At 69.1% G+C, this 56,811-nt stretch carries 49 protein-coding genes and 1 pseudogene (1 of these 50 only partly in view); 23 read left to right on the top strand and 27 right to left on the bottom strand.

The window, feature by feature from the left end:
- The 6 genes and pseudogenes from MOQ72_RS09735 to MOQ72_RS09710 form a co-directional block, all read left to right on the top strand.
- Positions 1 to 1,548 carry the 3' portion of an alpha/beta hydrolase gene (locus MOQ72_RS09735; protein WP_242182186.1) on the top strand. Its footprint begins 228 nt before the window's first position, so 1,548 of the gene's 1,776 nt are visible here — the last part of the coding sequence; its start codon lies off the left edge, out of view; its stop codon occupies positions 1,546 to 1,548.
- On the top strand, positions 1,545 to 2,084 hold the full coding sequence (locus MOQ72_RS09730; RefSeq protein WP_242182184.1) for an LppA family lipoprotein: 540 nt from the start codon (positions 1,545 to 1,547) through the stop codon (positions 2,082 to 2,084). Before MOQ72_RS09735 ends, MOQ72_RS09730 begins: the two co-directional genes overlap by 4 nt.
- 57 nt (positions 2,085 to 2,141) lie before the next feature.
- Positions 2,142 to 3,782 (top strand): alpha/beta hydrolase, encoded by a 1,641-nt coding sequence (locus MOQ72_RS09725; RefSeq protein ID WP_242182183.1) that lies wholly within the window; start codon positions 2,142 to 2,144, stop codon positions 3,780 to 3,782.
- Positions 3,783 to 3,801: 19 nt separating this feature from the next.
- A pseudogene (locus tag MOQ72_RS09720) lies at positions 3,802 to 4,239 on the top strand (LppA family lipoprotein); the annotation flags it as partial.
- A gap of 156 nt (positions 4,240 to 4,395) precedes the next feature.
- On the top strand, positions 4,396 to 5,382 hold the full coding sequence (gene dapD / locus MOQ72_RS09715; RefSeq protein WP_242182178.1) for a 2,3,4,5-tetrahydropyridine-2,6-dicarboxylate N-succinyltransferase: 987 nt from the start codon (positions 4,396 to 4,398) through the stop codon (positions 5,380 to 5,382).
- A 198-nt stretch (positions 5,383 to 5,580) separates the two neighbouring features.
- Positions 5,581 to 6,522 (top strand): CHAD domain-containing protein, encoded by a 942-nt coding sequence (locus MOQ72_RS09710; protein ID WP_242182176.1) that lies wholly within the window; start codon positions 5,581 to 5,583, stop codon positions 6,520 to 6,522.
- A 29-nt stretch (positions 6,523 to 6,551) separates the two neighbouring features.
- On the opposite strand, the gene dapC is transcribed toward MOQ72_RS09710, so the two are convergent.
- From dapC to typA, 7 genes are all read right to left on the bottom strand, one after another.
- Positions 6,552 to 7,676, bottom strand: a complete 1,125-nt coding sequence (gene dapC / locus MOQ72_RS09705) for a succinyldiaminopimelate transaminase (protein WP_242182174.1) — start codon at positions 7,674 to 7,676, stop codon at positions 6,552 to 6,554.
- Positions 7,673 to 7,993 carry a ferredoxin gene (fdxA, locus tag MOQ72_RS09700; protein WP_242182172.1) on the bottom strand — a complete coding sequence of 107 codons (321 nt, stop codon included), beginning with the start codon at positions 7,991 to 7,993 and terminating at the stop codon, positions 7,673 to 7,675. The genes dapC and fdxA overlap by 4 nt, the downstream gene beginning before the upstream one ends.
- A gap of 140 nt (positions 7,994 to 8,133) precedes the next feature.
- A complete protein-coding gene (locus tag MOQ72_RS09695; protein WP_242182170.1) occupies positions 8,134 to 8,892 on the bottom strand; it encodes a hypothetical protein in 759 nt (252 codons plus the stop codon).
- A gap of 16 nt (positions 8,893 to 8,908) precedes the next feature.
- Complete coding sequence (locus tag MOQ72_RS09690) at positions 8,909 to 9,274, bottom strand: hypothetical protein (RefSeq protein ID WP_242182168.1); 366 nt, start codon at positions 9,272 to 9,274, stop codon at positions 8,909 to 8,911.
- Complete coding sequence (gene mshB, locus MOQ72_RS09685; RefSeq protein ID WP_242182166.1) at positions 9,271 to 10,182, bottom strand: N-acetyl-1-D-myo-inositol-2-amino-2-deoxy-alpha-D-glucopyranoside deacetylase; 912 nt, start codon at positions 10,180 to 10,182, stop codon at positions 9,271 to 9,273. Before mshB ends, MOQ72_RS09690 begins: the two co-directional genes overlap by 4 nt.
- A gap of 130 nt (positions 10,183 to 10,312) precedes the next feature.
- Positions 10,313 to 12,058: an ABC transporter family substrate-binding protein gene (locus tag MOQ72_RS09680; protein WP_242182164.1), complete on the bottom strand. Its 1,746-nt coding sequence runs from the start codon at positions 12,056 to 12,058 to the stop codon at positions 10,313 to 10,315.
- Positions 12,059 to 12,305: 247 nt separating this feature from the next.
- The gene (typA, locus tag MOQ72_RS09675) at positions 12,306 to 14,219 is read right to left on the bottom strand and encodes a translational GTPase TypA (RefSeq protein ID WP_242182162.1); all 1,914 of its coding nucleotides are present in this window, start codon (positions 14,217 to 14,219) and stop codon (positions 12,306 to 12,308) included.
- A 312-nt stretch (positions 14,220 to 14,531) separates the two neighbouring features.
- Between typA and MOQ72_RS09670 the strand changes: the two genes are divergently transcribed.
- Positions 14,532 to 14,702, top strand: a complete 171-nt coding sequence (locus MOQ72_RS09670; RefSeq protein WP_242182160.1) for a hypothetical protein — start codon at positions 14,532 to 14,534, stop codon at positions 14,700 to 14,702.
- A 42-nt stretch (positions 14,703 to 14,744) separates the two neighbouring features.
- On the opposite strand, the gene MOQ72_RS09665 is transcribed toward MOQ72_RS09670, so the two are convergent.
- Positions 14,745 to 15,056, bottom strand: a complete 312-nt coding sequence (locus tag MOQ72_RS09665) for a YciI family protein (RefSeq protein WP_242182158.1) — start codon at positions 15,054 to 15,056, stop codon at positions 14,745 to 14,747.
- Positions 15,057 to 15,264: 208 nt separating this feature from the next.
- Between MOQ72_RS09665 and trpS the strand changes: the two genes are divergently transcribed.
- Positions 15,265 to 16,230 (top strand): tryptophan--tRNA ligase, encoded by a 966-nt coding sequence (gene trpS, locus MOQ72_RS09660; protein ID WP_242182156.1) that lies wholly within the window; start codon positions 15,265 to 15,267, stop codon positions 16,228 to 16,230.
- 136 nt (positions 16,231 to 16,366) lie between these two features.
- Positions 16,367 to 17,035: a Uma2 family endonuclease gene (locus MOQ72_RS09655; protein ID WP_242182154.1), complete on the top strand. Its 669-nt coding sequence runs from the start codon at positions 16,367 to 16,369 to the stop codon at positions 17,033 to 17,035.
- On the opposite strand, the gene MOQ72_RS09650 is transcribed toward MOQ72_RS09655, so the two are convergent.
- The 3 genes from MOQ72_RS09650 to MOQ72_RS09640 form a co-directional block, all read right to left on the bottom strand.
- On the bottom strand, positions 17,032 to 17,880 hold the full coding sequence (locus tag MOQ72_RS09650; protein WP_242182152.1) for an NUDIX domain-containing protein: 849 nt from the start codon (positions 17,878 to 17,880) through the stop codon (positions 17,032 to 17,034). The two genes, MOQ72_RS09655 and MOQ72_RS09650, sit on opposite strands and share 4 nt — an antisense overlap.
- A 132-nt stretch (positions 17,881 to 18,012) precedes the next feature.
- Positions 18,013 to 19,377 (bottom strand): sensor histidine kinase, encoded by a 1,365-nt coding sequence (locus MOQ72_RS09645; protein ID WP_242182150.1) that lies wholly within the window; start codon positions 19,375 to 19,377, stop codon positions 18,013 to 18,015.
- Entirely contained in the window at positions 19,374 to 20,060 is a 687-nt protein-coding gene (locus MOQ72_RS09640) for a response regulator transcription factor (protein ID WP_242182148.1), read from the bottom strand. Before MOQ72_RS09640 ends, MOQ72_RS09645 begins: the two co-directional genes overlap by 4 nt.
- Before the next feature lie 584 nt (positions 20,061 to 20,644).
- Between MOQ72_RS09640 and MOQ72_RS09635 the strand changes: the two genes are divergently transcribed.
- The 7 genes from MOQ72_RS09635 to MOQ72_RS09605 all read left to right on the top strand — a co-directional run bounded on the left by MOQ72_RS09635 (position 20,645) and on the right by MOQ72_RS09605 (position 28,169).
- The gene (locus tag MOQ72_RS09635; RefSeq protein WP_242182146.1) at positions 20,645 to 22,234 is read left to right on the top strand and encodes an ABC transporter substrate-binding protein; all 1,590 of its coding nucleotides are present in this window, start codon (positions 20,645 to 20,647) and stop codon (positions 22,232 to 22,234) included.
- A 13-nt stretch (positions 22,235 to 22,247) separates the two neighbouring features.
- A complete protein-coding gene (locus MOQ72_RS09630; protein ID WP_242182144.1) occupies positions 22,248 to 23,201 on the top strand; it encodes an ABC transporter permease in 954 nt (317 codons plus the stop codon).
- Positions 23,198 to 24,091, top strand: coding sequence for an ABC transporter permease (locus MOQ72_RS09625; protein WP_242182142.1), 894 nt, complete (start codon positions 23,198 to 23,200; stop codon positions 24,089 to 24,091). The genes MOQ72_RS09630 and MOQ72_RS09625 overlap by 4 nt, the downstream gene beginning before the upstream one ends.
- 169 nt (positions 24,092 to 24,260) lie before the next feature.
- Positions 24,261 to 26,021: an ABC transporter ATP-binding protein gene (locus MOQ72_RS09620; protein WP_242182140.1), complete on the top strand. Its 1,761-nt coding sequence runs from the start codon at positions 24,261 to 24,263 to the stop codon at positions 26,019 to 26,021.
- Positions 26,021 to 27,130 (top strand): serine hydrolase domain-containing protein, encoded by a 1,110-nt coding sequence (locus tag MOQ72_RS09615; RefSeq protein ID WP_242182138.1) that lies wholly within the window; start codon positions 26,021 to 26,023, stop codon positions 27,128 to 27,130. The genes MOQ72_RS09620 and MOQ72_RS09615 overlap by 1 nt, the downstream gene beginning before the upstream one ends.
- 270 nt (positions 27,131 to 27,400) lie before the next feature.
- Positions 27,401 to 27,817, top strand: a complete 417-nt coding sequence (locus MOQ72_RS09610; protein WP_242182135.1) for a GNAT family N-acetyltransferase — start codon at positions 27,401 to 27,403, stop codon at positions 27,815 to 27,817.
- Positions 27,818 to 27,869: 52 nt separating this feature from the next.
- A complete protein-coding gene (locus MOQ72_RS09605; RefSeq protein ID WP_242182133.1) occupies positions 27,870 to 28,169 on the top strand; it encodes a 4a-hydroxytetrahydrobiopterin dehydratase in 300 nt (99 codons plus the stop codon).
- 67 nt (positions 28,170 to 28,236) lie between these two features.
- Here MOQ72_RS09605 and MOQ72_RS09600 read toward each other — a convergent pair whose 3' ends face one another.
- The 3 genes from MOQ72_RS09600 to MOQ72_RS09590 are packed head-to-tail and all read right to left on the bottom strand — an operon-like array spanning position 28,237 to position 31,086.
- A complete protein-coding gene (locus MOQ72_RS09600; RefSeq protein ID WP_242182131.1) occupies positions 28,237 to 29,196 on the bottom strand; it encodes an FAD-dependent oxidoreductase in 960 nt (319 codons plus the stop codon).
- Between the two features lie 10 nt (positions 29,197 to 29,206).
- Positions 29,207 to 29,899, bottom strand: a complete 693-nt coding sequence (bioD, locus tag MOQ72_RS09595) for a dethiobiotin synthase (RefSeq protein WP_242182130.1) — start codon at positions 29,897 to 29,899, stop codon at positions 29,207 to 29,209.
- Positions 29,899 to 31,086 carry an adenosylmethionine--8-amino-7-oxononanoate transaminase gene (locus MOQ72_RS09590; RefSeq protein WP_242182396.1) on the bottom strand — a complete coding sequence of 396 codons (1,188 nt, stop codon included), beginning with the start codon at positions 31,084 to 31,086 and terminating at the stop codon, positions 29,899 to 29,901. Before MOQ72_RS09590 ends, bioD begins: the two co-directional genes overlap by 1 nt.
- A gap of 213 nt (positions 31,087 to 31,299) precedes the next feature.
- Between MOQ72_RS09590 and MOQ72_RS09585 the strand changes: the two genes are divergently transcribed.
- Positions 31,300 to 32,523 carry an 8-amino-7-oxononanoate synthase gene (locus MOQ72_RS09585; protein ID WP_242182128.1) on the top strand — a complete coding sequence of 408 codons (1,224 nt, stop codon included), beginning with the start codon at positions 31,300 to 31,302 and terminating at the stop codon, positions 32,521 to 32,523.
- Here MOQ72_RS09585 and MOQ72_RS09580 read toward each other — a convergent pair.
- Both MOQ72_RS09580 and MOQ72_RS09575 read right to left on the bottom strand, forming a co-directional pair.
- Positions 32,502 to 33,260, bottom strand: coding sequence for an alpha/beta fold hydrolase (locus MOQ72_RS09580; RefSeq protein ID WP_242182126.1), 759 nt, complete (start codon positions 33,258 to 33,260; stop codon positions 32,502 to 32,504). The genes MOQ72_RS09585 and MOQ72_RS09580 overlap by 22 nt on opposite strands.
- Complete coding sequence (locus MOQ72_RS09575; protein WP_242182124.1) at positions 33,244 to 34,428, bottom strand: MFS transporter; 1,185 nt, start codon at positions 34,426 to 34,428, stop codon at positions 33,244 to 33,246. The genes MOQ72_RS09580 and MOQ72_RS09575 overlap by 17 nt, the downstream gene beginning before the upstream one ends.
- Before the next feature lie 59 nt (positions 34,429 to 34,487).
- Between MOQ72_RS09575 and MOQ72_RS09570 the strand changes: the two genes are divergently transcribed.
- Positions 34,488 to 34,838, top strand: coding sequence for a MerR family transcriptional regulator (locus tag MOQ72_RS09570; RefSeq protein WP_242182394.1), 351 nt, complete (start codon positions 34,488 to 34,490; stop codon positions 34,836 to 34,838).
- Between the two features lie 69 nt (positions 34,839 to 34,907).
- Positions 34,908 to 35,486, top strand: coding sequence for a Uma2 family endonuclease (locus MOQ72_RS09565; RefSeq protein WP_242182122.1), 579 nt, complete (start codon positions 34,908 to 34,910; stop codon positions 35,484 to 35,486).
- 42 nt (positions 35,487 to 35,528) lie between these two features.
- Here the strand turns inward: MOQ72_RS09565 and ychF are convergent, their stop codons facing one another.
- Together ychF and MOQ72_RS09555 are read right to left on the bottom strand one after the other, a co-directional pair.
- Positions 35,529 to 36,608, bottom strand: coding sequence for a redox-regulated ATPase YchF (ychF, locus tag MOQ72_RS09560; RefSeq protein ID WP_242182120.1), 1,080 nt, complete (start codon positions 36,606 to 36,608; stop codon positions 35,529 to 35,531).
- A 106-nt stretch (positions 36,609 to 36,714) separates the two neighbouring features.
- A complete protein-coding gene (locus MOQ72_RS09555; protein ID WP_242182118.1) occupies positions 36,715 to 36,921 on the bottom strand; it encodes a hypothetical protein in 207 nt (68 codons plus the stop codon).
- 171 nt (positions 36,922 to 37,092) lie between these two features.
- On the opposite strand from MOQ72_RS09555, the gene MOQ72_RS09550 reads away from it, so the two are divergent.
- Positions 37,093 to 38,571, top strand: coding sequence for a DNA-3-methyladenine glycosylase 2 family protein (locus MOQ72_RS09550; protein WP_242182117.1), 1,479 nt, complete (start codon positions 37,093 to 37,095; stop codon positions 38,569 to 38,571).
- A gap of 136 nt (positions 38,572 to 38,707) precedes the next feature.
- Here the strand turns inward: MOQ72_RS09550 and MOQ72_RS09545 are convergent, their stop codons facing one another.
- Positions 38,708 to 41,653: an AAA family ATPase gene (locus tag MOQ72_RS09545; protein ID WP_242182115.1), complete on the bottom strand. Its 2,946-nt coding sequence runs from the start codon at positions 41,651 to 41,653 to the stop codon at positions 38,708 to 38,710.
- The gene (locus tag MOQ72_RS09540; protein WP_242182112.1) at positions 41,650 to 42,834 is read right to left on the bottom strand and encodes an exonuclease SbcCD subunit D; all 1,185 of its coding nucleotides are present in this window, start codon (positions 42,832 to 42,834) and stop codon (positions 41,650 to 41,652) included. Before MOQ72_RS09540 ends, MOQ72_RS09545 begins: the two co-directional genes overlap by 4 nt.
- 267 nt (positions 42,835 to 43,101) lie before the next feature.
- On the opposite strand from MOQ72_RS09540, the gene MOQ72_RS09535 reads away from it, so the two are divergent.
- Entirely contained in the window at positions 43,102 to 44,025 is a 924-nt protein-coding gene (locus MOQ72_RS09535; protein WP_277953838.1) for a DNA recombination protein RmuC, read from the top strand.
- A gap of 71 nt (positions 44,026 to 44,096) precedes the next feature.
- Here the strand turns inward: MOQ72_RS09535 and MOQ72_RS09530 are convergent, their stop codons facing one another.
- The 3 genes from MOQ72_RS09530 to MOQ72_RS09520 all read right to left on the bottom strand — a co-directional run bounded on the left by MOQ72_RS09530 (position 44,097) and on the right by MOQ72_RS09520 (position 48,135).
- Complete coding sequence (locus MOQ72_RS09530; RefSeq protein WP_242182107.1) at positions 44,097 to 45,035, bottom strand: alpha/beta hydrolase; 939 nt, start codon at positions 45,033 to 45,035, stop codon at positions 44,097 to 44,099.
- A gap of 81 nt (positions 45,036 to 45,116) precedes the next feature.
- Positions 45,117 to 46,616: an FGGY-family carbohydrate kinase gene (locus MOQ72_RS09525; protein WP_242182105.1), complete on the bottom strand. Its 1,500-nt coding sequence runs from the start codon at positions 46,614 to 46,616 to the stop codon at positions 45,117 to 45,119.
- Positions 46,617 to 46,719: 103 nt separating this feature from the next.
- Positions 46,720 to 48,135 carry an L-fucose/L-arabinose isomerase family protein gene (locus MOQ72_RS09520; protein ID WP_242182103.1) on the bottom strand — a complete coding sequence of 472 codons (1,416 nt, stop codon included), beginning with the start codon at positions 48,133 to 48,135 and terminating at the stop codon, positions 46,720 to 46,722.
- 247 nt (positions 48,136 to 48,382) lie between these two features.
- Here MOQ72_RS09520 and MOQ72_RS09515 point away from each other — a divergent pair, with 247 nt between their 5' ends.
- Complete coding sequence (locus MOQ72_RS09515; RefSeq protein ID WP_242182101.1) at positions 48,383 to 49,378, top strand: LacI family DNA-binding transcriptional regulator; 996 nt, start codon at positions 48,383 to 48,385, stop codon at positions 49,376 to 49,378.
- Between the two features lie 61 nt (positions 49,379 to 49,439).
- Here the strand turns inward: MOQ72_RS09515 and MOQ72_RS09510 are convergent, their stop codons facing one another.
- The 4 genes from MOQ72_RS09510 to MOQ72_RS09495 form a co-directional block, all read right to left on the bottom strand.
- Positions 49,440 to 51,779 carry a glycoside hydrolase family 172 protein gene (locus tag MOQ72_RS09510; RefSeq protein WP_242182099.1) on the bottom strand — a complete coding sequence of 780 codons (2,340 nt, stop codon included), beginning with the start codon at positions 51,777 to 51,779 and terminating at the stop codon, positions 49,440 to 49,442.
- A 427-nt stretch (positions 51,780 to 52,206) separates the two neighbouring features.
- A complete protein-coding gene (locus MOQ72_RS09505; RefSeq protein WP_242182097.1) occupies positions 52,207 to 53,211 on the bottom strand; it encodes a substrate-binding domain-containing protein in 1,005 nt (334 codons plus the stop codon).
- A gap of 23 nt (positions 53,212 to 53,234) precedes the next feature.
- Entirely contained in the window at positions 53,235 to 54,278 is a 1,044-nt protein-coding gene (locus MOQ72_RS09500; protein ID WP_242182095.1) for an ABC transporter permease, read from the bottom strand.
- Complete coding sequence (locus tag MOQ72_RS09495) at positions 54,275 to 55,867, bottom strand: sugar ABC transporter ATP-binding protein (protein ID WP_242182093.1); 1,593 nt, start codon at positions 55,865 to 55,867, stop codon at positions 54,275 to 54,277. The genes MOQ72_RS09500 and MOQ72_RS09495 overlap by 4 nt, the downstream gene beginning before the upstream one ends.
- A 239-nt stretch (positions 55,868 to 56,106) precedes the next feature.
- Here MOQ72_RS09495 and MOQ72_RS09490 point away from each other — a divergent pair.
- Positions 56,107 to 56,811, top strand: a 705-nt coding sequence (locus MOQ72_RS09490; RefSeq protein ID WP_242182090.1) for a DUF6542 domain-containing protein, incomplete at its 3' end; no start/stop codon positions are given.

Raw genomic sequence — 56,811 nt, 5'->3', positions numbered from 1 at the left:
GCGGTGGGCACTGCCGCCGACGACGTCGCCAAGATCAAGCAGCAGATCGAGCAGGCCGACCACGAGGCGCGGGCCAACGGCTTCGAGATCACCGAAGAGGGCGGCGTCAAGGACGTCAAACCGCCGCAGGATGTGCCGCAGGACCAGCTGGAGCAGGTCAGGCAGCAGCGCATCCAGGTCCGCGACAAGCTCGTCCAGACGATCGAGCGGATCCTCGACGAAGCCGAGCGCACCGACGCCGAGCTGGCCAAGGCCCTGGCCGCCGCGGACCAGAACAAGATCGAGCCCGGCAAGGGCGGGTCGCTGGCCGACGCCGCGAACACCGAGGGCATCCAGGCGCTCGTCACTTCCGCGGGCAAGCCGAAGGACGACTCGCCGAAGGCCGCGGCGGAGTGGTGGAAGTCGTTGTCGGACGAGCAGCGCGCGGCGTTGCGGGAGAATCCGCCCGCCTGGCTGGGCAATCGCGACGGCATCCCGGCCGAGGTCCGCGACGGGGCCAACCGCGGCCGCATCGACGACGAACGCAAAGCGCTGCGGGAGCAGAAGGCCACCCTGGAGCGCGGCGGGGTCAGCGAAGACGAGCAGGAACAGCTCCAGCAGGTCAACGACAAGCTCAAGTCGCTGGACGCGGTTGAGAAGACGATCGCCAAGGAGAACCCCCCGCGTCAGCTGCTGGTGCTCGACAGCAGCGGTGAACGAATGAAGGCCGCGGTCGCGGTGGGCAATGTGGACACCGCCGAACACGTCTCGGTGTTCACCCCCGGCTACACCACCACGGTTCAGGACGGCCTCGGCAACTACGACTCGAAGATGCAGGAACTGGTCAAGGAGTCAGAGGACGAGCTAGTCCGCAACGGCAAGAGCGGCGACGTGGCAGCGGTGGCCTGGCTCGGCTATGAAGCGCCGCAGGAGTCCGAGAACCTAGATGTGTTCGGCGACTCGGTGGCCAGCTCCAATTCCGCCCAGGAGGGCGGGGAAAAGCTCAACGACTTCTACAAGGGCATCAACGAATCCCGGGACACCGATCCGCACCTGACCGCGATCGGGCACTCCTACGGTTCGACGACGACCGGGTACGCCCTGCAAGGCGGCGGCCACGGCGTCGATGACGCGATCATCTTCGGTTCACCGGGCGTCGGAACCAACGACATCGAAGACCTGCACGTCCCGGGCGGCCACGCCTACCGGCTGGAGGCCAAGGACGACCCGGTCGCCGACTTCGCCAGGTTCGGCGGCGACCCGTCCCACATGGGCGGTTTCAATGACCTCTCCACCGAGAAATCGGCCGAAGGCGAAGGGGTTACCGGCCACAGCGACTATCTGAATCCCGGCACTACCAGCCAGCACAACATGGCCTCCATCGTGGCGGGCATGCCAGAGAACACTGTGGAGGGCAAGACCAACGGCGTCGGCGATGTTATCTCCTACGTCCCGCACCAGGCGCAGGAAGCGGGATCCGCGATATATGACGCTGGCGAAGATGCGGTGTCCAAAGCCAAGGACTTCGGCCAGGAGGCCGGGGCCAAGATCAAAGATCTGTTCTCATGAGAAGGGTCAGCCTGCTGATCCTTTGCGCGCTGCTCATCGGCGGCTGCGCGAGCCGACCCGAATCATCCGACGGGGGAAGCATGGAAGACCCACGCAGCGTCCTGCAGCAGCGACCGTCCATGGAAGACGTCACTGCCCGGTACGAGGAGATGCAGCAGAAGCTGCGGGACCGGCTGTCGGCCGAACTCGGCCTCGCCACACCGTGGGAAAACGACGGTGACATCGGCGAGGCAGCGTGTCAGGGCGAAGAGTTCTCCCAGATCGACGGTGCTGAAGAGCACAGCCTGGCTCGCTGGGTCTACCGAGGCAGCATCCCGGACAGCCAGTGGGCGCAGGCGGAGCGGATCGCTGACGAGGTCAGCTCCGAGTACGGCTTCGTCGAACGGGAAGTGGTCGTGAACCGGCCCGCCGACCACAAGGTGGAAATCCGGGACGGCTTCGGCGCGGCGCTGCAGTTCGGCACGGCGGTGAACACCATCCTTAGCCTGCGCACCGGCTGCCACCTGCTCCAGTCCGCGAAGGGCGGACCGGCGTAGCGGTCGCGCGCACAGCCCGGCCGCGTCGCAGCGCGAAAGTGGAGGTAAGGCCAACTCATGGTGTCGTTCGCCGACGTGCGCCGCTGGAAGCCCGACACGTTGGAAGACGTCTTCCGCACGCTAGGCAAACGCACGGACGAGTTGACCGGGATCGGCGACGAGTTCAACAGCGCCGAGCAGCCCGCTGGCTGGAGCGGACCGGCGGCGGAGAACGCGGCGAACCGGCACGGCGCATCGGCCAAGCACATGCGCACACTGATCGCCGAGGTCAGCAGCGTGCGCGAGGCGGTGGGCAGGGCCGCCGAAGAGGTCGAGCGCATCAGGAAGCGGCTCAACGCGGCCGAGCACAAGGCGCACGCCAGCGGTTTCGAGATCACCGAGGAAGGCGGCGTCCGGGATGCCAACCCGCCGCAGGACGTGCCCGCCGCCGAGGTCGAACAGGTGAAGCAGCAGCGGTTGCGGATCCGCGACGAGTTGGTCGCCGAAATCGAGTCGATCCTCGACGACGCCGAACGCATCGACGGCGACTTGGCCAAGGTCCTCGTCGCGGCCGAACAGGACGAGATCGCCCCCGGCCCGTTGAGCGGTGCGCGAACCGTTGCTGCCGCCGCCAAGGCGCCGAAGGACGGCAGTCCGGCGGAGAACGCCGCGTGGTGGAAGTCGCTGTCGGACGCCAAGCGCGCGGAGTACACCGAGAACCCACCCGCGTGGCTCGGCAACCGGGACGGTATCCCGGCCGCGGTCCGGGACAAGGCCAACCGGGCCCGCATCGACGACGAGCGGTCCGCGCTGCGGGCCGAACGGGCCAAGTTGGCGCAGGGCGGTCTCTCCGACGACGAGAAGGGGGAGCTGGAGAACGTCGACGCCAAGCTCAAGTCCATCGACGCCGTCGAGAAGATGCTGGCGCGCGGCGACCGCCAACTGCTGCTGCTCGACACCGGCGGGGAACGTGCGAAGGCCGCGGTCGCAGTGGGCAATGTGGACACCGCCGATCACGTCTCGGTTTACACGCCGGGCTTCAACACCACGGTCGACGGCTCGCTGAACGCGGACAAGCAGATGGACCAGCTGCGGCGCCAAGCCCAGTTCGAAAGCGACCGGCACGGCGACGGCGGCAAGGTCGCCACAGTCACCTGGGTGGGCACCGAGTTTCCGCAGTGGAGCGAGGTCTCCGACCCGGACCGGTCGGTGGCAGGTTCGAAGTCCGCTGAGGAAGGCGGCAACAAGCTCGCCGAGTTCTGCGAGGGCATCAACGCCTCGCGGGACAAGGAGCCGCATCTGACCGCGATCGGCCACTCCTACGGCTCGACGATCACCGGCTACGCGATGCAGCAGCAGGGCCACGGCGTCGACGACGCGGTGTTCTCCGGCTCACCGGGGGTGGGCACGGACAACGTCAAGGACCTCAACTTGCCGGACGGGCACGCGTACCGGATCGAGGCGAAGAACGATTGGGTGGCCGACCTGGGCCGCTTCGGCGGCGACCCGAGCCACCTCGACGGGATGACCGGGCTGTCCGCCAAGGACGCGACCGTCGGCGACCACGAGCTCAAGGGTGTCGAAGGCCACAGCAGCTACTTCACCCCGAACAGCACCAGCCAGTACAACATGAGCACCGTGGTCGCCGGATTGCCGGACCGGGCGATCAAGGACGACGGCCGCGGTTTCGGCGACGCCATCTCGGGCATCATCTCCTGATGGCACGCCGGTCCGCCGAGAAGACGGGGGAATCGTGGAAGACCCGCACAGTCTGCTCCGGAAACGCCCCAGCATCGAGGAGATCAGCGAGCGCTACGAACAGATGCAGCAGCGACTGCTGGACCGCCTAGACGCCGAGGTCGGACCGTTGTCGTGGGCGGTGTCGGACCCGGTCAGCCGCGCGGGCTGCACCGAGTTCCCGGACATCTTCGACGCGGAGAGCTGGGTGCTGGAATCGTGGCGGGCGCCGGGCAACCTGCCGGACGCGCAGTGGCCGCGCGCGGTGGCGATCGTCGAGGAGATCACCGGCGAGTACGGCTTCGGCGAGCCCGAGATCATCGTGAACCGCAGCGGCGACCACGAGATCACCGGCAACGACCAGTACGGCGCGGTCTACCAGTTCGGCACCGCCGCCAACACGGTGCTGATGATCACCACCGGCTGCCACCTGCGGTGAGCGCCTGTCTTCAACTCGGTTGCGCGGCGGTGCGGGTAGCGGAACCTCAGAAGCCTTCCCGGTCCGGGATCCCCGACACCATGTAATGCCAGAGCGGGGCGAGCACCCACCACCCCGTGCGGGCCGTTGCCACCTGCGCCGATTACGGTTTCAGGCATGAGTGCACAGTCTCCCGACCCGCAGACCACGGGTGCCCACGGCGTGGGCCTGGCCACCGTGACCGACGACGGCACGGTGCTGGACACCTGGTTCCCCACCGTCAAGCTCGGCGAACCGGGACTCTCCGGCAGCACGCGGCTGTCCGCCGAGCAGGCGGCCGAGTCCCTCGGTGAAGCCGGAGCCGCACTGCTCGGGCGCGACGAGGCCCGCGGGGTCGAGATCGTCGCGGTGCGCACAGAGATCGGTCGGCTCTCCGACGAGCCGGTCGACACGCACGACGTCTACCTGCGCCTGCACCTGCTCTCGCACCGGTTGGTCCGCCCGCACGGGCAGAACCTCGACGGCCTGTTCGGCCTGCTGGCCAACGTCGTGTGGACCAACCACGGCCCGTGCCCGGTGGAGGGTTTCGAGGCGACCCGGCTGCGGCTGCGGGCGCGCGGCTCGGTCACCGTCTACGGCGTCGACAAGTTCCCGCGCATGGTCGACTACGTCGTGCCGTCCGGCGTGCGCATCGGCGACGCCGACCGGGTCCGGCTGGGCGCGCACCTGGCCAGCGGCACGACCGTGATGCACGAGGGCTTCGTCAACTTCAACTCGGGCACGCTGGGCGCGTCCATGGTGGAGGGCCGCGTCTCGGCCGGGGTCGTCGTCGGCGACGGCTCGGACGTCGGGGGCGGCGCCTCGATCATGGGCACCCTCTCCGGCGGCGGCAAGGAGGTCATCTCCATCGGCGAGCGCTGCCTGATCGGCGCCAACGGCGGGGTGGGCATCTCGCTGGGCGACGACTGCGTCGTGGAGGCGGGCCTGTACGTCACGGCGGGCACCAAGGTGACGCTGCCGGACGGCACCATGACCAAGGCGCTGGAGCTGTCGGGCTCGGACGGCGTGTTGTTCCGCCGCAACTCGACCACCGGGACGGTCGAGGTCACCGCCCGAACCGGCGGCAAGGTGGAGCTCAACGCGGCCCTGCACGCCAACGACTGACGCCTGCGCAGGTGGGAGAGCGCGCGGATCGGCATGCGGGTAGCGGGACCTCAGCGGCTTCTCGACCAGCGGAGTGGCCGTCGCCCGCCCGAGCCGCAGGTCGGCCAAGCGCCGCTTCGGCAAGTCGCCCGCGCCTGATGTCGCGGTTTCCACTGGATGGACGTGCTGCTCCGGGGTTCGTCGGTTTTATCATTGGCAATGGCCACCACCTGGCAGCAACGAGACCTCACCCGTGCCGTCGAGTTACCCGCCGAACCGCTGGCGGTCGATCGGTCCGCACCCGTCGCCGAGCACATCCGGGCCGGGCTGGACACCCGGCTGCGCGCGCTGATCGCACACGATCCGGGCACTCGACGGGGCGAAGATCCCGAGGAACTGCACCAGATGCGGGTGTCGGTGCGTCGGATGCGCGCGATGCTGCTGTCCGGCCGCCCGTTCCTGGACCGGGACTGGTCGGAGCCGCTGCGCGCGGAACTCGGCTGGTTGGGCCGGGCGCTGGGCCCGGTCCGCGACCTCGACGTGCTGCTGGACCGCCTCCGCGAGGAGAGCGCCGACCTGCCCGCTGACGAACTCGCCGCGGCCACCCGGTTGATCTCCGGTCTGGAGGCCGAGTACCGCCAGGCGAGGGTCGAGCTGCTCGCCGCGCTGGACAGCGACCGCTACCTGACCTTGCTGCGCTCGCTGGCCGATGCGCTGCGCACCGAACTGCCCACCTCGCGGTCCGCTGTGGACAGCGAGCGCGAGCTGCGCAAGCTCGTGCTCCGCCAGTTCCGCAAGCTCGACAAAGCGGTGGCCCAGCTACCGGAGGACCCCGAAGACGAACAACTGCACGCGCTGCGCATCCGGGGCAAGCGGGTGCGCTACACGGCGGAACTGGCGCAGCCAGCGTTCGGCAAGCCGATGCAGCAGCTGATCAAGGCAGCCCGCCAGTTCCAGGATGTGCTCGGGGAGCACCAGGACGCCTGTGTCGCGGAGGAGCGCATCCGCAGGCTGCTGCGCGACTTCGGCGAGGACGTCGACGCCGCGGTCGCGTTCGTGGCGGGCCGCTTGGTCGAGCGCGAGCAGACCCGCAGAGCCGAGCGCCGCACCCAATGGCTGCCGACCTGGGAAGCCCTCCGCAGCACAGCAGCCGAAATCTGACCGCGTCCGGCCGGGGCGTTCGATCGGCGTCACTCCGCCAGGCGTTTGGCGGCTGCGGCGATGCGTTCATCGGTCGCCGTCAGGGCGATCCGGACGTGGCGGTCGCCCGCCGGGCCGTAGAAGGTGCCGGGCGCCACGAGAATTCCGCGCTGCGCCAACCAATCCACCGTCTGCCAGGCATCGTCGCCGCGTGTCGCCCACAGGTACAGGCCCGCCTGCGAGTGCTCGATGCGGAAGCCTGCCGCCTCCAGCGCGGGCCGCAGGAGTGCACGCCGCGCCGCGTAGAGCTCGCGCTGCGCGCTCACGTGCGAGTCGTCGTCGAGTGCGGCGGTGATCGCCTCCTGCACCGGACGCGGGACGATCATCCCCGCGTGCTTGCGCAGTTCCAGCAGACGCCGCACCAGATCCGGGTCACCGGTGATGAACCCGGCGCGATACCCCGCCAGGTTCGAGGACTTCGACAGCGAATGCGCCGCGAGCACACCGCGAAAGTCCGAGCACACCGAGGGGTGCAGCACCGACACCGGTTCGGTGTCCCAACCGAGCGCGAGGTAGCACTCGTCGGAAGCCACCACCGCGCCGATCTCCCGCGCCGCCCGGACCGCGTCGGCCAACTGCCGCGCGTCCAGCACCCGACCTGTCGGGTTCGACGGGGAATTCAGCCACAGCAAGGCGGTTCCGGCCGGTGGCAGTTCACCGGGCGCGAGCCGGACCACCTCGGCCCCGGCGATCTTCGCACCGACCTCGTAGGTCGGGTAGGCCAACTCCGGGATCGCCACGACGTCGCCGGGACGGATGCCGAGCAACGTCGGCAGCCAGGCCACCAACTCCTTCGTGCCGATGGTCGGCAGCACCGCGTCCGGCTCCAACCCGGAGATCCCGTAGCGCCGCTGCAACGCGGCTACCGCGGCCTCGCGGAGCTCGGGAGTGCCGTGCGTGGCCGGATAACCGGGCAAATCCGCGACCGCCGACAACGCCCGCCGCAGGTTCGCTGGCACCGGGTCGACCGGAGTGCCCACGGAAAGGTCGACGATGCCGTCCGGATGCGACTTGGCCGTGGCGGTCTGCCCCGCCAGGGAGTCCCACGGGAAGTCCGGCAGGTGCGGCCCCCGGGGCCCGGACACCGCGGTGTCCGGGCCGGTCGTGGAGCTCATTCGCCCTGCGGGGGCAGGCTGGTGACGGGCTCGACGTCCTTGTTGATCTTGCCCACCTTGGCCGCGCCACCCGGCGACCCCAGTTCGTCGAAGAAGTCCACGTTCGCCTTGGTGTAGGCGGCCCACTCCTCCGGCACGTCATCCTCGTAGTAGATGGCCTCCACCGGGCAAACCGGTTCGCAGGCACCGCAGTCGACACACTCATCGGGGTGGATGTAGAGCATCCGCCCGCCCTCGTAGATGCAATCGACAGGGCATTCCTCGATGCATGCCTTGTCGAGCACGTCGACGCAGGGCTCGGCGATCACGTAGGTCACGGTTGCTCTCCTGCTCGAAGCGTTGTACTACTCGCGCACAGGAATCTCCTGACGCGACACTGACAGTATCTCTCGTACCCACCCCGGACACGTAACTGGTCCCACAGCACGGGAGGCGTGGTGACGCTACGATGCCTGAGTTAACGCCGTAAACCATTCCGGTCCAGCCACTCCGCGCCAAGCCGCCCGACCTTGCGCAGCGCTGATCGTTCTCCCAAGTAGCCGCCCACGACGCCGACGATCGGAACGTTGCCCAGCAACTCGTGGAAGAAGCCGCCCTGCGGGCGCTTGTCGAGTTCGGCATCGATCTCCCACAACGCACGTGCCATTCGCCACACCGTGCGCGCGAGCGCCTTCGGCGTCGGTCGCCCGTGCTCGCGCCGCGAGGCGTCGATGTCCTCGGTGAGCTCGGTGACCCGCTCGTCGTCCTCGGCGTGCCCAGCGGCCAGCTCCGCCGAGATCTCGCGGTCGAGCAGCACCGCGCCGATCAACTGCACCTTGACGGCCTGGTCGGTCACACCGTGCTCGGCGGCGATGGCGCACAGCACCAGGCTCTGCCCGGTGATGCCCAACGCATTGCGGATCGGCAGCCGCGAGGTGATGACACCGCCGAACCGGGGCAACCCGGCGACGAGCGCCAGGAACCGGCCGACCCGCGTGGCCCACCAGTCACAGCGCTGCTCGACCGACATCGCATCCCAGGTGGAGCTGCCCGGCACCTGCATCGCGTCCAGCTGGCGCAACACCTTCCGCAGCGCGCCATCCGCAGCGAGATCGTCGGCCCGGCCGCGCAGCCGCAGCGGATCGGCCTCGCGCAGGGCATCCAACACCGGCGCGGTCGCTCGGACGAAGGGACGCAGCACAGCGGCGATCCGCTCGTCGGTCAAAACCTCAGCCATCGCTGACTCCAGCGGCTCACGTCTTGGCGTGCTTGCCCATCACGATTCCGAGCATCAGCGCGCTTGGCAACGCACCCCCGCCGATCAGCAGCAAAGTGCGCCAATCGTTGCCGAGCAACACGATGTCGCCGCCCGGCCCGAGGACGCCGAACACGAACACTGTCACGAACCACACCACCAGCGGCGCTCCGGCCACCCGGCGGCGCGGCGAGATCCGCGCGGCCTCGGCAACCAGCAGCGGCGTCGTCACCGCCGCGATCGCCGCGGTGATCGGGAACTGCACAGCGCCCAAGTAGGACGGCAGGAACAACAGCTCGACCACGGCCAAGACCGCCGCATCGACCAGCAGGAAACCGAACAACACGTGCTCCCGTGCGGTCAACGGTCGTCCACCGGCTCGGTACCGCTCACCCCGAGCCCGCCGAACAGATCCGTCTCGCAGCCCTGCGGATCACCGGTCGCCAACACGTAGTGCTCGGTCGTCACAACGGGATGGGCGACGCCGTTGGACAGCGCGTACGCCGCGACACCGTCGCCGTTGCGCCACTGCTCCAACCACACCTTCACCTGGGTGCCGTGCGCGCGCAGCGCGCTGATCTTGGCCGCCAGGTGCTCGGACACCTCGACCACCGTGGTGATCGATTCGTCCTCGACGCTGGCCAACTCCTCCAACGCGGGCAGCTCGAACGGCATGTCTTCGGTCTGCGCCAACGCGGCCAGCCCCTTCGCGAGCGCGTCGCGCGACGGCACCGCGTAGAACACCCGCTGCACTTCGGGCACTTTCGCAGCGGCCGCAACAGTGACCTCGTGGGCGCGGATGTGGTCCGGGTGGCCGTAGCCGCCATTGGCGGCGTAGCTGACGACCACCTGCGGCTTCACCTCGCGCAACACGGCTTCCAGCGCATCGGTCTGCTCCTGCAGATCGCCGGTGGCGAAGGCGCGCGGATGCGCGTCGGGCCGGGCGCCCGCCTGGCCGGGCCGCTCCCATTGCATCCCGGAGTCGCGCCAGCGCCCGACACCGCCGAGGAACCGGTGATCGGCCACCCGCAGCGCGGCGCAGGCCGACCGCAGCTCGCCCACCCGGTAGCCGCCGAGCTGGTCGGCCTGGTCGGCGGCCAAGCCGCGCAGGCTTTCCGGGATCACTTCGCCTTCCTCGCCGAGGGTGCAGGTCACCACCACCACCTGCACACCGCGAGCGGCGTAGCGGGCGATCGTCCCGCCGGTCCAAAGGGTTTCGTCGTCTGGGTGCGCGTGCACCAGCAGCAACCGCGGAGGGGCCGTCAGCGTCACCGGTCCAGCCTAATCTGCGGCGTGCACCGCACGGCGCACGGTAGCGCCATTGCTCCGAATGTCCGAATGCCGTGTGCTACGAACGATCTCGCGCCGACACCCGATCAGCCGTGACGCAGCCCAACGGGCATTAATAGCCGTCGCTATCGGCGTGTGTTCCGACCCAGTGGGCCGCCGTTGAGAACGGTCCGGCCAGGCCATTGCCCGGCTCGACTCCGGTGACCTCTCGACGCAGCGCGAGGACCTGCGCCTGCTGGTAGAGCGGGAGCGCGATCGCGTCCCGCCACAGCACCGACTCGACGGTCCCCGCCGCCTCCTGGAACGGCACCTGCCCGGTCAACGCCGCGTCGATCGTCGGCTGCAACAGTTCGTCGCAGAACCCCGCATCGTTGTAGGGGAACGGCTGCTCGCTGTCGGCGGCCACGCCCGGACACCCGTACGAAGCAGCCATCATCGCCGCCGGATCGCCGCCCGCCGGGCGCGGCGCGATCGCCATGTCCACCGAACTCGCCCCGCCGGAATCCCCGGATCGCGGGTTGACGGCCAGCGTCTCGCCGAAGAGCTGATCACCGGTCGGTGTCACCACGGTCGCCTGAATCCCCTGCTCCCGCAGCTGGCCCGCGGCCGCCTCGGCGATCCGGATGTACGACTCGTGCTCGAAGGGGGCCGCGATGACCAGGTTCAGCGGGCGGCCGTCGCGCATCCACGCCCCGCCGCTGCGGTGGTAGCCAGCCTCGTTGAGCAACCGCTCGACCTGCGCGGGATCCGGGCGGTTCGGCAGCACCGGTTCCGTCGGCGTGTAGCCGGGCTCGGACGGCGCGAGCACCTGGGCGTGCGCCTGGAACTGGTCACCTGGCCCGCCATCGGTTCCGGCCTCGATCAACGCCGGTCGGTCGAGCGCCGCGAGAACCGCCTGCCGCACCTTGACATCCGCCAACGCCCGGCTGTCCTGCCGCAGCAGCACCTCCATGGTGGCCGGGCGCGGCACGGTGATCAGCTGCACCGCGTCCCCGAGTTCGCGCAGCGACTGCATCGTGCTCCGGTCCGCGCTGAACACCGCCAGGTGGCTGTCGCCGCTGCGCAGCGCCTCCACCTGGCGCGCCTTGTCGACCGCGCGCAGCACGATCCGGTCGGACTGCGCGGGCGGCCCCCAGTACCGGTCGTTGCGCTCCAGGATGATCTCGCCGCGATCGAGGTCGACCTGCCGGATCGCGAACGGCCCGCCGGAAGCCGGGTAACCGTCGTCGAGCACGGTCGCCCAACCGCGCGGCGCGTCCCGCAGCAGGTGCGCGGGCAGCAGGTTGTTGAACAGCGTCTGCCAGCCGGGGTACGGCTTGGCGAAGGTCACCTCGACGGTCTTGCCGCCCTGCCGCGAAGCCACGTCGTCGATGAGCTGGTAACCGGCCGGATCGGCGACCCCCGGCTGGGACCGCAGCTGCTCCCACAGGTAGACGAAGTCCTCGGCGGCGATCGGCGCGCCGTCGGACCAGTTCGCCTCCCGCTTGATCCGGTACCGGACGGTGAACTTCTCCGCATCCGGCACCACTTCCGCCGATTCCATCAGCGTGCTGTCCAACTGCAGGCTGCCGTCGGGGGCCGGGCGGAACACCGAAGGCAGCATCAGGCTGGCCAGCGCCGAACTCGTCGGCGACAGGTCGGCGAGGGTGTGCGGGTTGAACCCGCCCTCCAGTTCGTCGACCCCGACCACGACCTCCACCGGCATCGGCTGGGTCGGCGGGGCGCTGGTGGTCGGGGACGGTGTCGGCGGTTGCGACACCAGAGGCGGTGGCGGCGCATTCGTGCAGGCTGCCACCACGCTGACGGTTGTCACCAGCAGGGAGACCGCAGCCAGTGGGCGGCGTCGACCCTGGGACACGCCGAACCTCCCCTCATGTCCGTGCTCCCCCGACCGCCCCGGCCACCGGGACGACTCGCACGTTCGGAAGACGCGCGAGAGCCTCCATGGTTCCCATCGCCGTACCGGTGATCGACACCGGGGTCCGGGCCAAGTGTGCTCGCCGCCCAACCCGGCCGCCCGGAAAACGACCAGATTCCCGGCGAACCCGCAGCTCAGCCCAGTATCCGAGGAACCGCTGAGCGACCACCCGCACGAAAAACGAGTTTCAGGCGTTGTCGCGGGCCTTGGCGCGGGAGCGCTCGCGAGCTCGGGTGGTGCTGTCCAGAACCGTTTTGCGCACCCGGATCGCCGTCGGTCCCACCTCGACGCACTCGTCGGCGGAGCAGAACTCCAGCGCCTCCTCCAGCGCGAGCGCGCGCGGCTTGGCCAGCCGCTCCAGCTCGTCCGCGGTGGAGGACCGCACGTTGGTGAGCTTCTTCTCCTTGGTGATGTTGACGTCGAGGTCCTCGGCGCGCGGGTTCTCCCCGACCACCATGCCCTCGTACACCTCGTTGCCCGGCGACACGAAGAAGCTGCCGCGGTCGGCCAACTGCAGCAGCGCGTAGGTGGTCGCCGCGCCCGCCCGGTCGGCCACCAGCGAACCGGTGTGCCGGGTGCGCAGCTCGCCCACCCACGGGAAGTAGCCCTCGAAGACGTGGTTGGCGATGCCGGTGCCGCGGGTCTCGGTGAGGAATTCGGTGCGGAACCCGATCAGGCCGCGGGCGGGCACCACGTACTCCAGCTTGATGCGGCCGGTACCGTGCCCGTCCATCGTCTCCATCCGACCTTTGCGCCCGGCCAGCAGCTGGGTGATCGCGCCCAGGTGCTCCTCGGGGGCGTCGATGGTCAGCCGCTCGAACGGCTCGCACAGCCGACCGTCGATGGTCCGGGTGACCACCTGCGGCTTGCCGACGGTGAGTTCGAAGCCCTCCCGGCGCATGGTCTCCACCAGGATCGCCAGCGCCAGCTCGCCGCGGCCCTGCACCTCCCAGGCGTCCGGCCGCTCGGTGGGCAGCACCTTCATGCTGACGTTGCCGATCAGCTCGGCGTCCAACCGGTTCTTGACCAGCCGCGCGGTGACCTTGGTGCCGCCGTTGCGGCCGGTCAGCGGCGAGGTGTTGACGCCGATGGTCATCGAGATGGCCGGGGCGTCGACGGTGATCCGCGGCAGCGGCTCCGGCGAGTCGGGGTCGGCGAGGGTGTCGCCAATGGTGATGTCCGGGATCCCGGCGATGGCGACCAGGTCGCCCGCGGACGCCTGCTCGCAGGGCACCCGGTCGAGGTTCTGGGTGATCAGCAGCTCGGTGAGCCGGACCTTCTCGACGCTGCCGTCGGCGCGGCACCACGCGACGGTCTGGCCCTTGCGCAGGTTGCCGGAGTGGATCCGGCAAAGCGCGATCCGGCCCAGGAACGAGGACGCGTCGAGGTTGGTCACCAGTGCCCGCAGCGGCGCTTCGGTGTCGGCGACCGGCGCGGGCACGTGCTTGAGCAGCACGTCGAACAGCGCGGTCAGGTCTTCCTCGGCGGGCAGCTCGCCGTCCACCGGCTGGGCCAGCGAGGCGCGTCCAGCGCGTGCGGAGGCGTAGACGACCGGCAGGTCCAGGATGGCCTCCATGTCGAGCTCGACCTGTCCGTCGAGCTCGCTGGCCAGCTCCAGCAGCAGGTCGTGGGTCTCCTCGACGACCTCGGCGCAGCGGGCGTCCGGCCGGTCGACCTTGTTCACCACCAAGATCACCGGCAGCCCGGCGGCCAGCGTCTTGCGCAGCACGAACCGGGTCTGCGGCAGCGGGCCCTCGCTGGCGTCCACCAGCAGCAGCACGCCGTCCACCATCGACAGGGCGCGCTCCACCTCGCCACCGAAGTCGGCGTGACCTGGGGTGTCCACCACGTTGATGGTCACCGGCCCCTCCCCGGTCTCCCGGCGGACCGCGGTGTTCTTGGCCAGGATCGTGATGCCCTTCTCCCGCTCCAGGTCGTTGGAGTCCATCACGCGGTCGATGAGCTCGGCGCGTTCGGAGAAGGCCCCGGACTGCCGCAACATGGCGTCCACCAGGGTGGTCTTGCCGTGATCGACGTGCGCGACGATCGCTACGTTGCGCAGATCGCTGCGAATGGGGGCGGCGACGCTGGTGGCGGACACGCGGGTACTCCTGGCTCGGCATGGAAGGGGCGCGGCGGTTCGTCGACTTGGTCGGATGCCGGTGTCCCGTAGAGGCACCGAGCCGCGGCTCCACTGCGCCCGTGGTGCGGAGCTGATGGTGCAGCGCCCCTGCGGGCGCAGGGGCACGCGCGTCGACGCGCGGCTGCACCCAGCCTAGTGCAACCTGATGCGGGACCGGCCGTCGCGTGCTCAGCGCAACAGTCGACGCCGGTGCCCGACATCAAGTTCGCCAACCGCGGTTAGGTTCGCCTAGCCTGTGCCCAACCCCGTCTCGCATCGGAAAGACAAACCGTGGGCAAAGGCACCATCAAGGTCAAAAAGAAATGTTGCCGCTCGCAACCACCCTGCAACAGTTGCCCGATCGTGGTACTGCGAAAGTTGTTGCGCGACGCCAAGGCGGAAGAGGTCAAGAAAACGCAAAAGAACGACAATAAGACGGCAAAGAAAAAGGGCGCGAAATGATCTGGCCGCGGCGCTCGCCGTGGCTGGGGGTAGGTGGCGGGGCTACCTCCGCGCGACCGTGGTCAGCGGGTCGGCGTACTTCGCCAACTCGGGGATCGTCCGTCGCGCCTGGAATTCGATCACCTCGTAGCGGACCAGTTTGTGCAGCGCGAACGGGTCGGTCGCGAGGATGGCGTCCAGTCTGCCGCGGGACATCGCCCGCGCGATGATCACCCCGCCGCTGCGTGGGTGGCGGTGTCCGGCGGCGATGAAGTCGCCAGCGTCGTAATGCTGGGTTACCCATTCGTAGTGATCTACCAGTTGGGCATCGATATCCGATTCCGGCGCGGTGTATTGCAGCAGCACTACAAACATTCTTTCACGGTAGCCCTTCGACTTGACCGCTGCCGATCACCAAGCGGTAACATTGCGGCGTGCGCGCAATGTTGAGCATCTGGTGGGCCGCCAGCGGGCGGCCCGTCAGCATCGCGCACTGAAGACGCAGATCATCGGCCGCTCGTCCGGGCGGCCGAGCATTGCGAGGTCGATCCGGTGGTAGCCACCAACACACCAGGAGAGACCAATGACACGCTTGTCCGGAATCACCCCATCTGGCCACGTCCAGCTCGGCAACTACCTCGGCGCCGTGCGGCGGTGGGCGGCTGAGCGCCAACCCGCGGACCTGTTCTTCGTCTCCGACCTGCACGCCATGACCGCACCGCACCGACCGCAGCGGCTGCGCGCGCTCACCCGCGAGCAGTTCGCGGTGCTGCTCGCGGCTGGCATCGATCCGGACTCGGTGTTCGTGCAGTCCGATCTGGCCGGTGAGCTGGGGACGCTGAACTGGATCCTGGAGTGCACCTGCTCCTACGGCGAGGCCGCCCGGATGGTGCAGTTCAAGGAGAAGGGCGCCGGGCAGGAGTCGGTGCGGGTCGGCCTGCTGACCTACCCGGTGCTGATGGCCGCCGACATCCTGCTGCAGGGCGCGACGGAGGTGCCGGTCGGTAGCGACCAGGACCAGCACGTGGAGCTGGCCCGCACGCTGGCCCGCCGGTTCAACGCGAACTACGGAGACGTGTTCACCGTCCCGGAGGCCGTGGTGCCCAAGACCGCGGCGCGGATCCGCGACCTGTCCGACCCGAACCGCAAGATGGAGAAGTCCAACCAGCAGTCCCCCGGTGTGGTGTTCGTGCTCGACGAGCCCGACGTCATCCGCCGCAAGTTCCGGCGGGCGGTCACCGACGGCCTCGACGAGGTGCGCTACGACCCGGAGGGTCGTCCGGGAGTGGCGAACCTGCTGGAGATCCTCGCCGCCTGCAAGGACACGAGTCCTTACACCGCAACGGAAGCCGCGAGCACCTACGCGGACCTCAAGGAAGCCGTGGCGGAGGCGGTGATCGAGCAACTGCGACCGGTGCGCGACCGCGCTCGGGAGCTGCTGGCCGACCCGGCGGAGCTGGACCGCATCCGGGCCCACGGCGCGAAGCGGGCGAGCGAGCGAGCCCAGCCGCGCATCCAAGCCGCCCTCCGGGTGACCGGGTTGCGCTGATTTTGCCAGGTGAGGGGCACCTGTGACCCAGTTACTCGGTCACGGGTGCCCCTCACCTCTCCATATCTGCGCTTTCGTTCACTAGTTCGAGTGGATCACCTGGCGAACACGTGATCAGTGCCGACAACCTGGACTCATGGGTACTGTGATGGAAAGCAACACCGCGTTCTCGGTCGAGAGGAGTGCCGCCGTGGCTGCACCAGCGTTCGACCCGCACGCACCGTTCGATCCGCTCGTGGATCTGGACGGTCTGTGGACGCCCGAGCTCGCCGACAGGTACCTACCGATTCCGGGGATGCCCCCGGCCAAGTACGAGTGCCTGGACGGGAAGCTGATTGTGAGTCCCTACGAAGGTTCCGCGAACGTCTATGCGGCGGACGAGCTCTACCTCCGGATGCGCGCACCTGCGCGTCGCCTTGGTGGCAACGCCTACACGACGCTGAACGTCGAGATGCCGCAGATCTCGGCGATGCGGTGGGCACAACCCGACTTTGCGGTGCTTCGGGAACCAGCACGTGGACGTGTCTGGATTCCAACCCAGGCAGTCCTACTCATCGGCGAGTGCGTGTCGAAGTCGAGCCGTCACAACGATTACGTGGACAAACCTGCGGAGTACGCCAAGGCTGGTATCCCGTATTTCATGCGGGTTGATATTGCCAGGGAGCGCGAACGCGTTTCGGTGGAACTGCTGCGTTTGGAAGACGGCGAGTACCGGGACCATGCCAAGGCGCTGGACGGCCAGACCTTCGAGACTGAGCTGCCGTTCTCGCTGTCGTTCGATCCTGCGGAGCTGCTGGAGCTCTAGGCATCACTCAGCACGTTCCGGAGGGAGTGGACGAGGACTCGGTCGGCGTCCAGCCAGTCGAGTTCGGTCAGCTCGTCCGCCGTCACCCAGCGAACTTCGTGGTGTTCCACCGCCTTCGGGACGGCCGTCGGGTCCACCAGTTCGGCCGTGTGGATGCGCAGCAGCATCCCGTTGTTGAGCGGGACGTCCGTGCCGACCCGGCCGGTCGGGCGCACTTCGACGGCGAGCTCTTCCTGGCATTCCCGCACCACTGCGGCGGGTTCGTCCTCGTCGGGCTCGACTCGGCCGCCGGGCAGTTCCCAGCGTCCGGCGTCCGGCGCCGGGTAGCGGCGTTGCTGGGCCAGCAATCGTCCCTTATGGACGATTGCGGTGCCGACGACGATCGGGCGCGTGGCCCAGGATTCGGCGAGCTCCCGGACTCCGGCGATGCGGGCGGCCAGCACCTCAAGCACAAAACGGCGGACAACGGTGATGTCGGCGAGCCGTCCCAGCGGACCGCACGGCGTCGTCCAGTGCACCGAATCGGTGAGCAGGGTCCGGGGGCCGACCTCGGCGAGCACCGACTCGTGGCGCAACTCCGGCAGCGGGCCGGAAACCAGCACAGAACTCATCGCGTCGGCGTCGGCGCGCACGATTCGAGTGGTCAGATCAGCAGGGAGGAAGGCGATTCTGGTGTGGAAGACGATTTCGTCGCCGGGCACGAGCAGTGCGGCCGGGCGGGTCGCGGCGTGGCCGCTGACGCCGACGTCGGCAAGTCCGACCTCGGCCGTCCGGGTGTGCCGCAGCGCGGCCCCCACCGTGGCCGGAGGTGCCGCGATCAGTCCCGTGCTCCGCAAAACCGACACGTGCGCACATCTTGCCCGATCCAGCCCGACCTGCTGCCGCCGCCCAGGTCTTTCAAACGGCGTAGCCGTTTGCGGTGTCGGACTCAGCTCGCACCGCCGCGGGTTCTCGCCGCTCGGCTCCGCCGCCGCGGCTCAGCCCTCGGCCCGGTACCGGGGCCACCGCGCCTCGACGCGGGCTCCGCCGCCCGGCGCCGCCGCGGCGCGGACTGCTCCGCCTCGGCGGCGCACCGCCTCGGCCACCAGCGCGAGCCCGAGTCCGGCTCCGCCGGTGCTGCGCGCCCGATCCGGCTCGACCCGGTAGAACCGGTCGAACACCCGGCGACGGTGCGCCACCGGGATCCCCGGCCCGTCGTCGTCCACCACCAACCGCACCCAGTCCACACCGGAGGAGCCCATGCCATCAGCGAAAACCGAGACCCGCACTGACGTCCGGGTGTAGCGCAACGCATTGCCGACGATGTTGTCCAACACGGTCGACACTTCCGCCGGATCGGCCAGGACCAGCACCGGCCGAGCCGGGACGTCGACCGTGATCTGCGGCCCGTCAGGCAGTGCGAGCCGGTCGGCGGCAGTCCGCACCGCGGTGCCGAGATCGACCGGCTGCCCCGGCGCAGCCGTGTCGCGCTCCGCCCGAGCCAACGCGAGCAGGCTTTCCACCAGGGCGGACAGGCGTTGGGCCTCGTGCGCGATGTCCTGCAGGGTCTCGTGGGCGAGTTCCGGATCCGGATGCACGACGGCGACTTCGGCTTGGGCGCGGATCGACGCGACCGGGTTGCGCAGTTCGTGCGCGGCGTCGCCGGTGAACCGGCGCAACCGTTCGGTGTCGACGTCGCGCCGGGCGAGCATCGTGTTGAGCTCCTCGGCGAGCGCGCGGATCTCGTCGGCGGCTTCGGGCACCGGCAACCGGTGGCCTTCGGGGAGTCCGGCGGCGGCCACCCGCATCCGTTCCACCGGGCGCAGGGATCGGCGCACCACCAACCAGGTGGCCAACCCGACGAGTGCGGCGGCGAGGATCGAACCGAAGCTCAGCAGCTGACCGGTTCTGCCCGCGGTGTCGGTGAATCCGACCAGTCGAGCACCGGTGGCGACGAGCAGTGGTCGGCCGGTCGGGTCGTGCACGACGACGCCGCGCCACCTGTGCAGTTCGGCGGGGGGCTCGAAGTCGAGCACGCCGTCGCCGGATCGCAGCTCATCGATCTGCCAGTGGTGCAGGTTCGGTTCGGGCAGCGAGTCGAGCGGCGCTCCCGAGCTGTCCAGCACGCGGACGTCCGGGTTTGCCACTACGGCCGGTGCGGCACCGCTGGCGAGTTGACGCGCGGCGGCGGTGGCGGTGCGCTGCAGGTCGGAGTCGACCGATTCGATCAGCAGCCAGCTGACGATCCCGGTGCTCGCGTGCGCGATCACGCCGAGACCGATCAATGCGACGACAGCGGCGACCACGCTGGTCCGGAACTGGATGGTGCGGCGGTGCCACCACCGGCGCAGACGCCTGATCATGCCGGTTCGGCGCAGACGCGGTAGCCCTGGCCGCGCACGGTCTGCACCACTTCCCCGGCACCGACCGCGGCGAGCTTGCGACGTAGATAACCGACGTAGACCTCGACGACGTTGCGGGTGACGAACTGCTCCTCGCCCCACACCATGCGCAGCAGATCGTCCTTCGGCACCACGGCTTCCGGGTGGCTGGCGAGCGCGACCAGCAGTCCGTACTCGCGGGGCGAAAGCGCGATCGGCTCGCCCGCCCACCGCACCTCGCGGGTGTCGCGGTCGATCTCCAACGCGCCGACCCGCAGGCTCACCTGCCGACCGGCGGTGTCACGCCGCCGCAGCAACGCGCGGACCTGCGCGACCAGCACCAGGAAGGAGAAGGGTTTGACCAGGTAACCGTCCGCGCCGAGATCCAGCCCGTCGGCCTGGTCGACCTCGCCGTTCTTCGCCGAGATCAACAGCACCGGCGTGGTCACGTCCTGGCCGCGCATCCGTTCCAGCACCCGGTAACCGGACAGGCCGGGCAGCATCACGTCCAGCACCACGACGTCGAAGGCACCGGTCAGGGCCAGGCGCAGGGCATCGGTGCCGTCGGAAGCGACGGTCACCTCCATGCCTTCGGCGGACAGGCCGCGGCGCAGCGCGGCCCGAACTCCCGGCTCGTCGTCCACCACCAGCACCCGCGGCACCATGGCCCAAGCATGCCGATCCGCTGCCCCCGGAGGCATCGAATCTCAGCCGGTTCTCAGCTGCGCGCCCCTTTCTCAGGCTGATCTCAGCAACAGCCAGCCGGGAAATGCGCGGTAGACCCGGATCGGCCGATCACCATCCGAAGTGGATCCGCAGCCGTCGGTAACGGTGGACTGTGATCTCCCTCGCCAACGACTCGCCCGGCTAACGCCGGGCCATCCGCTTGCGACAGAAGTCGCTCGCGCCTCGGTCGGAACCCGCGCCGCATGCCGCCGAGACCGGCGAAACCAGTGGCCAACCGCCATTCGCGAACTCGATCAAGCGTTGCGAAAGTAGCAAGAGAACACCATGTTCAACCGCCTAGAACAGCCGGGGGCTTGACATATCTACCCAGCATATGGCGGCTTGACAGCCTCGATCGGGTCCGCAAAGGTCGATGCGATCGATTGACTGATCAATCAGTCGCAGGTCGAAACGCAAGCGCCAGCGGGGCGCTGTCGCGACGCCCTCGTGCCGCCCGAACGGCCACGTCACCGGCGCTCACCGCGCCGACGGGTGCCCCGCAAGACACAGGAGGTTCCGCCGGATGCCGAGCAGCGGGCAGTCGAACCCCGGCCCGAGTCGTCGCGACTTCCTCCGGTACGTCGCGATCGGCGCCGGTGCGGTGGGCGCGGGTGCCGTCGTCACCGGGTGCGCGGGCGGTGCGGTGCGCAAGGCGCCGATCCCATCCGGACCGCCGCAGTACGGCGGACGGTTGCGGGTCGGCATCGTCGGCGGTTCCAGCAAGGACACCCTGGACGCGCACGCCACGGTGACCCACCCCGACCAGGCCCGCATCTTCCAGCTCTACGACACGCTGCTGCGGTTCAACGACGACTACCAGGTCGAACCGTCCCTGGCCGAGTCCGTGGAGGCCGATTCGCAGGCGCTGACCTGGACGATCCGGCTGCGCGAAGGCGTCGAGTTCCACAACGGGAAGACCCTCGGCGCCGAGGACGTGATCCACACCCTGCGCCGCATCGCGGACCCGGCGGACCCGAAGAACGGTGCCGTCGGGCTCAGCTCGCTGGACCTCAACGCCATGCAGGCGCTGGACCCGCGGACCGTCCGGCTGACCCTGTCGCGTCCGGACGTCACGCTGCCCGACCAGTTCGCCGAGTACGCCAACGGAATCGTGCCGGTCGACTACGACCCGAACCGGCCGGTCGGCAGCGGCCCGTTCACCTTCGATTCCTTCGAACCCGGCCAGCAGAGCCTGTTCACCAAGCACCGCAACTACTGGCGCAGCGGCGAGCCGTACCTGGACGAGGTCCTGATCATCGACTTCCCGGACGACACCGCCCGGATCAACGCGTTGCTCGGCGGCCAGGTCGATGCGATCGACCAGGTGCCGCTGGGACTGCTGCGGGTGCTCGACGCCGACCCGAACCTGCGGTTGCTGGAATCGCAGACCGGTTCGTGGATCCCGTTCACCATGCGGGTGGACCGGCCGCCGTTCGACGACGTCCGGGTGCGGCAGGCGTTCCGGCTCGTCGTGGACCGCGAGCAGATGATCAAGCAGGTGCTCGGCGGTCACGGCACCATCGGCAACGACGTGTACTCGCCAGCGGATCCGCTGTACAACTCGACCTTGCCGCAGCGCAAGCGCGACGTGGCCGGGGCTCGGCAGTTGCTGCGCGAGGCGGGCAAGGAGAACCTGACCGTCGAGTTGGTGACCTCGCCGGTGGCGGCCGGTGTGGTGGAAGCCGCGCAGGTGTTCGCCCAGCAGGCCGCCGACGCCGGGATCACCGTCAACATCCGCCGGGTGGACTCCGGTGAGTTCTACGGCGACATGTACCTGTCCTGGGATTTCGCGCAGGACTACTGGTACACCCGGAACTTCCTGGCGCAGGCGGGTTCCGGCAGCCTGCCCGATGCGGCCTACAACGAAACGCACTGGAACCACCCGGAATTCAACGACCTCGTCTACCAGGCGCGAGCCACCGCGGATCCGGCGCGCCGCAAGGAGCTCATCGCGCGGGCGCAGCAGATCGAGTGGGAAAGCGGTGGCTACCTCATCTGGGGCTTCCCGAACCAGCTCGACGCGCACAGCGTCCGGGTCGTCGGGCTGGCCCCGGACCGCAGCGGGGCTCCGTTGAACTCCTACGGCTTCCGACACGCGTGGCTGGCGCAGTGAGGACGGTGCACCAATGACTCGGTTGCTGGTCAAGCGGATTCTGCTCGGCGTGGTCATCCTGTGGGCCGTGTCGGTGGTGGTCTTCCTGGCCACCCAAGCGCTGCCCGGTGACGCCGCCCGAGCCATCCTGGGCCGCGAAGCCACCCCGGAGCGGTTGGCCGCGCTGCGCGAGCAGTTGCACCTCGACGAGCCGATGTGGTTGCAGTACTTCTCGTGGTTGGGCAACATCTTCCGGCTCGACCTCGGCGAGTCCTACGCCAACGGCATGCCAGTGACGGAACTGCTGGGCTCGCGGCTGAACAACTCGCTGGCCCTGATGTTGTGCGCCGCGCTGATCAGCGTGCCGCTGTCCATCCTGGTCGGCACCTACAGCGCGCTGCGGCGCGACAGGACCTTCGACCACGCGACCTCGGTGGTCAGCCTGGTGCTGGCGTCACTGCCGGAGTTCGTGGTCGGCATCGTGCTGGTGCTGATCTTCTCCACTGGGGTGCTCAACCTGCTGCCCGCGGTGTACGTGATGACCGGCTCGGGTTCGGTGTGGAGCGATCCGACCCAGCTGGTGCTGCCGACGCTGACGATGGTGCTCGCGGTCTCGCCGTACATCGTTCGCATCATGCGCGCCACCATGATCGAGGTGCTGGAAAGCGAGTACGTGCAACAGGCGCGGCTGAAGGGATTGCCGGAGCGCACCGTGATCCTGCGGCACGCACTGCCGAACTCGATCGGACCGGTGGCGCAGGTGATCGCGCTGCAGCTGGCCTGGCTGGCCGGTGGTGTGGTCATCGTCGAGTTCCTGTTCCGCTTCCCCGGTATCGGGTTCGCGCTGGTGGATGCGGTGAACAATCGCGACCTGCCGGTGGTGCAGACGCTGACCCTGGCCATCGCGGCCGTGTACATCGTCGTGAACCTGCTGGCCGACGTGGTGAGTCTGGCCGCCAATCCGAAGGTGAGGTCCGCCGCGCGATGACCACGACTGCGCAAACCCACGCAGCTCCGTCCACTGCGGTGCCCCGCGCGGCTGGCGTGTGGCGGGACGCGCTGCGGCTGCCGCGCACCAAGATCGGCCTCGCACTCTCGGTCCTGGTGGTGCTGACCGCGGTCGTCGGGCCGCTGCTGGCGCCGCACGGTGCCACCGAATTCGTCGACACCCCGTTCTCCAACCCGACCGCGAGTTCCTGGTTCGGCACGGACAACCTGGGCCGCGACGTGCTAACCCGGTTCCTCCACGGTGGACAGACGTTGCTGGTGCTAGCGGTATTGGCCACGCTGCTCGGTGTCGGGCTCGGCGCGCTGCTGGGCATGTACGCCGGGTACCGGCGCGGCTGGCTGGACGAACTGCTGATGCGCTTCGGCGACATCGCGCTGGCCTTCCCGCAGGTGGTGCTGGCGCTGCTGTTCGTGAGCGTCATCGGCCCGCAGCTGTGGTTGCTGGTGCTGGTGGTCGGCGGCAGCCATCTGCCGCGCGTGATGCGCGTGGTGCGGGCCGCGACGCTGTCGGTCGCCGAACGCGACTTCGTCAAGTCGGCCGAGGCGATCGGGGTGTCCCGGCTTCGAATCCTGCTCGGCGAAATCCTGCCGAACGTCACCGGGACCGTGCTGGTCGAGCTCGGGCTGCGGTTGAACTACTCGATCGGGCTGGTCGCCGGGCTGAGCTTCCTCGGCCTGGGCTTGCAGCCGCCGACCGCGGACTGGGGCCTGATGATCAACGAGAACCGGATCGCGCTGACGGTGCAGCCGTGGGCGGTGGTGTTGCCGGTGCTGGCGATCGCGGTGCTGACCATCGGCACCAACCTGGTGGCCGACGGCCTGGCCCGCTCGGTCGCCGGAGTCGACCGCGGCGTCGAGAAGGACCACTGATGGTCACGTTCGCTGCGTGCGGCGCGGGTCGCAGAACTGGCGATTTCGCGCGAAATCGGCCACGGCCGAGTCCCGCACAGCTACCTCGAAGACAGGCTCTGAGGTCCCGTCACTCGCACTGCCGCGCAAGACGAGCCTGGAATTCGCAACCGACCCGTTGGGGGTGCTGATGTCTGCCACTGCTTTGGACGCAGCCGGGGTGGAGATCCGGGGTGTGCCTTCCGAGGCCGCCATCGTCGCCGACGTGTCGTTCACCTTGGCACCGGGCGAGATCCTCGGCCTGATCGGGGAATCCGGCTCCGGCAAGACCACGCTCGGCCTGGCGATGCTGCGCTACTGCAAGCGCGGCACCCGCATCGCCGACGGCCGCATCCGGGTCGGCGACACCGAGCTGACCGACCTGCCGCCGAAGCAGGCCGCCGCACTGCGCGGTCGCCGCGTCGCCTACATCCCCCAGTCGCCGGGCTCCGCGCTCAACCCGGCCCTGAAGCTGTACACCCAGCTCGCCGAGGGGGTGCACGACGTCTCCGGCAGCGCCGCGGCGGACCGGATCATGCAGGTGCTCGCCGAGGTCGCGCTGCCCAACGACGACGAGTTCCTGCGCCGCTACCCGCACCAGCTCTCCGGTGGTCAGCAGCAGCGCATCGCGATCGCGATGGCGTTCGTGGGCCGACCGGAGGTCGTGGTGCTGGACGAGCCGACCACCGGTCTGGACGTCACCACCCAGAAGCGGGTGCTGACCACGATCCGCGAGATGTGCGAACGGCACGGCACGGCAGGGGTGTACATCTCGCACGACATGGCGGTGGTCGCCGAGTTGGCCGACCGCATCGCGGTGATGTACTCCGGTCGCATCGTGGAGACCGGGCCGACCACCGAGGTGCTCAACGAGCCGCGCCACCACTACACGGCCGGTTTGGTGCTCGCGGTGCCGGACCTGGACGGCGAGCGGGCGATGCAGGCCATCGACGGTCAGGCGCCGTCGCCGCTGGATCGCCCGGCGGGCTGCGCATTCGCGCCCCGCTGCGCTGCGGCGACCGACGAGTGCCGCACCGACGTGCCGCTGGTTCAGGAGTTGGCCGCTGGTCACGAAATCCGTTGCCTACACCCGCGTTCCGGCCGACTGGTCGCCGATCCTCGGGTGTCGCAACCCGTCTCGGAAGCGGTCGAACCAGTCCTGGAGGTGCGCGAGGTCCGGGCGTGGTACACCGATACCGCTGTCCTGCAGGACGTTTCGCTGGCCGTCTCCGCCGGTTCCTGCCTGGCACTGCTGGGCGAATCCGGCAGCGGCAAGACGACGCTCTCCCGCTGCCTGGCCGGGCTGCACCCGAAGCACGAGGGTTCGGTGCTGCTGCACGGCACCGAACTGGCCCCCAGCAGCACCAAGCGGACCCGCGAGCAGCGCCGACAGGTCCAGTACGTGTTCCAGAACCCGTACGAATCGCTGAATCCGCGCCGCCGGGTGCGCGACCTGGTGGCGCAGCCCATCTCGGTGCTCGGTGGTGATTCCGAGGGCACGGATCGGGTGATCGAGGCGCTGGAACTCGCCGCGCTGCGCCCGGACATCGCCGAACGCTACCCGGACCAGCTCAGCGGCGGCGAGCGCCAACGCGTGGCGATCGCTCGCGCCCTGGTCACCCGACCCGAGGTGTTGATCTGCGACGAAATCACCTCGGCGCTGGACGTCTCGGTGCAGTCGGCGATCGTCGACCTGCTCCAGGACCTGCGGGAGAAGATGGGACTGGCGCTGGTGTTCGTCACGCACAACATCGCGTTGGTGCGCAACATCGCGCAGCAGGTGGCCATCCTGCGGGACGGGCGGATCGTCGAGCAGGCACCGGCCGAAGAGGTGTTCACCGCGCCGCGGCACGAGTACACGCGGTCGTTGCTGTCCGACGCACCCAACTTCCACTTGGAGGCGAGGAGCTGATGCCGGTCGCAGCGGGGTTCGAGCGGGTCGCCGCGGAATTCGCCGAGATCGTCGCCGACGACGACGCGGGGGCCGCGTTCACCGTGTTCCGCGACGGGGCGCAGATCGTCGATCTGCAGGGCGGACACCGCAACCCCGAGGGCACCGAGCCCATGACGACCGACACGCTGATGCCGGTGTTCTCCGGTACGAAGGGTCTCGTCGCCACCGGTATCGCGTTGCTGATCGACAGCGGCTCGATCGACCCGGAAGCACCCGTGGCCCGGTATTGGCCGGAGTTCGGCGCGGCGGGCAAGCAGGACGTCGAGGTCCGGCAACTGCTTTCGCACTCGGCCGGATTGCCGTATCCGCAGCGTCCGGTCACCCGCGAGGAGTCGACGGACAACCAGGCGATGGCGGCATTGCTGGCCGCACAGCGTCCACTGTGGCCAGTCGGTACCACCACCGCGTACCACGCGCTGACCTACGGCTGGCTGGCCGCCGAGCTCGTCCGGCGGGTCGACGGCCGGGAGATCGGCGAGTACCTGCGGACCGAACTCGCCGAGCGGATCCCGGCCGACTGCTGGCTGGGCCTGCCGGAATCGGAGTGGACCCGCACCGGGCGGCGCTGGCGAGCCGCCGACTACCAGGTGGCGAACCGGCTGAACACCCCGGAAGCGTTGGCCTACCGCGACAAGGTCTACGGCAATCCGCCCACGCTGCTGGGCACTGATTCGCCGTGGAACACCCCGGCCTGGTGGCGCAGCGGGACGCCAGGCGGCGGTGCGATGGCGTCCTCGCGCGGCATGGCGGCGGTGTATTCGGCGCTGGTGAGCGGGAAACTGGTCAGCGCGTGGACGCTCGACCGCATCCGCCAGGAGGAAAGCCGGGGCACGGATCCGGGCACGGGTCGACCGCTGGTGTTCGGACTGGGCTACGAACTGCAGGACTCGATGCGGACCTACGGTCCGGAAGCCACCGGCTTCGGGCACAGCGGCGCGGGCGGTTCGCTGTTCGGCTGCTGGCCACGCCTGGGCGTGGCGTTCGCCTTCAGTCCCTGCCTGATGCGAACCGAGGGCTTCGACAACCGCTCCCACCGCCTCCTGACCGCACTCCACACCTGCCTCTAACGCCGCACAATTTCGCGAGAAATCGCGAACCGCTCGGACGGGTTCGGCTACCGACACCGCCACGCAAAACGAGCTTGTAGGAGGGTGCGCGGATTGGGCGTGGCGTGGGCGGTCTTCAAGCAAGCGGCGGTAGCCGCTTTCGGTGGTAGACCGCCGCCGCGACGCTCAACTGGCCCCGTGCCCGCTCTTGGCAGACCGTTCATCCTGATGATCAAATGCGTGCACTGTGCCCGGCGCGGTCCGCCGGTTCGCGGTCGTAGCCTCGGTCGCATGGACTTCGAGGTGGACGACTCGCGGGCCCGCGTGGATCGCGATGCGGTGTGGGATTTCCTTTCCACACAGGCGTATTGGGGCCGTTGGCGGCGGCGCGAGCACGTCGAGCAGCAGATCGACCTCGCCTGGCGGGTGGTGGGCGCCTACCGCAAGCCCGACGGTCGACTGCTCGGCTTCGCGCGGGCGTTCTCCGACGGGGTGGCCAGCGCGTACCTCGCCGATGTCTTCGTGATCCCGCAGGCGCGTGGCCACGGCGTGGGGAAAGCCCTGGTGCAGGCGATGATCGAGGACGGCCCCGGCCGGAACTTCCGCTGGATGCTGCACACCGACGACGCCCACGGCCTCTACCGCGCCTACGGCTTCGCCGAACCCGACCACACGTACCTGGAGCGTCCGTCCCGACAGGGCTCGTAACCGGTCCTTCAGACGGTCGCGGTGGCCGTCGTCGTCCACCATCATGGTCGGTATGGCAGAGCTGCTGACAGACGACCAGGTGACCGAAGCGCTCAACCACTTGACGGACTGGCACCACGAAGCCGGGAAGCTCACGCGAACGGTGGAGATGGCCAACTTCCCGCAGGCCATCCAGGCGGTGAACCGAATCGCGGAGATCGCGGAGCAGGAGGACCACCACCCGGACATCGACGTGCGCTGGCGCAAGCTCACCTTCTACTGCATCACCCACTACAAGGGCGGCATCACGCAGGCGGACGTATCGCTGGCGCAGGAGATCGACTCCGTGATCGACGCCTTCGAGCAGAGCTGAGGCCGGGCCTCGCCGCGCCCTCGCGAGTGCTCAACCGTGCTGGAGCCCGGCTACGCACTCACGACCGTCAGGCTCCGGCGAGGTCTGCGGCTTCGAAGGCGCATCCCCAGGACAACGCGACGCCGCAGCCGCCGTGGCCGTAGTTGTGGATGATGCGCGCGCCTTCGTAGCGCTCCGCCTCCACCCGCACCGCGTCGCGGCCAGGCCGCAGCCCCACCTGTTCCGCGAGCACTTCGGCATCGGCCAGTCGCGGCTCGACCGCGGCGCACCGACGCCGGATGCCCGCGCTGACGTCGTCGCGCGGTGTGCGGTCCCAGTCGTGCTCCACCGCCACGCCGCCGAGCACCACCCGGTCGCCATGCGGCAGGTAGCCGACGAACTCTTCGGAGTTGGTCAGCTCGATGAAGTATTCGTCGAGCCCGGGATTGCGCACGATGACGTGCTGGCCGCGCACCGGGTGGACGCCCGGATCGCCGACCAGCTCACACGCGCCCACGCCCGTGCAGTTGACGACCGTCGCCGCTTCCGCGACCGCGTCGGCCAGCGATGTCACGGGGCTGAGCAGCAACTCGCCACCGGCGTCCTGGAACCTGTCCACCAGGTAGTCGAGGTAGCGCGGCATGTCGATCAGCGGCACGGTCGCGCGGTAACCGCTGACGAACCCCTCGGGCAGCTCCGCAGGCGTGCAACGCCGCAGGTCAGGGATCAGTTTCGTCTCGGCTGGCAGCGTGTCGCCGAGGTCGGCCCGGGCGGCCATCCGGCCTGCGGCGAGGTGCACGCCGGACGCCTCGTCGCGAGCGAGCGCGGTGAACTCGGCGTGCGACCGGGTCACCCAGTACAGCACCCGGTCGGCCGGTCGCAGCATCGCCGGACCCCACATCGCGCCAGCGACCGCGGAGGTCGTGTCCTGCGGCCGGTCGGCCGTCCGGATCCGCACGCGCCGGCCCGCCTCGGCGAGCACGACCCCAGTGGTCAGGCCCTGCACTCCCGCGCCGATCACCAGCACCGGATCCGCGGATTCGGTCATCTTGGACACGCTAGCAGCCCGCGAATTCGATGGCCTCGAACGCGCCACCCAGCTCGGGAGCCAGTGCCCGGTGCGCGACGGACCGGAACTCCTCGGGCGCGAGCCGCCCGGCGCCCTCCGGCATCGCACCGAGCAGCGGAGCGCCCATCACTTCTGGCAGATCTGCGACATTGCAGCGCGCCGCGAGATCCGGCGCGGCAGGCCAGCTGCCGATGACCGCCCCGGCACAACGCAATCCGCGAACTCTCAGCGCTTCCGCTGTCAGCGCCGCGACATTGAGCGTGCCGAGCCCGGCGTGCACCACCACGAGCACCGGCGCGGACAACTCGATCGCAGCGTCCGCAAGCGTGCCACCGGTGTCGTCGTAGCGGACGAGCAGACCACCAGCCCCCTCGACCAGCACCAGCTCGTGCTCCGCCGCCAGCTCCGCCGCAGCCGCCGCCACGGCCTTCGGCCGCACCGGCGGTGCTCCTGCCCGTCGCGCGGCTGTCGCTGGCGCGAGCGGCTCCGGGTACCGCGCGAGCTCCACCGCGGCTACGCCGCTGAGCCGCGCGACCGTCGCGGTGTCACCGGCTTCGCCGTCGGCGACACCGGTTTGCGCGGCCTTGAGCACCGCAACGCTGCTGGCGAGCGCGGCGATGGCCGCAGTGACGATGGTCTTGCCGACCTCAGTCCCGGTGCCGGTCACGAAAAAGATCGACATCAACCCTCCTGAGCAGCGGAAATCATCGCAGTGGTGATGCGCGCGAGGTCGTCGTCGCCGGTGATGAACGGCGGCATCGCGTAGATCAGGTCGCGGAAGGGCCGCAGCCACGCACCGTGCCGAACGGCCGCAGCAGTCGCTTTGGCCATGTCGACCGGTCGATCGACCTGCACCACGCCGATCGCCCCCAGCACGCGCACGTCTACGACTCCGGGGACCGCGAGCGCCGGTTCGAGCCCGGCGCGCAGTCCGGCCTCGATCCGTTTGACCTCCCGCCGCCAGTCCTGGTCGAGCAGCACGTCCAGCGACGCGTTCGCGACCGACGCGGCCAGCGGGTTGGCCATGAAAGTCGGCCCGTGCGCAAGCGCCGGGATCCCAGCTGCGAGCCGCTCGGTACACAGCGTGGCGGCCATCGTCAGGTAGCCGCCGGTGAGCGCCTTGCCCAGGCACATCACGTCCGGGCGCACTCCGGCATGGTCGGCGGCGAACAGCTCCCCAGTGCGCCCGAAGCCGGTGGCGATCTCGTCGAAGATCAGCAGGACGTCGTGCGCATCGCAGAGCTCACGAAGTTTCCGCAGGTAACCAGGGCTGTGAAAGCGCATCCCACCGGCACCCTGCACCACCGGCTCCACGATCACCGCGGCCAGTTCCCCGGCATGTCGCGCCAGCAGTGCGGCCAGCTGGTCGGCGTAGTCCTCGTCGTAATCCGCCGGTGGGGCGTCCGCGAACACCTGCTCGGCGAGCACCCCGCGCCACAGGTGGTGCATGCCGCCCTCGGGATCGCAGACCGACATCGGATGCCAGGTGTCGCCGTGGTAGCCACCCCGCCAGGTCAGCAGTCGGTGCTTCTCCGGACGGCCGGTGCAACGCCAGTACTGCAGGCACATCTTGATGGCGACCTCCACGGACACCGAGCCGGAGTCGGCGAGGAAGACGTGCGGCAGCGACGTCAGCTCCGCGAGTCGGGTGGCCAGCCGGATCGCGGGCTCGTGGGTCAGTCCGCCGAACATCACGTGGCTCATCCGGTCGACCTGCTCGCGCACCGCCTGGTCGAGGACCGGGTGCCGGTACCCGTGGATCGCGGCCCACCAGGACGACATCCCGTCGACCAGCTCCCCGACTCCGGCGACCCGCAGCCGCACGCCCCGCGCGGATTCCACCAGGAAGGGCCGGTCCACGCCGGGCATCGGACCGTAGGGGTGCCACACGTGCTCGCGATCCAGCGCCAGGAGCCGCTCAAGCACTACGATTTTCCCTGCACTTCAACGAATTCGACGACATGCCGAGATCATGCCGAAGGCCGCCGACGCAACGCACCAGCGGCACGCACAACATCCGCGCGGTTCAATTGTTCACTTCGGACAGTGATCGATGACGCACGCCCGTGCGAGGGTTGCCGCATGTCCTCGGCTTTCGACTGGATCGACCAGCGAATCGAACAGCGGCAACGCGCCGGTCTGACCAGAACCCTGCGACCTCGGCGATCCGATGACACCGGTCTCGACTTGGCCAGCAACGACTACCTCGGCCTGGCACGTGATCCGCGGGTCGTCAGCGCGGCGGCGGACGCGGTTCGCAGGTGGGGCGCGGGCTCGACGGGATCGCGGCTGGTCACCGGCACGACCGAGTTGCACGGCGAACTGGAGGAGCAGCTCGCCGACTTCTACGGCGCCGAAGCCGCGCTGGTGTTCTCCTCGGGCTACACGGCGAATCTGGCGGCCATCACCGCGCTGGCGGACACCCGCATCGTCTCCGACCAGCACAACCACGCCTCGCTGATCGACGGGTGCCGCCTGTCCCGCGCCGAAACCACGATCGCCGCGCACGCGAACGTCAAGTCGGTGCGAGCGCAGCTCCGCGAACGTGCACTGGTTGTGACGGAGTCGGTGTTCTCAGTGGACGGAGACGTTGCGCCGCTGCCCGAACTGCACCGTGCCTGCCGAGAACACGGTGCCGGGCTGCTCGTCGACGATGCCCACGGGCTGGGCGTCATCGGACCTGGCGGAGCAGGAGCGTTCCGCGCGGCTGGTCTGTGCGGTGAACCCGACGTCGTCGCGACCGTGACATTGTCGAAGTCCCTCGGCACCCAAGGCGGCGCAGTGCTCGGGCCGCGCCGCGTCATCCGGCACCTCGCGCAGACGGCCCGGACATTCATCTTCGACACCGGCCTGGCTCCGGCATGCGCCGGAGCGGCGAAGTCCGCGCTGGAGATCCTGCGCGCGGAACCCGACCGAGCCGACCGCGTCCAGCACGTCGCGAAACTGTTCCACAAGGGCCTGGTGGAAACCGGGATTCCGGTCAGCGAGCCGGGCGCGGCGGTGCTGTCGATCCCGGCGGGCTCCCCGGACCAAGCGGTGCGGTGGGCGGCCAGGTGCCGGGAGGAAGGCATCGTCGTCGGCTGCTTCCGCCCACCATCGGTCCCGGACGAGGCGTCCCGCCTACGCCTGACGGCCCGAGCCGACCTCACCGAAGACCAAATCGCCCAGGCCGTCGAAACGATCACGGCTACCCGCACTGACCTTCCTCCCACGACACAGTCGTTCCGCAATGCGAAACCGGACTATCGGATCATCACGCGAACGAGGCCCCTGGGACGGGTCGATCATCGGTCCAGGAAGTCCTGAACAGCAGCAAGCCACGGGCGAGGGTTCTCCGCCGCGATCAGGTGCCCGGATTCGACCTCGACCAGCCGCGCGCCGGGGATCGCACCAGCCAGTTCGCGGGAGTTGTGCGGTGCCACCAGTGTGTCCAGCGTGGTTGCGACGACCAGCGTGGGAACGGTGATCTTCGGCAGGTCGGCGCGGATGTCGATGGTGCGCAGCAGGTCGATGTGATCGCCAGTGCCTACCGGCACACCTTCAGCGGTGCCGCGCAACACCTCAGTCCACTCTTGCGCGCCGAAGGAGTCGAGCACAGCCGGGCTGAAGCAGTTCAGCAGCAAGAAATGCGCGAGTGCATCCCGGTCAGGTCCGTCGAGCAAGCGCTGCCAGAGGTCCAGGTTGAGCCGGAAGTGCCGGTCGGCTCGCGCGAAACCGGCGGTGAGCACGAGCGATGTGACGCGGTCCGGATACCGGGTGGCAGCGCGGACCGCGACCGCCGTGCCCATCGAATAGCCCAGCACCGCGAAGGATTCCACGCCGGATTCGACGGCAGTGGCGACGACGTCGTCCACGAGCCGGTCCAACTCCAGCGGCTGCGGGGACTTCGGGGTCTGCGCCACGCCTGGATAATCCGGTGCGACGACCGTGCGCTGTTCGGCGAGCTGGTCGATGAACGGGAAGTTCGCCGTGCACGACCCACCTGCTCCGTGCGCCAGCAGCAGGCCTGGACCAGAACCACGCACCTCAAAGGACAGTGACATCTGTTCTTCCTTCCACCTCAACAGCCGTGCGCCGAACGGCAGTGGTTGACAGAGCGATCAGTGCGGCGGCGATTCCGATCCCGACGAGCCAGTGCGGTGTGCCGCCGCCGTCCAGCACCCGCCCACCGATCCACGCACCTCCCGCGTTGCCGAGGTTGAACGCCGAGGTGTTCACCGCAACGGTCAACGTCGGCGCACCCGCGGACGCCGCGAATGCGCGGGACTGCAACGCCGGAATGAGTGCGCAACTAACCACGCCCAGCACGAAAACACCCACCGCAGCAGCGATTCGACTCTCCGCGGCGAGCCCGAACGCGGCGAGCACAACGGCCATCCCGACGAGCAGTCCGCGCACCGAACCCCACGGCGCCAGATCGGCCAGCCGACCACCCGCGAAATTCCCGACCAGCCCGCCGACGCCGAACGCCATCAACAGCCAAGCCACCGCTTCGGCCGGGAATCCGGACACGTCGGTGAGAATCGTGGCGATGTAGGTGTAAGGCGTGAACAGCGCGATCTGGGTGAGCACCGTGACCGCGACCACCACGAACACCGCACGGCTGCCCAAGGATTTGATCTCGGCTCGCAGCGAAGAGGTTCCGGCCGCGCTCGGCGTCGGCACCGTGACCGCCACCAAGCCGGTCGCGACCAGGCTGAGCGCGGCGATCGACCAGAACGTCACGCGCCAACCGAATTCATGTCCGATGAACGTGCCCAGCGGCGCACCGAACACGGTCGCCAGGTTCAGCCCGGCGCTGACCACCGCAATCGCCCAACTGCGACGATCCTCGGCCACCAAGGACACGGCCTGCACGAGACCGACCGCGAAGAAGGTGGAGTGCACCAACGCCGCGAGTACCCGAGCGATCATCAGCACGCCGAAGGAACCTGCGACCGCAGCCAGCGCATTGCCCGCGGTGAACACCCCGATCAAGCCGATGAGCAGGGCTTTCCTGGGCACTCGCGTGGTCAGCGCGGTTACCACGGGCCCGGCCAGCGCAACCGTCATCGCATACCCGGTGACGAGCAGACCGGTCGTACCGACCGACACCCGCAGGTCGATCGCGATGTCGGGCAGCACTCCGATCACCGCGTACTCCGCGGTTCCGATGGCGAACACGCAGGCCATCAATGCCATCAACGACCAATACCGCTGCTGACTTCGCATGCCGTCGAAGCTAGAGTTTGACAGTGATGTCAGAGTCAACGAGCCGTGAGCCGGATCTCATGAAGATCGGCGAGCTCTCCCACCGGACCGGAGTGAGCCAGCGGCTGCTGCGCTACTACGAGCAACAGGGCCTGCTGACTTCCGAGCGCGCCCCGAGCGGCTACCGCTACTACTCGGAGGAAGCGGTCACGATCGTCGCGCAGATCCGGAACCTGCTGGCTGCGGGCCTGAACACGGAAACGATCCGCACGGTCCTGCCCTGCGCGAGGGGCGAACTGCCGGTCCTCGAACCATGCCCGGACCTCCTAGCAACCCTCCGAACTCAACTAGAGGCCATCGACGACCGCCTAGCCTGCCTCCAACAAACCCGAACAGCCCTGTCCAACTACCTCACCGCCACCCAGCGGTAGACCAGCCCAAACGTCGCCCGATCGGCACAGCTCGTGGCCCTGCTCGCGCGGACTCGCTACCGTTGCCCTATGACCACGCTGCCCGACTGGATGCGCCCGCCGCGCGCTGAAGGCTGGTTCGCGGAGGATCTGGACCGCCTTCCAGAAGCACCTCGTCACACCGAACTGATCGACGGAGCCCTCGTCTTCATGATGACGCCGCAGCGGTCCTGGCATGGCCGACTCGTCACCGGACTCACCGTCGAGTTGTCGCGCCAGGCTCCCGATGGGATCGAGGTCGAGCGGGAGATGACGATTCGGCTCGACGAGCGCAATCGCCCGGAGCCGGATCTCCTGGTCACCACAGCGCCATTCGACCCGGACCGCACCTGGTACGAGCCTGCCGACGTGCTGCTGGTCATCGAAGTCGTCTCACCCGAGTCGGCACACCGCGACCGAACGGTCAAGCTCCGCAAGTACGCCGACGCGGGCATCCGCCACTACTGGTACATCGAAGACGAGGACACAACCGCAGTCGTGCACGTCTACGAACTGGACGAACCGACCAAGGTTTACGCACCGGCAGGCATTTTCCGAGGCACCTTGCAGCGCCCGGTGCCATACGAAATCACGCTCGACTTGGAAAAGCTGATGCCAAGACACCGCTGACGCGTGCTGGATGTCTGCGGGTTTCCGATCACGCGCCGATGATCAGACGTTGAAGCGGAATTCGACGACGTCGCCGTCGGACATGATGTAGTCCTTGCCTTCCATGCGGACTTTGCCCGCTGCTTTGGCTTCCGCCATCGAACCCGCCGTGATCAGGTCTTCGTAGGAGACGATTTCCGCCTTGATGAAGCCCCGCTCGAAGTCGGTGTGGATCACGCCCGCTGCTTGGGGTGCCGTCCAGCCCTGGCGGATCGTCCAAGCCCTCGCTTCCTTCGGCCCGGCCGTCAGGTAGGTCTGCAGACCGAGGGTGTGGAAGCCCGCTCGGGCCAGCGCGTGCAGGCCCGGCTCCAGCTGACCGATCGACTCCAGGAGTTCGCGCTGGGACTCCTCGTCCAACTCCTGGAGCTCCGCCTCGACCTTGGCGTCCAGGAACACCGCGTCGCCGGGCGCGACCAGCTCGCGCAGTTCCTTCTGCTTGGCCTCGTCGGTCAGCACACCCTCGTCGGCGTTGAACACGTACAGGAACGGCTTGGTGGTCAGCAGGTTGAGTTCCCGCAGGTCCGGGGTGTCCTTACCGAGGCCCGCGGCGAACAGGGTCTGGCCTGAGTCGAGGATTTCCTTGGCCTGCTGCGCGACCTCCAGGGCCGGGCGCTTGTCCTTGTGGGTGCGGGCTTCCTTCTCCAGCCGGGGCAGCGCCTTCTCCAGGGTCTGCAGATCGGCCAGGATCAGTTCGGTGTTGATCGTCTCGATGTCGCTGGACGGCTCCACCCGGCCGTCGACGTGCACCACGTCGGGGTCGTCGAAGACCCGGATGACCTGGCAGATCGCGTCCGCCTCGCGGATGTTGGCGAGGAACTTGTTGCCCAGCCCCTGCCCCTCGGAAGCACCCTTGACCAGGCCCGCGATGTCGACGAACGACACCGTGGCGGGCACCGTCTTCGCCGAGTTGAAGATCTCGGCAAGCTTGTCCAGCCGCCCGTCCGGCAGCGGCACCACACCCACATTCGGCTCGATGGTGGCGAACGGGTAGTTCGCCGCGAGGGCGTCGTTGCTGGTCAGCGCGTTGAACAGGGTGGACTTGCCAACGTTGGGCAGCCCGACGATTCCGAGGGTGAGACTCACACCCCGAAGTCTAGGTGCTCGCCCACACCGGGATCGGTCCCGGTCACATGGGTCGTGAGCGGTAACGGTCGCTATCACGACCAGCACCGCTCACGACCCCGCCGCGTCAGCCGTCGTCCTGCTGGTCGCCGTCCTGCTGGTCACCGTTTTGCTGATCGTCGTCCTGCTGGTCGCCGTCCTCCTGCTCCTGCTGCTGCTCCGGAGGCGGCGCCGGGTCGTTGCAACCCGCCGTGACCATCAGGGCGAACGCAGCACCGGCCGCAGCGCCGAGGACTTTGAACCCACGTCTGGTTCTGATCTTCGATTGAGCCATGCCGCGACAATAGGGACGAACCGCCCAGGATGCATCCATCTCGATCGAAATCCCTCGCAGAAGGGGATCGGACCATGATCAAGCCTCGTGGGCGGCGCCCCGAGTCCGGGCCTCGCTAGCGCGTCCGATTCCCGCTAGTAACCGTCCGGGGCGGCTGGCAGCATCGAACCCATGCTGGTGGGAACCGAGGAAGCACTGCGGGCGGTGGCCTCGCGCGACGCGCGCTTCGACGGCTGCTTCATCCACGCGGTGCGCAGCACCGGGATCTACTGCCGCCCGTCGTGCCCGGCGCGCACCCCCAAGCGCGACAACAGCGTGTTCTTCGCGACGGCCGCCGCCGCGCAGGCCGCCGGGTACCGAGCTTGCCGCCGGTGCCTGCCGGATGCCGTGCCGGGCTCGCCGGAGTGGAACCTGCGCGCCGATCTCGCTGGCCGCGCCATGAGGCTGATCACCGACGGCGTGGTGGACCGCTGCGGCGTGCGCGGCCTGGCCGACCAGCTCGGCTACTCGGAACGCCACCTGACCAGGGTGCTGACCGCCGAACTCGGTGCCGGACCGCTCGGACTGGCCCGCGCGCACCGCGCCCACTCGGCGCGCATCCTGATCGAAACGACCAGCATCGCGTTCGGCGACATCGCGTTCGCCGCCGGGTTCTCCAGCCTGCGCCAGTTCAACGACACGCTGCGCGAGGTCTTCGACGCGACTCCGACCGAGATGCGCAGTCGCGCGCAGCGACGCACCGGTATCCCGAGCAGCGCCGGAGTCGTCCAGCTCCGGCTGCCCTTCCGGGTACCGTGCGACGTCGCCGGTGTGCTGCGGTTCCTCGGTCAGCGCGCGCTGACCGGACTGGAAGATGCCGGACCGGACCACTACACGCGCGCGCTGCGCCTGCCGTACGGCACCGGGATCGCCACGCTCCGCCCGCACGACAAGTACGTCGCCTGCACGCTGCGGCTCACCGACCTGCGCGACCTCGGCAGTGCGGTGTCCCGACTGCGCCGACTGCTCGACCTCGATGCGGATCCGGTCGCGATCGGCGACGTGCTAGGTACTGATCCGGCACTGCGGACGGCCATCGCGCGAACGCCTGGGGTTCGGGTGCCGGGCAGCGTTGACGGCCTGGAGATCGTGGTCCGTGCCGTGATCGGCCAGCAGATCTCGGTCGCGGCGGCGCGCAAGACGACGGAGCGCCTTGTGAGTGCGCTGGGCGAACGACTGCCCCAGCCGGACGGCGCGGTGACGACGCTCTTCCCGACCCCGGGAGTGCTTGCGGAACGAGCGCTGGATGCCTTGCCGGGACCGCGTCGGCGAGCGGAAACCGTGCGAGCCGTCGCGGAAGCCGTCGCTGAGGGACGGCTGGCCCTGCACCCCGGCCGCGACGCGGCCGAACTGCGGCACGACCTGGAAAGCATCAGCGGCATCGGACCGTGGACGTCCAGCTACGCCTCGATGCGGGTGCTCGGGTGCCCGGATGTGCTGCTCATCGGTGATCTCGCGCTGCGCAGGGGCGCAGGGGCGCTTGGCCTGTCCGAAGATCCGGCCGCGATCCAGGCGTATGCGCGACGCTGGAGCCCGTGGAGCTCCTACGCGGGGGTGCTCCTGTGGGAAGCAGCTGTCAGCGGACCGCCGCAGCTGCAGAAGGCGTCTTGATCCGCAGCACCATTTCCGCACCCACACAACGCCTGATTGTCCACTATGGACATTCTGCCCCGGACTGTTCGGACCGCAGTTTCGCGCTCGTCGACGGGTGTGCCGGTGAGGTGGCGCCGATTTCGCGCGAAATCGCTCAGGTTTGGAGTTCGAGGGTGGAGCCGGTGCGGGACTTGCGGACTCGCAGCCGGACCGAGATCCGCTGGCGCATCTCCTCGACGTGCGAGACCAGGCCGACGACTCGACCACCCGCGCGCAGGTCGTCGAGGGTGTCCATCACCAGGTCGAGGGTGTCGGCGTCGAGCGTGCCGAAGCCCTCGTCGATGAACAGGGTGTCCAGCAGCGCGCCACCGGTCTCGGCGGCCACCACATCGGCCAGCCCGAGCGCCAGCGAAAGCGAAGCGAGGAACGACTCACCACCGGAGAGCGTCTTGGCCGGGCGAACCTGGCCGGAGTAGTCGTCGAGCACGTCCAAGCCGAGCCCACCCCGAGTACCCCGCGCCCCGGCAGCATCGGAATGCACGAACGAGTACCGACCATCGCTCATCCGCTGCAACCGACGGGTGGCCGCGACCGCGACCTCCTCCAACCGCGCGGCCAGCACGTACGACCGCAGCGACATCTTCCGCGCGTTCTGCCCGCGCCCGTTGACCACGTCCGCCAACGCCTCCAGCTCGGCGTGCTCCGCCAACGCTGGCCCGAGCTCCGCCCACGCTGCGCGCAGCCGCTGCGCGAGCTGCGCTACGTCGCGCTGCCGCTGCTCGGCGCGATGCGCCAACGCAGCCGCGCGCTCCGCGGCTTCGCGGGCGACGGTGGCCGCCTCGGTGGCCTCTTCAAGGCCCACCTCGGCGTCCGCGTCGACGCCGAACAGCTCCGCGCTGGCCAGCGCTGCGCGGGCGCCTGCGGCGCGCTCCTCGACCTCGGCCAACGCCTCGGCGAGCTGGTCGAGCCGTTCCTCGCTGCGCTCGGCGGCGAGCGCCGCTTCGGCGCTGTCGAAGTCGGCTGCGGTCGCTGCTTCGGCGAGGGCTGTCGCGTGTTCGGCCGCGCGGTGCTCGGCGTCGTCGCGGGCCATCCGGGCTGTGACGAGCTGGTCGAGACGGCTGGCGATGTCGAGCAGGTGTGCGCGCCGGTCGGCGATGCTCGGGAAGTCGCCACGGCCGTCGCGCAGCCGCACCTCCCGTTCGTCCACTGTGGCCGATAGTGCGGCGTGCTCACTCCGAGTTGCCGCGATTCGGGTTCGCAGCTGCGACAGCTGTTCGGTCAGGCGCTCAGTGGACGCTTCGAGTTCGGCGAGTTGTTCGGTTCGCTGTGGTAGCTGTGCCGCGGTGTTCCGCAACGCATCGCGTTCGGCCCAGAGTTCGGCGAGTTCGGCGGCGAGTCCTGGCTCGGTGTTTTCGCCGACGCGTTCTACCAGGTTGTCGACGTGTTGTTGAGCTCGTTGCGCTTCGGCGGTGGCCTTCTCCCGGCGCCCGTGCGCCTGCTGTTCTTCGGCCTGGGCGTTGTCCTCGTCTTCGGCGCGCACCGGGTCCGCGACCGGCTTGCCCGGCTCGGGGTGCTCTGCTGATCCACACACCGGGCACGGTTGGCCGGGCTCCAGTCGGGCCGCGAGTTCGGCGGCCATACCGGCAAGTCTGCGGGCGCGTAGCTCTTGCAGCAGGTCGCGCGCCTGCTGGTGCGCGTCGATGGCCTGTTGCGCTCGGGCGCTGGCCGCCGCGAGTTCCTGTTGCGCGCCGGGCAGTTCCCGCGCGGTCTGCAACAGGGCGGCGACCTCGGTGCCACGCGCTTGCACGGTTTCCAGCCGCAACTCGGCGTGTTTCGCCTCGTCGACTTGCTGTCGCGCAGTGCTGATGCGGTCGGGCAAGCTGGTCTGCTGCTCGACGAGCGCTATTTCCTGCTGCTCGTCGGCAGTGCTCCGGCTGGCCAGTTCGGCCAACTTCTGGCGGTCGGTTTCCTGCTGCTGCGCCTCGGGAATCAGGTGTGCGAGGGCACCGGCTTCCTCCCGCTTGGTCCCGGCGAGCGAACGAAGTTCGGTCAGCGGCGTGTCCGCGTCCACATCGCAGCGCGCTGCCGCGGCGGCGACCTCCGCCCGCGCCCCGTCGCGTTCCTGCTCAGCCCGCAACGCCGTTCGACGCGCGATGAGCACCGGGATCGCGCGCTGCGCGGCCTCGCGTTCCGCTCGCCACGCATCGTGTTGGCCCTGCTGTTCGCCCAACTCGACGAGCGTCGCGTTCGCCTGCCGGACTCGGCGCACCTTGTCGGCGAGCTCGCGGGACTCGGTCAGCTTGGTCTCCGCCGCCTCCCGCTCGCGCCGCAGGCGGGAGTGCTCGGCTTGCGCGCCCTCCAGTTCGCGGACGGACCGCTTTTCGACGTCCTCCAACCAGTTCTGCTCGTCACCATCCGGTTCGGCCCCAGCGACCTGGGAGACGCGCGCCAGCAGTTCGCGGACCTGCTGGCTCTGCATTTCGACCGCCCGGCCGCGCTCGCGACGGCGCTCGACGAACCACCGCTCGACCTCGCCGAAGCGCTGGGTGCCGAACAGCTTCTCCAGCAGTTGTTCGCGTTCGGCGGTGTCCGAGCGGAGGAATCGGGCGAACTCACCCTGCGGCAGCATCACGACTTGGAAGAACTGGAAGACGGTCATGCCGAGCAGCCGCTCGATCGTGCGGGCGACCTCGTCGATGCGCGTCAGGCCCTCGGGCGGCTGCTCGGTCGGAGCACCGCCCACCCAGGTCAGCGACGCCTTGGCCTGCTGCGTGGTGTGCCCGTCGCCACGTTTCTTCGGCCGCTGGTACTCCGGACTGCGTTCCAGCCGCAGGCGCTGCCCCTGCACCGTCAGCTCCAGCACGACCTTGGTGACGGTGTCGGGAGCTGCTGTGTCGCAACGGAGCCGCTTGACCTCACCTCGCGCGCCTGGCACCGCGCCGTAGAGCGCGAACGCGACCGCGTCCAGCAGCGTCGTCTTGCCCGCTCCAGTGTCGCCGTGCAGCAGGAAAAGGCCATCGGCGCCGAGTTGGTCGAAGTCCACCTCCTGGTGGTCGCGGTACGGACCGAACGCGGTGACCTCGAGGCGGTGCAGTCTCATCTCGCCCCCTCTGCCGCGCTGACCGCGCGCAGCGCGTCGGTGAGCAACGTGCGCTCGGATTCGCTCGGTTCCGCTCCTCGGCAGTCGGCCACGAACCGGGCGGCCAGGGCGTGGTCATCCGCGCCGCGCACGATCTCGGCGTAGCGCAGCGGCGCGGTCGCGCGACCGGCCGCCGGTTTCCACTCCAGGTGCACGGCGTGCGGAAAGCGCTGTTGAAGCCGCCGCATCGGCTCCAGCGGCCGCACCTCGTCGGTCAGGGTCGCCGAGAGGTAGCAGTCCTCCAGATCGGTGTACTCGGGCTGGGTGAGCAGGTCGTCCAGCAAACCCCGCACGGTGGCGAGTCGTCGCGGCACCGGCAGTTCGCGGCGCTCGACACCGGCCAGGCCGTCCGCGTCCAGGTCCACCAGCCACACCGATTTGCGCTGTGCCACCTCGGAAAACGAATACGCCAGCGGACTGCCGGAATACCGCAGGTGCTCGGCGAGCCGCTGTGGCCCGTGCAGGTGTCCCAACGCGACGTAGTCGACGCCGTCGAACACCGAACCCGGTACCTGCTCGACGCCGCCGACCGCGATGGTGCGCTCCGAATCGCAGCCGTCGCCCCCGGTCACGAACGCGTGCGCCAGCACCGCGGAACGAGTCCCCGGTGGACGTTCGGCCAGATCGGCGCGCACCCGGTTCATCGCTTCGGTGAGCACCGCCGTGTGGCCGCGCGCGGAGATCTCGGGGCTGGCACCCGGGACGTCGGAGCACGCTTGCAGCGCATGGCGCGCCGTATCCGGTTCGAGGTACGGGATCCCGTAGCAGGCGACCGGACCGTGCTGGTCGGTGAACACGACCGGCTCGTGCAGCCGGGCGATCTGGGTGCGCAGGTGCAGTCCGCCCGCCGCGGCGAACTCCGCGAACGCGCCGACACGCGCGGCGGAGTCGTGATTTCCCGAGGTGACCACCAGTTGGGCACCCGCCTCGCGGATCCGGGCGAGCACCCGCACGCACGTCTGCACCGCCTCGCCCGATGGCACCGCGCGGTCGTAGAGATCGCCAGCGACCACCACGACGTCGACCTGCTCGGCGGCGACCAGATCCGCCAGTCCACCCAGGACGGCTTCCTGATCTCCGAGCAGATCTCGACCGTGGAACGTCCGTCCCACGTGCCAGTCGGAGGTGTGCAGCATTCGCATGCGCCCCAAGCTATCGGCGAGGCCGCCGAACATCGTTGACCCCCCACATCGCTTCGGCGTGTCGTGCACCTTCACACCAATGAGTGACACATTGATCACCAAAAGTGATCATGCTCCTGGCGTCGGCGGCGCGGTCGTCCGCGATGTTGTCGGGCGGGTCCGCCATCATTTGAGCCGCAGCGGCCACTACCGGACGGAGCTCATGTGGGTACCGGCGTCCTGATCACCATCGTCGTCGTGCTGACACTGCTGTTCGCAGCAGCACTGATGCTGATCTGGCGGCTGTACACCGACAGCGCGCGCCGCGCCGACGAAGCCCTGCGCATGGTGGAGGCCGAACGGGCCCGCACCACCGAGCAGCAGGCCGCGCTGCGCCGCTACGAGGTGGCGTTCGCCTCCATCACCGGACGCGGCGAACTGGGCGAGCAGGTGCTCGTCGAAACCGCGCGGTCGCTGGGCCTGCGCGAGGGAACCCACTTCACCCTGCAGACCGACCTGGCCGGCGGCGGCGCGGCGCGGCCGGACATGGTGCTGGCCGTGGGCGGTGGGCGTCAGGTCCCGGTGGACGCCAAGGCGAGCCTCGCCGTGTGGGCCGAGGCGATGGAAACCGACGACCCCGAGGAGCGCGGCGACGCCCTGCGCGTGCACGTCCGCAACATCCGCTCCCGCGCCACCGAACTCGCCAGCAAGGGCTACCAGAAGTGGGCCGACGCGATCTACGGATCGATCATGTTCGTGCCCTCCGACGCCGCCGTGATCGCCGCTTTGGACACCGATCCGCAACTGCTGACCTGGCTGTTGGACAAGCGGGTCTTCCTCTGCGGGCCAACGGGATTCGCGGTGCTTGCCGCGGCATCGATGTTCGCGGCCACGGAACGCACGATCGCCGAGGACATCGAGCAGGTGCGCGCCCAGGCCGTCCGGGCGCAGCGCGCCGCGTCCGGTGCGGTGGAAGCGGTGAACCTCTCCAGCACGCACCTGCAACGCTTCGTCTCCGCGCGACGCCGCGAACTCGACGCCCTGGAGACCTTCCGCAGCGCGGTGCAACCGCTGGCCGACGCGGCGGGTTCCGGCGGCATCGGCACCATCCGCCAGGACGAAGACGGCCTGGTCAACGGCTCGCTACCGGTCCCAGAACCAGAAGGGATCGACCCGGCTCAGCGCACCGACCGCGGGAACGGACGTTTCTGAACCAAGGCATACATCAGCGCGGCCGAGTGGGAAAAAGCGAGGCTCCGCGATGCGGAAGGGCGGTTCGGGGTTCAGACGTGGGTTTCGACGAAGGCCGTAACCGTGTCGACGATCATCGCGTTGTGCGGGCCTCGGCCGAAACCGTGGTCCAAGCCCTCGTAGGGGTGCAGTTCGACCGGGACACCCAGGCGGCGCAGGCTCGCGGCGAAGTCCAGGGTCTGGTCCATCGGAACCAGCGAATCCGCGGTGCCCTGCTGGATCAGGAACGGCGGCTCGTCCCCGGAGATGTTCTTGATCGGGCTGGCCGCGTCCGCCTTCGCCGGGCAGTCCACCGGCATGCACCCGAGCAGCTGCTGTATCACCCGGCGCGCGTATTCCTGCATCTGCGGATGCGCCACCTGCGCCTCGGCGCTCATATCGGTCGGGCCGAACCAATCCACCACCGCGCGAATGCCGGACAGCCCGCCGCCCGGTTTCGTCGGATCACCGGCCACCGCGCCGAGCTGCGCCACCAGGTGCCCACCTGCCGAGGCGCCCCAAAGACCGATCCGGTTGGCGTCGAGCTGCCACTGACCGGCCTGCTGCTGCAACCAGCGCACCGCGTCCGCCACGTCGATGACCTGCGCCGGGGACTGCGCGACACCGGTCAGCCGATAGTCCACAGTGGCCACTGCATAACCGTGTTCCAGCAGGCGCTGCGCCGCCAGCGCCTCCGGCGCCGCGATGTCCGCGTCCAGCGCGCGGGTACCGGCATCCCAGCCGCCGCCGTGCACGTACACCACCAGCGGCATCGGCGTGTCGTGCTGCTTCGGCAGGAACAGATCCAACTTCAGCGCGCCGGTGTCCCGCTGCGCGTAGACCTGGTCGCGCAGCACGCTGGCCGCGCCGAGGTCGCGGACCGCGACGTCGACCGGCAGGGCCTCGTCGGCGTCCGATTCGCGCGAGCAGCCAGCCGCGACCAACGCCGCCAAGGCGAAGCACACCGCCAAGACACGTCGTGTCACCGGCATCGGTCCCGCGCCTCCCCGATCTTGTTATCCCTCACCCAAATGCATGAGCTTAACAAGATCAGGGGACGCACTCTTCGCCGATCAGCCGCGCTCGTCCGCAGCGCGCTGCTCACCTGCCAAGAAGTGCGCGATCCGCACCGTCGAGTCGTAGAGATCCCGGTAGTGGCGGAAGTAGGCGTCGTAACGTTCGGTGTTCGCCGGGTTCGGCTGGACGGTCCGCGTCACCGGGTTCCAGTCGTCCGCGTCGACGGCCGTGCCGGTACCGATGCCCGCGAGCAGCGCGTTCCCGTACGCCGCACCGACCGTCTCGGCCGGGATCTGCTGTTCCTGACCGGTGATGTCGGAAACGATCTGGGTCCACAAACCGCCCTGCGTGCCGCCTCCGACGGCGACCAGTCGACGAGCCGCACCGCCCGCCTCGCCCATCGCCGCCAGGTTGTGCCGGACCCCGAAGCCGATGCCCTCCAGCGCGGCCCGGTACACCTCGGCTCGCCCGTGGCCGGTGGTGAGCCCGGCGAGGATGCCGCGCGCGTCCGGGTCGAAGATCGGCGTCCGCTCGCCCGCGAAGTACGGCAGCAGCAACAGCCCGCGACTGCCTGCGGGCACCGCGCTGGCTTCCTCGACCAACTCGGCGAAGTCGCCGCCGACGAGATCGCGCAGCCATTGGGTGACCGCGCCCGAGGTCGCCATCCCAGCGGCCAGCGTGTACGTGTCCGGGAACGCGCCGCAGGTGCCCCACAGCGCCGGATGCGGCCGCACCTCGGTCAGCACCTCGACGAAGAACATCGTGGTGCCGTACATCAACATCACATCGCCGGGCTGCCGCACGCCCACGCTGCTGGCCTCCGCCCACGCGTCCACCGTGCCCGCGGTGACCGGAAGTCCCTCGGGCAGCCCGGTTTCGGCGGCGGCCTGCGCGGTGACCCGCCCGACCACCTCGGTCGGCCAGGCCAGTTCCGGCAGCGGCAGCTCCGGCGCCACGCGCGCCACCCAGTCCGCTGCCCAGTCGCGGGCCTGCAGGTCGTAGAGCGGATCGCACTGGCTGGCCGAGTGGTGGTCCAGCACGTACCGGCCGGTCAGCCGGTGCACCAGGTAGGAGCTGCACATCAGCAGCATCTCGGTGCGCTGGTAGACCTCCGGCTCGTGCTTGGCCAACCACCGGATCTTCGGCCCCACCGCCTGGCTGGACAGCGCTGAGCCGCCCCGGCGCAGGATCTCGTCGGCCCCGAACTCCTCGGCGAGCTCCGCGATCTCCTCGGTCGCGCGGGTGTCCACGCCGTAGAGGATGGCCGGGCGCAGCGGTTTTCCGGCCCCGTCGGCGGGCAGCAGCACGGGGCCGATGCCGCTGACGCCGAGGCCGACGATCTCGCGGCCCTCGGCGGCCGGGACCAGTTCCCGGACCAGCGCCGCGAAGTCGTCCCACCACACCGATTCCGGGTCGTGCTCGACCCAGCCCGGATGCGGGTAGGAGGTCTCGTGCGGCCGGGACGCGCGAGCGATGATCCGCCCGCCGGTGCCGACCAACACCCCCTTGGAACTCGACGTGCCGATATCGATCCCGAGCAACACTGCGTCGGCCATCTCCGCTGTCCTCCTCCTCGACCCAGGGGCGATTTCGCGAGACGTGCGCGTTCCCAGGGGCGAAGTCAATCTCCCGCGAAATCGCGTCGCGTCGTAGGTCCGATCAGCCCCGGGTCCACTCGTCGAGTCGGACGTCGAGCTGGTCGGCGACGGCCCGCAGGGCGGCGCGGTGGTCGCCCGGCACAGCGTGGATGTGGTTGGCCCCGAACTTCGACAGGAACAGCTCTCCCGGCGCGTCCAGCCGGGCGAAGGCGTGCGGCCACTCCGGCGTCGACTGGTCCATCAGCGCCTGGTTGGTCGCGTCGTCGTAGCTCTCGAACTCGCCGAGCATCAGCTGCAACCGGTATTCGCCGTTCTCGCGGGTGAGCCGCCCCAGCGTCATCTGCCCCGGCGCCGCGATGTGCTGCACCGATGCACCACCGGCCGGGAAGAAGAACACCTCCGGGAAGAAGTTGACCTTCGCCAGGTTCTCCGCCGGGTCGTCGCTGCGGGCGGCGTACCAGGTGGCGTGCTGTCCGGAGTTGCACAGATCCCAGATGTCCCGGTCCGCGTGGTAGTGCCGCACGTCGGCGAACAGCACCGGGGTGCCGGAAACCGCCTTGAACAGCTGCATGGTGAGCGCGCCGTCCATGTCCGCCTCGGTGGCGCAGACGTGCGGTTCCTTCGGCCCGTTCCAGTCGTAGGGGTCGTTGAGGAACGCCTCGGTGACGTCCATGGTGGCGAAGTTCTCGGTCAGCTCCGGCTGCGCCTTGATCCCGGAGAAGTCCAGGTTGCGTTCCGCGATGATGTCCCGGATCGCCAGGTAGGACCGGATCTGCCGCTCCAGCAGCTCCGGGGTCAGCTTCTTGCCGTCGTAGTGCACCCCGGCGGCGTGCTGCTCGATCCACTCGCGCGCTTTCCGCGCTTCGGTCGGATCGGCCTTGTCGGCCCGCAGGACCAGCTCGTACTGGTCGATCTCCTCCACGTCGATGCCGAACTTGCGCATCCACTGGTCCGTGTTGGCCACCGCGGTGTTCATGCCCATCGGCCGCCCGCCGAACCGGCCGAACGTGGCCCCGTGCAGCGACCGCACCGCAGCGGAGGCGGTGGCGTGCACGCTGATCTTGTCGACCAGTTCGGCGTCGTCCGGGGCGCCCCAGGCGCGGGTGTGGCGACGGCCGATCTGGTCCAGCGCACCGCCTGCGGCGAGCATGCCGACCAACCCCGGTTCGGTCGGGTCGGTGCTGGCCACCAGCACCAGCGGACTGCGGGTGGCGTCCGCGGCCAGCATGGTGAAGTGCGGGAACGCCCACACCGCGTAGTAGAAGACGGTGACGTCCACGTCGGCTGCGGCGACCTTGCGGGAGACCGAAGTGGCCAGCGCGTTGGTGGCGATCAGGTCGTCGCCGACCACCACCTCGTGCCCGGCGCCGCGCAGCGCCCGCACCAGAGCGTCCTGTTTGGACTGGATGAACTCCGCGTTGCGCGCGTGGACGTGATCACGACCGTCGGAGATGCTGACGACACCGATGCGAGCCACGGTTCCTCCCAAGTTCGGTGACAGGCGGCGTTGACTGCTGCGGAACCGGCGGCGAGGAGCACGTGGGCGGCGCTGCGACCGCTCCGCCGATCGAACTCCCCGCGGGGTCGCCCGACCGGGAAAGCTCGTCGCTCAAATGCTGATACGACCGGCGAGCAATCGTTTTCTCGGACGCTATTCTGGCAGGACACGGGCTGTCAAGGCAGGGGGCCCGCCATCACTCGGGAAGAGGCCACCAGGAGGAGCCATGGCGACGATCAGTGACGTGGCAACCCGAGCCGGGGTGTCCACCGCGACGGTCTCACGCGCGCTCAACGGCAAGAGCACCGTTGACCCGGCGCTGGCCGCGCGGGTGCTGGCGGCTGCTGCCGAACTCGGGTACCGCCCCAACGGTCCGGCCCGCAACCTGCGCAGACAGGAAACCGCGGTGCTGGCGTTGATCATTTCCGACGTGGAGAACCCGTTCTTCACCGCGATCGCCCGCGGCGTCGAGGACGTGGCGCACACGGCCGGTTACTCGGTCGTGTTGTGCAACTCGGACGACGAGCCGAACAAGGAGCGCGAGTACATCGACGTCGCCCTGCAGGAGCGGATGGCTGGCGTGCTGCTGTCGCCGACCGGCCGGGGCGACAGCGCCGAGTTGCTCAGCCGCAGCCGCACGCCCGCGGTGGCGGTGGACCGGCCACTGCCGAACTCGCCGGGTGACACCGTGCTGGTGGACAGCAGGCTCGCCGCCGAGGAGGCCACCGAACACCTGGCCGAGCAGGGCTACCGCCGGATCGGCTGCCTCACCGGCCCCAGTGGTGTGCTCACCGCTGACGACCGCCTCGCCGGATACCGCGACGGGCTGCGCGCAGCGGGCCTGGCGGAATCGACGGCGCTGGTGCGGCGTTCGGAGTTCAAGGCCGCTGGGGCGAAGCAGGCCGCGCATTCGCTGCTCACCCAGGACGACAAGCCCGACGCGGTCCTGGTGGCGAACAACATGATGGCGGTGGGCGTCCTGGAGATGTGCGTGGAGCTGGGCCTGCGTCCCGGCCGCGACATCGGCGTGGTCGCCTTCGACGACGCGCCCTGGGCCACCCTGCTCGACCCGCCGCTGACGGTCGTCGCCCAGCCCGCCTACGACATGGGAGTGGTCGCCGCGCAGATGCTGCTCGGCCGGATCAGCGGCGAACGCGGCGAACCGACCACAACAACGCTGTCGGCGCACCTCGTCGCCCGAGCCAGCAGCAACCGAGCCTGACCTGGGAACACGGCGGGGCGGCGTGGAGATCCGTCCGCACGCCGCCCCGCACCGGTCGCTCCTAGTCGTCGCGTTGGTGTTGCCTGATCGCGTCCTCGACTGCCTGCTGGACGTCCATCGGGACGTTGCCGTCGTCCTGCCCCGTGGTGTCCGGCGTCCCCGGCTCCGGGGTGGTGGATTCGCTCGGTTCGACCGGTGGCGTCGACGGCGCGACCGGCACCTCCGGGGTCTCCGGCGGGGTGCTGGGTGCTTGGCTGGGTAGTTGCGGCAGCTCGATGAGCCCTCGCTGCGGTGGCAGGCCGCCGTACCAGTACGCCGTCGAGCTGTAGTCGCCCGGCTCGTCGTTCACCGGACCGTGCTCGATACCGGCCACCAGGCCGTTGCGGAACGGCACCGCGTCGTTGACCAGCAGCCGGTAGGCGCCGGTGCAGTCGTACTGGCAGCCGTCCACGTTGATCTCGTGCGACGGGTTCCCGGCCAACGGCATGGAGAACGTGGTGCCGAACCGGAAGTACCAGCCCGACTCGTAGAAGTCCTCGCTGCCGGTGCCGTGCCACGCCGGATCCCCCGCACCATCGACGAAGAACCGTTCGTCGCCTTCCAGGTAGTTGCGCTGGTTGGCCGCCTGCCGTTCGTCGGAGTGCGGTTCGTCGGCGCGTTGCGTCGCGGTCGGCGGGATCAACCCGCGCATGCTGTGCGTGACGCCGTAGAACGTGCCCGCACCGTTCGCGCTCAGGAAGTTCCAGTCCTGCCCCTGCACGGTGGGTCCGCGCTGGTGGGTGGCGTGGAAGTACCCGGTGTTGGGGCCGATCTGGGCGCTGGAGCTGGTCACCTCGGCACTGGCACCGCTGATCGGCACCCCGCTCGTGTTCACCACCTCCACCGTGGCGTGCTGGCTGAACGGCATCGGCCACCACGCGGTGTACCAGCCGTCCAGACCGGGATCGACCGAGCTCATCAGGGTGCGCACGTCGTGCTCGCCGAGCCCGGTGCCGAAGAACTCGCCGATCGGCGCGTCGACGGTGGTCCGGCCGTCGAAGGTGATGCGCAGCCGGGCGCCGTCCAGCACCGCGTCGGAGGCCGCGACCTCCTCCGGTGGGATCGCGTAGCGCCCGATGAGCTTGGAACGGGCGAAAACCGGGTTGTCGATGCGGTAGTTGTGCGCCGCCTCCTCACCGGGATGTCCTGGACCGAGGTCGAGCACGTCGGTGCGCACCCACTCGCCGTTGACGAGGCTTTGCACGTCGTAGCGGAACTCGTTGAAGTCCAACGAAGACGAGATGAACCGGTTCTCGATGTCCACCGAAGACCGGCCCGCCGTCACGGCCGGTGGCACGTCGATCGCCTGCACACCCCACAGCCCCGGGGTGGCCGCCCCGCTGCGCCACTCGCCGACCTGCTGGCCGTTGACGTGCAGGCTGCCGACCTGGTCGGCGACCTGCGGGTCGTACCGGCGGATCACCCGGATGCCCTGGTTGTCCGGGTGGACCCGCATGTTGAACCGGCTGCCGCCACCGGCCCCGAACGCCCGGCCGTCGTCCACCACCTGCGGGGCAGCCGCCACCTGCGGCAACCGCACCCGCAGCTGGTTGATCTGGGCCGGACCGCTGAGCTCGGCGACCGTGGCGGCCGTGCCGGGCGGCAGGTCGAAGTCCTGGCGGACCGGCGTGCCACCGGCGCTCGGCTTCGGGTCGGCCACCCCGAACGCGCGCAGCCGCTCCAGCACGTCGCTGGCGGAATCGTTGGGGTTGAAGGTCTCCACGCCTTCGGGGTCCGGGAAGGCGCGGTAGTCCACGTGGTAGAAGTACGGGTTGTTCTGCACGGTGACCCGCATCGATTCGCGGTACGGCATCGGGACCTTGATCACCACGCCACCGGCGGCGTCGTCGGCGTTGCCGACCAGCGGCCACTCGAACGGCGCGCCCAGCCGCCCGTTGACCACGTCGATCAGCGGTGCGTCCAGCACCACTCGGCCGTCGAGTTCGATCACGATGTTGCCGGTGGCGGTGACGTCACCGAGCGGTTCTCGGGTGCTCCAGATCGAGGAGATCTCGCCCGCGCCGGTGTGTTCGGCGATGACGCAACCACGATCCGAAGTGCGCAGGCAGGAATAGGTTCCTTCGAATCCGTCGTTGTTCCCGCCGGTTCGGTCGTAACTGGAGAACTGCAAGGACTGTTCCGCGCCGCGCAGTTGCGCCAAGCCGTCGAGATTGCGATACGTCTCCCAACCGACTGGACCTTTCGTCGGTGCCGGTGGTTGGCCATATGCGCGAACCGAACTGAATCCGGCGTCGGCCACCACGGCGGCCGCTGCCAGCGAAGCGACCCCGAGGTACGCACCGAGCCGACGGGCGCGCCGACGACCGTTGCTCGGTGGCGACGTTGCTGAGCGGTCTCTCATCGTGCTCGCCCTCCCCACACCACTGTCCGCTGTAGACGGTGATGTCGCTGTTTCCGATGGTGGTGCGCGACTGGATGAAGTTTTGTCGTCCGGCCCCTGGATGCAAGATCACCCGCGCATTCTGCGCAGCGTAAGAAAGAGCTCTCCACGAAGCCAACCAACACGGGCGTTGTCGGAGAATCCGCGATGCGAATTCACTCAATAAGATGGTTGCCGGACCCGCAGGCGCCGACAACCACCATCCAGGTGTTATTCGATTTTTCCGCGCCAAAGCGACGTACCACCAACGGAATCGGCCCGAGGCCGCAAAAATCCACAGTAGACCAAAAATACCACCGCCCACTCCGGAGAGCGGCGGCCCGTGCCGCCGGTCGTGAGTGGTCGTGGCCTTTCTTACGACCACGGCCGCTCACAACCCCCGAACGGGTCAGCTCTGGTTGAGCCGAGAGTAAACATCGGGGGCGTTTTCCTTGGTGACCAGTTCGGTCGGCAAGGTCTCGGTCTTGGGCACCTGCTGGCAGTCGACCAGCATCTTCTTGGCCGCCTCGACGGCCTCCGCGCCACCGGTCGGGTACAGGTTGGTGGCCTGCAACCGACCTTCCTCGACCGCCTTGATGCCGCCGGAGGGGATCGGCAACCCGTCGATGCCGACGAACTTCAGGTCAGGTCGGTTGGCCGCTTGGGCGGCCAGGTACGCACCCTCGGCCATCGGGTCGTTCTGCGCGTAGACCGCCTGGACGTCCGGGTGGGCCTTCAGCAGCGCGTCCATCTTCTGCTGCGCCACCGAACGCTCCCACTCGCCGTCCGCGGTGGCCACGATCTCGATCCCGGAACCCTGGATGCCCTCCTTGAAGCCCTGTTCCCGCTCTGCGGCCGGGGTCGAGCCGGACAGTCCCTTGAGCTGCAGGATTTTGCCGCCCTGCGGCAGGAGAGTGGTCTTGAAGTACTCACCGGCCTGCCGTCCGATCTGGACGTTGTCCGCGCCGATGTAGGTGGTGTAGGCATCGCCCTCGACCTTGCGGTCCAGCACGACGACCGGAATCCCCCGGTTGTACGCCTTCTTCACGACGTCGGTCAGCGGAGCGGCCTCGTTCGGCGAGATCATCAGCAGGTTGACCTGCTTGGTGATGAAGTTCTCCACATCGCTGACCTGCTTGGAGTTGTCCTTCGCGGCGTCGGCGAACTCCACTTCGAACTGCGGCACCTTCTCGGCGGCCTTGCGGATGTCGTCATCCATCCGGACCCGGTACGGCTCGGCCAGGTTGGCCTGGCTCATCCCGATCCGGTAGTGGCCGCCCGGCCCCTGGCAGTTCTTGGTCGGATCCTGGACCTGTACCTGTCCGGTGTTCTCGCTGGTAGTGCCGCAACCGGCAGCGGCGAACGCGACCGCGGCGCACGTGACTGCGACCAAGGACTTCGTTGTCTTGCGCATCGTGCTTCCTCCCGGATGTTGGTTCACGACGTGGGGCGCAGACGCTGCAACGCCGCCGCCGCGACGATCACCAAACCTTTGATCAGCAGTTGCAGATCGGTGTTCACGCTGTTCAGGCTGAGGATGTTGTTGAGGATGCCGAGCAGTAGCGCACCCGCGATGGTGCCGATCACCGAACCCCGGCCACCGGCCAGGCTGGTGCCGCCGACCACCACCGCGGCGATTCCGTCGAGTTCGTAAGCGATTCCGTCGTTCGGGCTGCCCGCGTTGAGCTGACCGGCGTGCACGATTCCGGCCAACGCGGCGCAGAACCCGGCGATGCCGAAAGCGATGATCTTGACCCGGTTCACCGGCACGCCCGAGAGCCGGGCCGCCTTCTCGTTGCCGCCGATGGCGTAGAGGTGGCGGGAGAAGGCGCTGGAGCGCAGGAACAGGATCGCCACGACGGCCACCACGACGAAGATCAGCGCCGGAATCGGCACCACACCACCGAAAGTGCGTTCGCCGAGCAGGGAGAACAGCATCGGCGCCTGGCCCGGCCCGTCGCCGTAGGAGATCTGCACCGTCTCGCCGCCGGACCACATGCGCGCCAGACCGCGCGCGATCTGCAAACCGGCCAACGTGACGATGAACGCCTGCACCCCGAGCAACGCCACGGCAGTGCCCTGCAGCAGGCCGAAGACGATGCCCGCGAGCAGCACCAACGCGACCGTGGCCCACACGCCGTAGTCGTCCTCGACCATCAGCACGGCCGAGCCGACCGCGGCCAACCCGAGCACCGAGCCGACCGACAGGTCGATGCCACCGATGAGGATCACGAAGGTCAACCCGATCGCGATGATCCCGATCTCGGACACCGCGCGCACGATGTTGAACAGGTTGTCGCTGGTCAGGAACAGGATCTGACCGTCGTTTCGGGGTGAGAAGACCACCGCCGCCAGGAAGACCACGACCAGACCGAAGAAGCTCTGGAACCGGAACAGCGTCTCGACGGTGTTCTTCCGCCTCGACCCGGTGGCCACCGAGCCGCCGGGTTCCGCGGGCCGTTGTTCCGTTTGGTTGCTCACCGCGCACCTCCCCCAGTGCTTTGCTGTCCGGTGCCGACCACCGGCCCTAATTCGTCGGTCACCACGCTCTCGCCCATGGCGGCCGCCAACAAATCGGCTTCACCAATCTCAGCGGTGTCGAACTCCGCCACGCTGCGCCCGGCGCGCAACACCACCACCCGGTGGCAGACGCCGACCAGTTCCGGCAGCTCCGAGGAGGCCAACAGCACCCCGATGCCGCGCTCGGCGATCTCGCCGAGCAGTTGGTAGATCTCGGACTTCGCCCCGATGTCCACGCCACGGGTCGGATCGTCCAGCAGCAGCAGCCGAGGCTCGGTGAGCAGCATCCGACCGAAGACGACCTTCTGCTGGTTGCCACCGGAAAGGGTGCCGACCGGGTCGAGGATCCGGCCGAGCTTGACCTTGAGCTGCTGCACGCTGCGCTCGGTCGCGGACATCTCGGCGCGACGGCGGACCAACCCGGCCACTCCGAGCCGGTCCAGCACCGACAGCACGGTGTTGGCCAGCACCGAATGTTCGAGCACCAGCCCGGAACTCCTGCGGTCCTCCGGCACGAAGGCGATGCCCTCCCGCAGCGCCCGGTGCGGACCCCTCGGCCGCACCCGACGCCCATCGAGGGTCACCTCCCCCTCCCACGTGCCGGAGGACCCCGCCCCGAACAGCGATTCCAGCAGTTCGGTGCGACCTGAGCCGAGCAACCCGCACAGCCCGACGATCTCCCCGCGGTGCACGGTCAGATCGATGCCGTCGGGTTCTCGGCGCCCCACCCGCGCTCGGCGCGGGCGGACCGCGAATCCGGACACCCGCAGCAGTTCGTCGCCGACGGCGCCGCGCTCGGCGCGGAACATCGTCCGCACCGACCGGCCGACCATCGCCTCGGCGGCCTGCTCCGCGGTCAACTTCCGGGCGTCGAACTCGGCGACCTTGCGGCCGTTGCGCAGCACGGTGGCGCGGTCGGCCACCTGGCCGATCTCGTCCATCCGGTGCGAGATGTAGACGATTCCGGTTCCGCTGCGGCGCAGCTCGGCGATCACCGCGAACAGCCGTTCCACCTCGGTGCTGGACAGCGCCGAGGTCGGCTCGTCCATGATCAGCACCTTCGCGTCCAGCGACAGCGCGCGGGCGATGGTCACCAACTGCTGCTCGCCGATCCGCAGCTCGCCGACCGGGCGCAGCGGATCGAGGTCGATGCCGGTGCGCCGCAGCAGTTCGCGGGTGTGCGCGGCCATCTTCCGGCGGTCCACCACGCCGAACCGGTTGCGCAGCTCCCGACCGAGGTAGAGGTTCTCCGCGACGCTCAGCCCAGGGACCAGGTCGAGCTCCTGGTGGATCATCGCGATCCCGGCGTGCTGGGCGTCCGCCGGTTTGCCGAACTGCGCCGGATGACCCTCGATCGAGATCGACCCGGTGTGATCGGTGACGTCACCGGAGAGCACCTTCATCAGCGTGCTCTTGCCCGCGCCGTTCTCCCCCAACAACGCATGCACCTCACCGGCGTGGACCGTCAGATCCACCCCGTCACACGCCAACACACCCCCGTAACGCTTGGTAACGCCGGTCATCTCGACCAGCGGTGGCGCCGTGCTCATAGGACCCCCGTCACGCCGCTCGCGAATCGCGAGAAAACGATTGCCCGGACGCTAAGATGGTCGCACTCCTTGTGTCAAGGTTCACACACCTGGCCAGGCGACAGGGCATCCATTCGGCTGCACCAACATCACGTAGCGATCACGTTGCCTAGAAGTGCGTGTGACCCAACGTGGGGTAACGCGCTAGTTCCGCAAGAGGGCTCTCAGCGCGAAGTACTGGACCGTTACCGTTGGGACTCGTGACCGCCATCCGCGAGAGCCAGAGCGCCTCACCCCGCAGCAACGGCGCACCCCCTTGGTCGGCGCGCTCCGCATTCGGCGCCACCGGCGTGCCGCTGTGGGGCGCCGTGCTGCTGGCTGCCGTCCCGACCGCGATCGGCACCCTGCTCGACATCGTGATCTGGACTCAGCCGGGCATCTTGTTCAAGGCGTGCTTCTTCGTCGGATGCGTGTTCGCCGTGTTGCTCGTCAAGCGGCGCAGCGTGTTCGGGCCGATGGTGCAACCGCCGCTGGTGCTCACGATCGTCATGCCGCTGCTGGTGCTGATCACCGGCAGCGGGATCGCCAGCGGAGCCGGTTTCACCGGCAAAGCGCTCGCCGTGGCCCGACCGCTGATCAGCAGCTTCCCGATCATGGCAGGGGCCACCCTCGTCGCCCTGGGCATCGGTTTGATCCGGATGTTCGTTACGCAGAAGCGCGAGCGCCCCGAAGTCGCCGACAGCGACGAGGCCACGAAGAAGCGCCGCCGCGCTGCCCCGCCCCGCAAGAAGCCCAGCGAAGACGCCAAGAAGCGGCGCCCCGAGGAGCGCACCCGGCAGCCGAAGACCGACGGTGCAGCGCGCTCCCAGCGCGCCCAGCCGGAGCGTGGACGCGCGCAGGCGCCGGGACGGCCGCGTGCAGGCGATACCTCCGGCCGAACGCGAGGTGACGCGCCCGGCAGAGCG

This window comes from Saccharopolyspora soli (assembly GCF_022678645.1).
GTDB classification, from domain to species: Bacteria; Actinomycetota; Actinomycetes; order Mycobacteriales; family Pseudonocardiaceae; genus Saccharopolyspora; species Saccharopolyspora soli.
Note: the sequence above shows the minus strand (reverse complement) of the source record. Positions and strands in the feature narration are given on the sequence as shown.

Excerpts from the sequence above, each read along its gene's own strand:
- MOQ72_RS09640 (WP_242182148.1), bottom strand. The coding sequence starts at position 20,060 with ATGGTGCCGCGGGTGCTGGTGGTGGACGACGAGCCGGGAGTTCGGGCC.
- MOQ72_RS09655 (WP_242182154.1), top strand. The coding sequence starts at position 16,367 with ATGGGTACTGTGATGGAAAGCAACACCGCGTTCTCGGTCGAGAGGAGT.
- trpS (WP_242182156.1), top strand. The coding sequence starts at position 15,265 with ATGACACGCTTGTCCGGAATCACCCCATCTGGCCACGTCCAGCTCGGC.
- MOQ72_RS09615 (WP_242182138.1), top strand. The coding sequence starts at position 26,021 with ATGCCGGTCGCAGCGGGGTTCGAGCGGGTCGCCGCGGAATTCGCCGAG.
- MOQ72_RS09535 (WP_277953838.1), top strand. The coding sequence starts at position 43,102 with ATGCTGATCTGGCGGCTGTACACCGACAGCGCGCGCCGCGCCGACGAA.
- MOQ72_RS09570 (WP_242182394.1), top strand. The coding sequence starts at position 34,488 with ATGAAGATCGGCGAGCTCTCCCACCGGACCGGAGTGAGCCAGCGGCTG.
- MOQ72_RS09665 (WP_242182158.1), bottom strand. The coding sequence starts at position 15,056 with ATGTTTGTAGTGCTGCTGCAATACACCGCGCCGGAATCGGATATCGAT.
- MOQ72_RS09600 (WP_242182131.1), bottom strand. The coding sequence starts at position 29,196 with ATGACCGAATCCGCGGATCCGGTGCTGGTGATCGGCGCGGGAGTGCAG.
- MOQ72_RS09505 (WP_242182097.1), bottom strand. The coding sequence starts at position 53,211 with ATGCGCAAGACAACGAAGTCCTTGGTCGCAGTCACGTGCGCCGCGGTC.
- MOQ72_RS09580 (WP_242182126.1), bottom strand. The coding sequence starts at position 33,260 with ATGTCACTGTCCTTTGAGGTGCGTGGTTCTGGTCCAGGCCTGCTGCTG.
- MOQ72_RS09730 (WP_242182184.1), top strand. The coding sequence starts at position 1,545 with ATGAGAAGGGTCAGCCTGCTGATCCTTTGCGCGCTGCTCATCGGCGGC.
- MOQ72_RS09550 (WP_242182117.1), top strand. The coding sequence starts at position 37,093 with ATGCTGGTGGGAACCGAGGAAGCACTGCGGGCGGTGGCCTCGCGCGAC.
- MOQ72_RS09695 (WP_242182170.1), bottom strand. The coding sequence starts at position 8,892 with ATGGCTGAGGTTTTGACCGACGAGCGGATCGCCGCTGTGCTGCGTCCC.
- dapD (WP_242182178.1), top strand. The coding sequence starts at position 4,396 with ATGAGTGCACAGTCTCCCGACCCGCAGACCACGGGTGCCCACGGCGTG.
- MOQ72_RS09645 (WP_242182150.1), bottom strand. The coding sequence starts at position 19,377 with ATGATCAGGCGTCTGCGCCGGTGGTGGCACCGCCGCACCATCCAGTTC.
- MOQ72_RS09630 (WP_242182144.1), top strand. The coding sequence starts at position 22,248 with ATGACTCGGTTGCTGGTCAAGCGGATTCTGCTCGGCGTGGTCATCCTG.
- MOQ72_RS09540 (WP_242182112.1), bottom strand. The coding sequence starts at position 42,834 with ATGCGAATGCTGCACACCTCCGACTGGCACGTGGGACGGACGTTCCAC.
- dapC (WP_242182174.1), bottom strand. The coding sequence starts at position 7,676 with ATGAGCTCCACGACCGGCCCGGACACCGCGGTGTCCGGGCCCCGGGGG.
- MOQ72_RS09545 (WP_242182115.1), bottom strand. The coding sequence starts at position 41,653 with ATGAGACTGCACCGCCTCGAGGTCACCGCGTTCGGTCCGTACCGCGAC.
- MOQ72_RS09585 (WP_242182128.1), top strand. The coding sequence starts at position 31,300 with ATGTCCTCGGCTTTCGACTGGATCGACCAGCGAATCGAACAGCGGCAA.
- MOQ72_RS09635 (WP_242182146.1), top strand. The coding sequence starts at position 20,645 with ATGCCGAGCAGCGGGCAGTCGAACCCCGGCCCGAGTCGTCGCGACTTC.
- MOQ72_RS09565 (WP_242182122.1), top strand. The coding sequence starts at position 34,908 with ATGACCACGCTGCCCGACTGGATGCGCCCGCCGCGCGCTGAAGGCTGG.
- MOQ72_RS09620 (WP_242182140.1), top strand. The coding sequence starts at position 24,261 with ATGTCTGCCACTGCTTTGGACGCAGCCGGGGTGGAGATCCGGGGTGTG.
- MOQ72_RS09515 (WP_242182101.1), top strand. The coding sequence starts at position 48,383 with ATGGCGACGATCAGTGACGTGGCAACCCGAGCCGGGGTGTCCACCGCG.
- MOQ72_RS09495 (WP_242182093.1), bottom strand. The coding sequence starts at position 55,867 with ATGAGCACGGCGCCACCGCTGGTCGAGATGACCGGCGTTACCAAGCGT.
- MOQ72_RS09605 (WP_242182133.1), top strand. The coding sequence starts at position 27,870 with ATGGCAGAGCTGCTGACAGACGACCAGGTGACCGAAGCGCTCAACCAC.
- MOQ72_RS09555 (WP_242182118.1), bottom strand. The coding sequence starts at position 36,921 with ATGGCTCAATCGAAGATCAGAACCAGACGTGGGTTCAAAGTCCTCGGC.
- MOQ72_RS09530 (WP_242182107.1), bottom strand. The coding sequence starts at position 45,035 with ATGCCGGTGACACGACGTGTCTTGGCGGTGTGCTTCGCCTTGGCGGCG.
- MOQ72_RS09525 (WP_242182105.1), bottom strand. The coding sequence starts at position 46,616 with ATGGCCGACGCAGTGTTGCTCGGGATCGATATCGGCACGTCGAGTTCC.
- bioD (WP_242182130.1), bottom strand. The coding sequence starts at position 29,899 with ATGTCGATCTTTTTCGTGACCGGCACCGGGACTGAGGTCGGCAAGACC.
- MOQ72_RS09625 (WP_242182142.1), top strand. The coding sequence starts at position 23,198 with ATGACCACGACTGCGCAAACCCACGCAGCTCCGTCCACTGCGGTGCCC.
- MOQ72_RS09710 (WP_242182176.1), top strand. The coding sequence starts at position 5,581 with ATGGCCACCACCTGGCAGCAACGAGACCTCACCCGTGCCGTCGAGTTA.
- MOQ72_RS09610 (WP_242182135.1), top strand. The coding sequence starts at position 27,401 with ATGGACTTCGAGGTGGACGACTCGCGGGCCCGCGTGGATCGCGATGCG.
- MOQ72_RS09575 (WP_242182124.1), bottom strand. The coding sequence starts at position 34,428 with ATGCGAAGTCAGCAGCGGTATTGGTCGTTGATGGCATTGATGGCCTGC.
- MOQ72_RS09725 (WP_242182183.1), top strand. The coding sequence starts at position 2,142 with ATGGTGTCGTTCGCCGACGTGCGCCGCTGGAAGCCCGACACGTTGGAA.
- MOQ72_RS09590 (WP_242182396.1), bottom strand. The coding sequence starts at position 31,086 with ATGCCCGGCGTGGACCGGCCCTTCCTGGTGGAATCCGCGCGGGGCGTG.
- MOQ72_RS09510 (WP_242182099.1), bottom strand. The coding sequence starts at position 51,779 with ATGAGAGACCGCTCAGCAACGTCGCCACCGAGCAACGGTCGTCGGCGC.